This is a genomic window from Acinetobacter sp. YH01018 (assembly GCF_013420295.1).
GTDB lineage: Bacteria > Pseudomonadota > Gammaproteobacteria > Pseudomonadales > Moraxellaceae > Acinetobacter.
Genome location: NZ_VOYL01000003.1, coordinates 1 through 57,671, shown reverse-complemented (window position 1 = coordinate 57,671; position 57,671 = coordinate 1). Strand labels below are relative to the sequence as shown.

The following is a 57,671-nucleotide window of genomic DNA, read 5'->3' as shown; positions in this document are numbered from 1 at the left end:
TCTTCCGGCAAGCCTTTGGTACGCATGAACAATACGCCTGCAGTACGCTCGCAAGTCGCACCACCAAAGAAGCGTAATTGATTGTCAACTTTTGCCGCGGTTTTTGCCGCATTGTTAATGTCGGCATTGCTGACAATAATCACTTTGGCATCAAGCGCTTTCGCCAGAGTGGCATTGAGTTCTGTCGCAAAAGGATCACGTCCGTTTGGTAGCACGCCTTCTACAATAATGACATCGTGATGTTTGGAAATTTCACGGTGTAAACGTACTGCATCTTCAAGCAGCTCGTCATTTTCATCATTTTTTAAACGTTCAGTCAGGGCCGCATAGGAAATCGGTTCAACGGTTTCATGCTTGAACAGGTGACGATACAGTGCAGTGGTGCGATCTGCTTCAGGCTGTAATTCTTGAGAGAAAGGCTTTAGAAAACCTGCTTTTACACCTTGGCATTCCAATGCATAAATTAAACCAAGACATGCAGACGTTAAGCCAACACCAATTTCTGTAGGAACCAAAAGTATTGTTTTCATAATTTTTTCTAAATCATAAAGGGATTTATTGAAAGCATAAGTAGGCTACGATTGCTTAAGCAATCGTAGTCTCACATTCAGGCTTTTTTGCAGCTGACTGATTTACCTCGCCTTCTACAACGTGTGCTGTTTCTTTGGCAATACGGCCTTCTTCATCGGTTGGAATGACCCAGATTTGAGGACCTGTGCCAGCATCAATACGACCTTCTGTACCGCGTTTTAAATTATTGTTTTGTTCTTTGCTTAAGTTGAAACCGAAGTGAGGTAAGTAAGCCATGGTCTTTTCACGGATATAAGCCGAGTTTTCGCCAATACCGCCGGTAAAGAACAGACCATCAAGACGTGGCAGGCCACAGCTTAAAGCAGCCAGAGATTTAGCCAAACGGTAGCAGAATACTTCAATGGCCAGCGTTGCATCTTCATTGCCTTGTTCTGATGCTTCAATCAAGGTACGCATGTCATTTGAAAGATTATCTGATAGACCGAGCAAACCACTTTCTTTGTTCAGCATTCTGTCAATTTTATACACATCCCAGCCCAGGTTGGCAGCCAGGAAGCTGTGCAAACTTGGATCGACATCACCGCTACGGGTACCCATCACAATGCCTTCAAGCGGGGTCAGGCCCATTGACGTATCTACACTTTGACCATTCCAGATGGCACAGGTCGAGCTACCATTGCCTAAATGTGCAGTTAACCAGCCACCTTGTTTTAAGCTGCCTGCTAATTCTGAACCGCGTTCAGACACGTAAGCATGGCTGGTACCGTGGAAGCCATAACGACGCACGTTGTGCTCTGTATATAAGAATTTTGGTACAGCATAACGGTAAGCATGCGCTGGCATGGTTTGGTGGAATGCTGTATCGAATACTGCCACTTGTGGAAGGTCCGGGAACAAACGCATGGTCGCGTCAATTCCTACAAGGTGAGCAGGGTTGTGAAGCGGGGCAAGTGGCGTCGCTTCACGAATACGATCAATGATTTCTGGTGTTAATAACTCAGCTTTGGTCAATGTGCCACCATGTACAACACGGTGCCCAATCGCTTGAGGATTATAATGAGAAAGACGTTCTAAAATGGTTTCCAAAGCCTTTTCATGATCGGCATGTGGAATAGACAGTTCGAGTGGCGCGCCACCAACAGTGACACCCTTAATGCGTGCTTCAGCAGAACCTAAATTTTCTGCTAAACCAAAAATACGATCTTCACGACGTTCTGAAACGAGTGCATATTTAATAGAAGATGAGCCGCAGTTAATAACTAATACTGATGTAGACACGTTTTAATACCCGAATTTTAATTGAAATAAGTCGTCCCTAAAGTGATCTTTATGCAGTACATTTCAATGCAATTCAGATCAGTCTGCATGTTGTATCATGTGTTGATTTTCTGTCCTAGATAGACTTTAGGAGATTAGACTTAAGCACTATCGACCAGTGAAATAATAATAAATAGAATTTATTGGTTGATGGTTTTCATTTATTAATGAAATAGTACTCAAGCATAAACGCTCCTTCCTGTACGCCTTTAACCCTAGCATGAGAAATGAATTTTGAGCAGGAGCTAAGTGTTGTTTTTATGCTTAGTTTTGATACTTGATTTCTGACCAGCGTACAATGACATAGGCAATCAATGCCACCATAAAAAACACCAGCATCATCCAGGCCAGACCTTGCAAGGTTTCAATAATTGTCCGGTAAATTTCCAGTACCCAGCGCTCTTGGGTCAGTTCAATCACAATTTTTTTGTCATTCTCAGTATAAGTCAGCGGCGTGATGTATTTTTCCATATCGTAAATACGAATGCCTGAAGATGTTCCGACCACCATGCCGGCAAATTTGGTGTATTTTGCCCAGGCTTCATGAATCGGGTCGTGGATAATGCGCGCCAGAATGGCATTAATCGAATTGGAAAAAATTTTCATCACTGTAAAAGAAACCAGTAATGCCAGTAAAAAGGTACAAATGATCAAATAATAAAACATGCGATTTTCCCTTTTATCTTTCTCATTGTTTTTATCATGTTACGAAATTTAAGACAGGGATAGTGTAGTGACTGTGTTCAGCTTCATAGTTGAAGCTGAACACTTAAGGATGCTTTAAATAGAGGAATTATTGGCGAATTTGACCGTCACCAAACACTATCCATTTTTGCGAAGTCAGGCCTTCCAGACCGACGGGACCACGCGCATGAATCTTGTCGGTAGAAATCCCGATTTCAGCACCCAGACCATATTCAAAACCGTCGGCAAAACGGGTAGAGGCATTGATCATTACTGAACTTGAGTCGACACGTGCCAGGAACTGACGCGCAAGACTAAAGTTTTCGGTAATGATCGCATCGGTATGGTGTGAGCCATATTTGTTAATATGATCAATCGCTTCATCAATCCCGCTCACCACTTTAACCGCCAGAATTGGACCTAAATATTCAGTGTACCAATCTTCTTCGCTGGCTGGCTTTACGCTTGAACCGAGAATGCGCTGGGTTTCACGGCAGCCACGCAGCTCGACCTGTTTTTCTGCATACAGTTCAGCAATGCTTGGCAAGAAATCTTCAGCAATTTTTTCATCGACCAGCAAGGTTTCCATGGCATTACATACGCCATAACGATGGGTCTTGGCATTCAGTGCAATTGGCAGGGCTTTTTGCAAATCGGCCTGTGCTTCAACAAAGACATGGCAATTACCATCCAGATGCTTAATCACCGGAATACGTGCTTCATTGCTGATCCGTTCAATCAGCCCTTTGCCTCCACGTGGAACAATCACATCCACATATTCAGACATGGTAATCAGATGGCCGACTGCGGCACGATCAGCCGTATTAATGACCTGTACAGAAGTTTCAGGCAAGCCTGAAGCCTTTAAGCCATGTTGAATGGCTTCGGCAATGGCTTTATTGGATTCCAGCGCTTCCGAACCACCACGCAAAATAATGGCATTGCCTGATTTCAAGGCAAGTGAAGCAGCTTCCAGCGTTACGTTTGGTCGCGATTCATAAATCATGCCGACCACACCTAAAGGCACCCGCATTTTCCCGAGCTGGATGCCTGAAGGACGGTAAGCCAGGTCAGTGATTTCGCCAATCGGGTCAACGAGACTCATTACATCTTTTAAGCCATGGAGCATGCCTTTAAAGCGGCTGGGGGTAAGTTCTAAGCGATCAAGTAATGCACTGTCCAAATGATTATTACGACCATTGGTCATATCGATTTGGTTGGCAGCCAGAATTGCAGCTTCACTGTCTTGTAATGCAGTGTAAATTGCAGATAAGGCATTGTTTTTGGTTTGGGTAGAAGCGCTTGCTAACACGCGAGAAGCTTGGCGTGCCTGTTGTCCTACCGTTTGCATATATTGTTCAATCGAATCTTGCATAGCGGTTTGATCACTTAGAAATTACATCTTCGATAGTAACAGCCTGGAACCAGACAATGAAGCATCTGCTCAGAAAAAAGTCCCTGAAACTTTCGGTCTGTTAATATTTTGAAATCCTTTTGTAGGTAAATTTAGATAAGTGGTCATGGAATCAGTTGCTTGAGCTAACCTCCTCTGTATATTATGAAATGATAAGGACAGTGAAGTCTGATAATTACAGCGAAGAATGGATGCAGCATGACGCAGAAATTCTATATTTATTTTCTTGCAAAATAACAATAAGGCAAGAATGGAGGAAGGGATATGAATTCCATGATCCAAATGGACTCGGAAGTAGAAGAATCAAACTCAAATTCTGGTTTTTTTGATCTTTACCATAGGAACAGTTTTAAAGAACCAGCACGTACCACCTGGATTAATGGCTGGAAAATTGAATATATGGCTATTGCTCAGCCAGAAACCATCCATAACACTCCAATCGTTATTATTGGGGGGGCTTTTCAAAATTTTAATTCTTATAAATATTGTGTGGAGCAATTGCTCAGTGCAGGCCCGATCATTTTAATTGATCTGCCTTCCATGGGTGCCAATCAGCAAATTACCAATCGCGATACCGGCATTTCTGCAGGCACACTGGAATTACCTGATTTGGCTCGAATGTTGGGTGAGTGGGTCGATATTGAAAACTTATCTAAAGTTTCAGTGATGGGCATGTCGCTCGGTTCTGTTGTGGCTTCAAGTTTTGCCGTGCAACGTCCGGAACTGGTCGATCGCATGATTCTGATGGGCGTGATGCAAAAAACGCGTAAAAGCTGGCGTATGTTGCTGGAAGAATCCTTGCATTTAATGAATGAACAGCGCATGGATGAATTCGGTCAGGCGGTGATTTTGTATCTGGTCAATCATGCCAAAATCGACCAAACCCGCATGTCACCGACAGCGAAACGTTTATTCTTTAAACAGATGGCTGAATTTACTGCAACCGAGCAAGACCGCTATGAAATTAACTGTAGCCGTTTATTGCGTTTAACCGATGTCCCTATTCCGCAATGTAAAGTACTGGTTGCATGTGGGCAATATGACAGTTTTACCTTGCCGCATGAAAATGCCAATTTTGCTTTGCAATGTCCAGATATGGAATTTGCAATGATTGCAAATGCCGACCATGTACCGCAATTACAGCGCCGTAAAGAAACCATGAGCCTGTTTGCAACCTTCTTGCAGGGGCAATCTATCCAGACTGTAGAAGGGATTATCCCGATGACACGTGCTCAGTTATTGACTTTGGAGCGCCGTGGTGAAGAACGTATTGCGGTACAAAAACCGATGACTGTATTAACGCATCGCCATTCAGATTTGCAGTTACCTACCCATATTGTTGATTTAAACTTTTTTGGCGTTTTACTTGAGTTTACTCAAGGCGCGGCAGAAAAAGCTGCACAATATCCACGTGATTTGGCCTTGCATCTGGAAGATGAAGAAGGTCGATTTAAAATTGAGTGCTTAATTTTTGAAGTTTATCCAACCCGAGTTCGGGCTTTATTCAAGCATGGTAGTTTTGATGTGGCGGAACGTTTATTGCGTTATGTGCAACGACAAAAAGAAGTGATGACGGTTTTAGAATCGGTCAGTTAATTTGTGATCCATCCCAAATAAAAACAGCGTTATATAACGCTGTTTTTTTTGCTTGCATGAATCATCCAGACCAGATCACCTAGATGCTCCTCGTTAGAGGTGAGGGGCACAGCTGAATTTTGAAAGTACTGCTGTGGCTGTACAATACTGACCTGTTCAAAACCGGCTTGCTGGAAAAATTCCTGGGCTTGCTGGGGATTAATAAAATGGAAACTAAACGCACTCTTGGACATCCATTTCAGCAATTTACTGCTGGCCCAAATAAAATTGGCTAGTTTATTTTTCACCGGTTCTGGATAGATGTCGGTAAGGTAATGCAGTTCTTTGAAATTCTGACCGTAATGTCTAATGGCTTGCAGCAGTTGTAATAACATGTCTTTGTTAAAATAGTTGATCAGACCTTCACTAATCACCACCAAGGGGCGCTTGGGATCAAATACATGAAAAGCCTGTTCAAAATCTGCAGTGAATAAGTCTACCGATAAAACCTCTGGACTATGGGTATCAATCTGTTTTAAAGCCTGGGTTTTGATTTTTGCCATATCGGGTAAATCCAGTTCACGATAATCAATATCAGGAAATTTCTGCCGGAAATTCCAGCCACGCGGAGAAAGCCCGCTGGCAATTTCAAGCACCTGTAAATCTGGATGCTGCTCAATCAATTGGGTCAGATGCTGATCAATCATGCGGTGACGTTGTTTTAAGGTGGTACGCATACTGCCGCCAACAAATTTTTCAGCCCAGCTTTCTAAAGGGTGAACCAGCTTGGCGAGCATTTTCCCTTTAGAGGTTGCAAAAACTGGATGAGAAATGCCCATGGTATACCAGATGTAACCAGTGTAATGGGCAGTAAATGAAATATGTCGATGTTCTGAAAGTTGTTGTGTCATGTCATCCTGACCTTATCTTTTTTTTAGTTTTTAACTTTGGTTGTTTATTGGTCGATTATCTTACGTTGCCCGTTTTGCTTATTTTTAGTTTTGATGCAAAGCAAAATGAGCTGAATTAAGCATACTTTTATTTTTGTTTATCATAAAGAAAAAGGAACACCTTGTCGTGTTCCTTTTGTCGTATTAATTCAATGATTTTTTAAAGTTTTCGATGCTATCGCGAACTTTTTGCCATTCTGCTCCCAAGTCCAGCGCTTGCCCAACACTAATCTCTGGAATTTTACCACGCATACGCTCCAGACGTGTTTGATTCGGTAAAGGCAAATCACGAATCCCTTCTAATGCCGTACATGCTGCTGAGCGGTCATTACAGACCAGACCCATATCACAACCAGCTTTGAGTGCAGCCTGAATACGGGCATCGGCACCACCGGCAACACAGGCTGCCTGCATGGTTAAGTCATCGGAGAACAGCACGCCATCAAAGTTGAGTTGCTGACGCAAAATATTTTGAATCCAGTAGGGTGAGAAACCAGCAGGATTCGGATCAACCTGGTCATAAATCACATGTGCGGGCATCAAGGCATCCAGTTGCGGCATCAGCTGAATGAAGGTTTGCATGTCCTTATGATAGATTTCTTCATAGGAACGTGAATCTACTGGTGCGGCTATATGTGAATCGGCCTTAACCGAACCATGGCCCGGGAAATGTTTACCGGTATTGGCCATGCCCGCACGTTTCATACCCTTGATGAAAGCACGGGCAAGGGGAACAATATCATCAATATTTTTGGCAAAACCGCGATCACCAATCACATCACTGACATCATTCAAATCCAGTACCGGGGCAAAACTGAAATCAATCCCAACAGCAAGCACTTCGGTGGCCATCAGCCAGCCACATTGTTCAGCCAATTCCACAGCACGTTCAGGTTCAGTCAGATAAAGTTCGCCTAAGCGACCCATGGCAGGCAGCAAGGTAAAGCCCTGTTTTAAACGCTGCACCCGACCGCCTTCCTGATCGACGGCAATTAAAATATCGGGTCTGATATGACGCATATGATCGGTTAAAGCACGAACCTGCTCAGGTGATTGTATATTTCGTGAAAATAAAATCATGCCGCCTACTTGCGGTGCCTGTAATAGTTCAATATCTTCTTGAGTAAGTTCTGTGCCAGCGATGTCTAGCATCAATGCGCCAATCATATCGGTGTCCGTGTTGGAATTTTATAAAGAAAAACAATACCCGAATTCTGCAATGATTTGCTACATTTTGACAGTACAGAATATGATAAAACTACACGACATACACATATTAAGTTGTTTAAGATTTTGAATATACTGCGTTCATGTCGAAAAACGACGTTGTAATATTGGTCAAAGACCAAGGAAGTACGAATTATTTATGAAACTTCAATCATTAGCTTGTGCAGTTGCAATTGCGACTGGAGGGTTTTTCTTTACTCATGTAGTAAATGAGGCAATTGCTGCAAACAATACCATTGCAGTTTCTCAAAGCATTCAGCCAACGCAGGAACAAGCCCTTGTATCACGCCAATTGGCGACTTTGGTTGACCGTCAGCATTATTTAAATCAGCGTTTAGACGCGGCGACTTCCAATCGTATTCTTGACTTTTATCTAGATAGTCTGGATGCAGACCATTCATTATTTTTGGCATCTGAAGTTGAACAATATAAGAAAAAGTATGGTGCAAATTTTGGTGCAGCATTAAAAGCAGGCGATTTATCAGGCCCTTACTTGATTCATGCCCAATATCGTGACCGCTTGAAACAGTTTTATGAGTTCATGTTGGCGGAATTGAAAAAGCCGCAAAACCTGAAACAAACCAATGTCTATATTGATACTGATCGCGAAAAAGCGCCTTATTTCAAGTCCGCAGCAGAGCAGCGCGCACATTGGCAAAAAATGCTGGTATCGCAACTCATCAACTTAAACATTAGTAAAGAAGAAGAGTCTGCGAAGCAAAAAGCCTTAAAAGATGATCCGACACTGGCCAATGGTCAGGATCTGGCTAGCCCTGAAGATTTAACTCCAGTTCAAACCTTGACCAAGCGTTATACCCGTCAACTTGAACGCATTACCCGTGTTAAAAGTGATGATGTTCTCGACAAGACGTTGAATGCGATGATGCTGACCTATGATCCGCATAGCAATTATTTCCCGCCGGTTGATGCGATGGAATTGAACCGTCAAACCACCTTGCAGCTAGAGGGGATCGGGGTTTCGATTCGTCCTGAACGCGGTAATGAAGATTACACCAAGATTGAAACGATTGTTGAAGGTGGTCCGGCCAGCAAATCAGGTCAGATTAAACCGGGAGACCGTATTATTGGTGTAGCACAAGACGGCGATAAAATGGTCGATGTGATCGGTTGGGCTAGTAATGAAGTGGTCGGCCTGATCCGTGGCAAGCGTGGAACCAAGGTGAGTCTACGTTTGTTGGGTGCGGGTGCATCAATGGGGCAGGCACGTACAGTCAGCCTGGTGCGTGATGTCATTCAGGAAGAAGATGCGGGTGTTCGTTCACGTACAGTTGAGATCAAACGGGATGGCAAAAACCATACCTTTGGTGTAATTGAAATTCCGTCATTTTATTTGAATTATCGTGCGCGCCGTGCAGGTGCGGATTATCGTTCGGTTTCTGAAGACACCAACAATGCTTTAAAAAGCCTGGCAGCCAAGAATGTAGAAGGGATTATTATCGATTTGCGTAATAACCCGGGCGGCTCGCTGGAAGAAGTTGCACGTATGCTGGGACAAGTCATCAAATCTGGTCCAGTGGTGCAAATTCGCGACGGTAATGGCAATGTCAGCGTATTTGAGGACGATGACGGTGGTGCACAAACCTATGCCGGTCCACTGGCGGTCATGGTTAATCTGGCTTCAGCATCGGCCAGTGAAATTTATTCTGCTGCTATTCAGGATTATGAGCGTGGTATCGTGATTGGCAGTACCACCACAGGTAAAGGTACGGCCCAGGTTCAACTGGATACTTTGGCCTATGGTCAGGCAACCTTGACCCAGCGTAAGTTCTATCGTGTTACGGGTGGAAGTACCCAAAATAAAGGGGTAGTACCTGATATCAAGCTGGTTGATATCTACAATGAAGAGTTTGGCGAGCGTAAGGCGAAGAATGCCTTGAAATGGGATACCATTCCAACTGCACCATTTAAGCGTGAAGGTTCGGTACAACCTTATGTGCAAAATCTGGCACAAATGTCACAACAGCGTGTAAGTGTTGATCCGCAATTTAAATATCTGGAGCAACGTAAAGCGATTGCGAAAAAAACCGATGAGCAAAAGCGTGTAGTGCTGGATATTGATCAGCGCAAAGCCGAGCTGAACGCACTTGAGCAGAAAACTTTAGAGGCGGAAAATCAGCGCCGCAGCCTGACGGGGCAAAAGCCTTATGCTAATTGGGAAAGTTATCAAGCCTCAATGGATGCTTTAATCGAGTCGCGTGCGAAAATGAAAGCAACACAACGACCTGCTTTACCCGAAGAAGAAAGCTTTGTTATGGAGTCTGCCAATATTTTATTAGATTATGCAAAATTACAATCCACTAAGGCTGCTGGCCAGTAGGCGCTGTAATTTGGTATTTTTCATTTAAATTTTCCGAAAAAGCCAGTTAGTTGATCTGACTGGCTTTTTATTGATGCATGAGCAAACAGAGGCATTAGTTTTAAAATGATTTTAAAAATATGAACGGTGTGAGGATAATGATAAAAATGTTGAACTATGTTTCTATTGTAAAATGAATACATTAGAAATAAAAAAGAATAGAGCAATTATCACTTGACCAAAATGGAATAGTATTAGATTCTTGTTTTAATTGATTGTTTTTATAACCACTCTTTAAAGATAAAAATTTTCTTGCTTGTATGAAAAGTATCAATCACGTGGATTAAAACAAGAAAGATACCTTATACGGAACTGAATATGGTTCATATACATTATGATTTTAGTCTGGTGATTGCTTCGATAGTTGTTACTATTTTGGTCTGTTATTTTACTGTTTCATTCGAACAATTATTATTCCGTGGCCTGCGTCAGAAATATGAAAAAATGCTTCTCATCATCAGTGGTCTGATGCTTGGAGCTGCAATTTGGTGTATGCACTTTGCTGGTGTGCTCGCTTGTCATTTACCAGCAGATTACTCTTTTGATTATAGTCTTACTTTTGTTTCCTATATTATTGCGTTCATTGCATCTACTTTTGCCATTTGGTTGACTACACGAGAAACCTTACCCTTTGGCCGGCTTGTTTTAGGTGCGGTACTGATGGGAATAGGTAGTGCCGGAATGCACTATACTGGCATGATGGCGCTGATCATCAATCAGCATCGGATTTATTATGATCCTTTGCTGACAATTTTTTCTGTTTTAATTGCAATTGCAGGTTCAGGTTTAACGTTCTGGCTTATTTTTAAATATAAAAATGCAGTACAGCAAAAGCTGATGATCAAGATTTTTCTGGTATTGATGATGGCGCTAACCATTGTCGCGATGCACTATGTCGGTATGTGGGCAATCGCTTTTTATGAAGTTTCTGCAGATCAACAGATTGCACCTTATCAAACTGGCCAGGGATTAATTTTATTAAGTGTGATTTTAGTCACCAGTTTAATTTTTCTCGCTGCATTTTGTGTTGCTGTGCTGGAACAAAGACTGGAAATCCGAAATATACAGCTTTCTAAAGCCAATCGTGAACTGGCCAATCAGGCTGTGCAGGACAATTTAACTAAGTTGCCCAATCGTTTATTCCTGGCGGAATATTCACATTTTTTATTTACCGATCATCGTTACAGGGATGATAAAATTGCCTTTCTCTATATCGACTTAGATCGTTTTAAAGCGGTCAATGATGTATTTGGGCATCATATCGGTGATCAGTTGCTGGTGCAATTGGCGACCCGCATTCAGCAGAATCTGAAACCAAACGAAAAACTGCTTCGTCTAGGGGGAGATGAGTTTTTGATGGTGCTGGAACAGGCTACCCTCGAACATGCAGTTGAAAAGGCCGAGCAGTTATTGGAACAAATCCAGGACAGCTTTTTGATTGCCGGTAAAGAGATCAATATTTCCAGCAGCATTGGCATCGCCCTGTATCCCGATCATGGTAATAATTTGCAGGATCTACTGATTAATGCGGATGCAGCCATGTTGACGTCGAAATATCAAGGGAGAAATACCTATTCGCTGTTTAGTTACAGTGCTGATCAGCAGGAGACCAAAAGTCAGACCAAGCTGATTAATGATTTATATAAAGCAGTTGAAGAACAACAATTTGTTCTGTTTTATCAGCCCAAATTTACCACTGGGGATTATGCCATTTGCGGCGTAGAAGCCCTGATCCGCTGGAATCATCCAAGCTTGGGAATGTTGACGCCAAACATGTTTATCGCGGGGGCTGAAAAAACCGGGTTGATTATTCAAATGGGCTATTGGGCACTCGAGCAAGCCTGTAAGCAAATTCAAATCTGGGAACAGACCGATTCCAACTATTTTCCAGTCGCAGTGAATTTATCCGCCGTACAATTTGAACATAAACATCTGTTTACAACACTAGAAAAATTATTTGCTCAATATCAGATTAATCCTAATCATTTAGCCATCGAAATTACAGAATCGACAGCTATGCATCACGTGGACTCTACCATTCGGAGTTTTGAGCGCTTACGTCAGATGGGAATTAAACTGGCGATTGATGATTTTGGAACCGGGCATTCCAGCTTTTTATATTTGAAGAACCTGCCTGTGGATGAGTTGAAGATAGACCGGGAATTTATCCGGGATCTGGCAGTCGGCTCAAAAGATGAAATCATTCTGGCAAGTATTATCCAGCTGGCCATAAAACTGGGTTTGGTGGTCACTGCAGAAGGGGTTGAAACACCTTTGCAGGCAGACATCCTGACCCGTTTAGGCTGTCAGCAATTGCAGGGTTTTCTGTTGGGAATGCCAATGGATGTGAACCGTCTGGAAACAATGGACAAGGCACTATTTACTTAAAATTGATGCGGGTTGAACAGGTTTAGTTTATTTCAAAAGTTTTATGATCTGTTGCAATATGGTCAATTTTTCATATTGATCGTATTTGATCTTGAGCACTCTGGTTCTGCAGTAAGTATTTTCCATAAGTTTTAAAGATGAGTTAGCGGTGCAGGTCGCTCAGCGACGTACATTTGCCATTATTTCCCACCTAGGGTGAATAATATCATTAAGTTTATTTGATAAATTCATAGTCTGGCTGAAGAGTAGTTTGAAAATCCACTTTATATTTCAACTATATTCAGCTGCTTTTGATTTGGTCTAGTTACAATGGAATAAAATGTCAGCATTACAAATATAAGATAAAAATAATAATGATTGCTTTTACCAGTTCCAATCATCTTTAAAAAGTTATTTTTTAACTAAGTTGTTGATATAAATAAATATAATTATTTTTTATTCAATGGGCTTTTTTGTGCAACTTTAGTCGGAGATAATGTATATGGTTGAAATTTATACATTTTACAAAAAATTAAAGTATTGTTTCCGATTTAGGTGACTTAGATGATTTTTTCTAAAAATGATACAAAAAGCCATATTTGTGTTGTTGGAAAAGCTCTAAATTGTAAACATTATGAATAAAAAGTGAAGGAAACACTTTAGTAATCTTTAAATGTATTTTCACGAAATCATTAACTTTTAAATAAAACGTTTCAATTTAAGAAAAAAAGGATGCTGGTCAAAGGCATCTAATTTCCACCTCATTTTGTTGAGAGGACTAGATTATGAATAAGATTTATCGTTGTATATATAATGAAGCATTAGGTACATGGGTGGCTGTTAGTGAGCTAGCACAGGCAAAGGGCAAGCGCAGCCGGGGACGTTTAGCAAAAACCATTTTGGCGACCAGCCTTGCTGTGGCGGGAACCGTAGGCAGCTCTGCAGCTTTTGCAGTTGATTTACCAGCAGCCAGTTATTCACAAATTATTGTAGATGGAAGTGATGCGAGCGTTACTCTGACTTCTGCAACAACGCCTGTTGTTGTAGGGCCGATTGATGCTGAAATTGGATCTTATCCTGAAATTTTGCCAGATCCTCAACCAGATTCAACCATTGTCGTGGCCAATGGCGCGCAGTTTAATTATTCATCGCTGGAAGCTACCAATAACTATGCATCAACTGCTTTCAATTTATTGGGAGATGGAAGCGGTACATTAACGCAAGCACAGCAGGCCTATTTGGATAAGAATGCCACCGATATGGCCAAGACCACCAAAGGCAAGCATGGTGAATTAGAGCTCGCCGCTGTTCCTGCCGGTGTTGTACAGATTGTTGGCAATGGTACATTTGGAACTGTCGGGCAAGCTGCCGATGCAGGCAATACTTTAATTCATTTAGGTGCTGAAAGTAGTTTGACTGCTACAGGTACTGCACATGGTATTTATGCAGCCAACCAGACCGGTAATGTGAACGTAACCATTGCGGGAGATATCAATACTCCAGATCGTGTGTTTGGTGCCACGTATACCGGAAATGTATTAGGCCCTGCTGTGGATGGAAGCGGCAATCCTCTCTATGTTCAGCAAACCGATGGAAATGGTGAATTGGTTGTTGATGAGTTCAATAATCCTGTCTATGTCCAGTTAATTGAACACGACAAACCTGTATTTGATGAAAATGGTGATCCTGTTTATCTTCAGGTCATGGAGCCTACCGGGGATACCCGCGAAGTAGCTGTAGTGACCGCCGGTGGTGGTCATGGTGTTTATGTCGATACTCTATCACCAACAGGAATTTATCCTGAAACGCCACAAGCCATTTCTATCACACAGCTGTCTACGAGTACCATTGCGGCTGGCGGTGCTGGAATTAAGGGAGTTGCAGGTGGCTTGGGAACCGTAAGTATTAGTCAGGATGCGGGTGCAGTCATTGGTGCTGGTGATGGTGGTATCGCTGCGGAAGGTGAAGCCGGTGATGTCACTGTAGCGATGGCTGGCACGATTAATTCTGGCGGTAACGGTATTCATGCGCATGCTGGCGCAGGCGATGTAACAGTGAATTTGGCTTCAACTGCGCAAATTGTTGCTGGTGAAAGTGGTATTCATGCCCATACTAGCAACTATAAAGGCGAAGATGGATTAGCATCGGGAAATAAAAGTGTTGTAACTGTCGCGACCGCTGATGGTAGCTCGATTCAAGCTGCTGAATCCGGCATTCATGCCCATTCCGGTGGTGGTAACGTGATTGTCAATAATGCTGCTAATATTGTGGCTGCAACGCTTGAGCCTATCAATAATGAAGTGGTTTATGCCAATAGTTCAACCGCCATGCAGGATATTAGCAATGGTGGACGTGCGATTCATGCCCATTCTGGCGGTGGAACCGTTACAGTAAATTCTTCAGGTGATTTGTTGGCCTATGAAGATGGAATCTATGCTCACTCAGGTGGTCATAATGATGATGGCACCGAGTTTGTGAATGCCAACAAAATTGTCGTCAATACATCTGGAAATATAATCAGTGCTATTGGTAATGGTATTCGCGTCAATACCGCGGGTGCTGCTGAAATTACCAATACTGCAAATATTACGGCTGCTTTTAGAGATTATGTCCCAGTTGAAGGTGATTTACCTTTCCCTAACGAACCAGAAAATCCTGCGAATTGGGAGTTGGCAGATATGTACGCCATTTTAGGTGGCGCTGGTGACGAAACGGTTAATCAGCAAGGTGGTACGCTAATCGGTGGTATTAATCTGAAAGCAGGTGACGATACGCTGATTGCAACTGGCGGTAAAATAGTCGGTGATATCTGGATGGAAGCTGGTTCAGATACCCTGAGCCTGAAAGCAGGAACTGATGTTTCAGAACTTAGCTATCTGGACGGTGGTTCGCAAGCGGATACCTTAAATATCGGTGTGGATTTGACGGGTTTTTCAGCCGAAGAGCCAGCCGAAGTGACTTATCCTGATAAGCCTATCTTGCCAGGTGCAGCGGGTAATGTCGCACTGGTAGGATGGGAAACCGTTAATGTGCAGAATGGTGCAGTCTTTAGTTTGAGTGGTGATCTTAATTTATCAGGTGATTCTGAGCCTGTGCCAACAATCATGATGCTCGCGCCAACTACAACAGGTACATTGAATATTGAAGAGGGTAGTACGCTCGCGTTGGCACCAGGCACCCTTGCATCGACAGTAACTGCGAATGTGAACAATTTTGGTACTATCGACTTGCATCGTGGTGATGCAGCACCTGTCAACACGTTAACCGTTGAAGGGAATTATGCTGCTGGTTCAGATTTAATCGTAGATGTGAATCTGGCTACAGGCGCATCAGATCAACTTGTGATTAATGGGACTGCAACAGGGAATACCCATGTGACCGCGATTAACGGTTTAGGCGATGTCACTGCGGCAGATCAGATCACTCAACTTCCGACGGTCATTGTTACAGATCCAACAGGTGGTGGTACATTTACTGGAATGGCAGGAACGTCAAATGCTGGTGAAGGTCAACTAATATCAAATGAACTAGGGACGGAATATAGCTGGACACTGAATGCCTTGAATGCAGAAGGTACTCCAATCTATAAAGCGGAAGTATCGGGCTATACCCAAATGCCATATGCCAACACCTTGCTGGGCTATGACATGCTGGGCACCTTGCATGATCGTGTCGGTGAGCAGCAGACCTGGGCTTGGGACAAGTGTGGTGAATGCCAGGAAACTCAGGGCAACCAGGTATGGGCACGAGTACGTGGCGGCAATACCGAGTTAACGGGTGATAATCGTCTGGATATGGAAATGGATAACTTCGTAGCGCAACTGGGCTATGATTTTTCAGTCAACTACAATCCGGACAACGGTTCACGTCGTCATACTGGTTTCATGCTGGGCTATGGCCAAAGCAAGATCGACTTCTTTGACCAATACCGCGCCGAAAATGCACAGATCGTTGCAGATAAATTTACCGGTGAAGGCACTACCGATGCAGCAAGTGTAGGATTGTACTCGACTTATTACGACAAAAATGGCAGCTATCTGGATTTAGTTGGTCAAGTGTCTTATTTGCAAAACGAATATAAAGCTCGTGATGGTCATAATGCTGATCAGGACGGTTGGGGTGCTGGTTTATCCGCTGAGGTAGGTCGTCCGTACAAATTGGGCAACAGCCACTGGCTGATTGAACCACAGGCTCAATTGTCTTATCAGTTTGTTAGCCTGGAAGACTTCAATGATGGCAGTGCACATGTAGATCAGGATGATCAACACAGCCTGAGAGGCCGTATCGGTACGCGTTTGGCGTATAACGCACCGACTGCAGACTACCGTACCAAAACTTTCTATGCAGTTGCCAATGTACTGAGCGACTTTATTGAACCGACCGATGTCAATATTGGCCGTGACAAGTTGAATGAAGACTATAGCCGTACTTGGGGTGAGTTTGGTTTAGGGATGCAGTTGCCGATTGCCACATCTGCCTATGTTTATGCAGATGCACGCTATCAGCAAGAGCTGTCTGGTGAAGACCGTAATGGTTACACCGGCACGATTGGTCTGAAACACAGCTGGTAATTCAGAAGCAGGTCATTCCCGGTAGATGCCATGCCGGGGATGATCATTCAAGCATGAAATAGAAGGAAATCGTGATGAAACAAAAACTGATAATGACATGTGTGGCTTCAGCTTTGCTTAGTTTGACAGCGTGTGCCAGCTTGCAGAATGTTGATAATAAATGGTGTCCACCGGTAGAAGCGGCTCCTGCACCAGTTGTGGTTCCACCAGCACCTGTACAGATGGAGCGTGTGGAACTGTCTGCGGATGCCCTATTTAAGTTCGACCGTTCCACTGTTGCGGATCTGTTACCTGAAGGACGCCGTCAGCTGGATGAACTGGCGAGCCGCATCAGTAATGGTTATGTACGGATTGAACAGATTCGTATTACTGGTCATACTGACCGTCTTGGTTCGGAAAGCTACAACCAGCGTCTGGGCCTAGCCCGGGCAACCACGGTCAAGGATTATCTGATGAGCCAAGGTGTGAATGTGGCGATGGAAGTGGCAAGTGCCGGTGAAAGTCAGCCTAAAACCACCAGTTGTGTGGGCAATAAGGCAACTGCAACACTGATTGCCTGTTTGCAGCCGGATCGCCGGGTAGAAGTTGATGTCACTGGTGTGAAGAAAGCAGAATAGTTTAAGTGTTAATTGGGCCCGGGTGAAATCATCCGGGCTTTTGTTTATCTACAGCTTTTATTGTTGTGTAGAATCATTCCCTCATGCTGATGATGTTCATGTATGAACAGCAGTTTTATTCCTACAGCAATTTTTCTTAATTTTCACTGAATAGATCGCTAGGGGATAGAATGATGCCATCTAGAGATATAAACCGTCTATCAGTGGTGATCAAAGTGCTTTAATCGTGAACAGCCCGATACAATAACTATAAATCTGCTACAATTGCGCCAATTTTAAGTTATCACTTCACTGGCTTGATACACATTGATACGTGTGTACAAAACAGTGTACATATTGAAGATTTTTCCTATGTTTAAAGAGCAACTCGCTAGAGAAGTCGCGACTCGCAGGACGTTCGCGATTATTTCCCACCCCGATGCCGGTAAAACCACCATGACAGAAAAACTGCTGTTATGGGGTCAGGCGATCCAGGTTGCTGGTATGGTGAAAAGCCGTAAGTCTGACCGTGCGGCGACTTCGGACTGGATGGAAATGGAAAAGGAACGTGGTATTTCGATCACCACCTCGGTAATGCAGTTCCCGTTTAAAGACAAGATGATCAACCTGCTGGATACCCCGGGGCACGAAGACTTTTCGGAAGATACTTACCGAACCCTGACTGCTGTGGATTCAGCGCTGATGGTGATCGATGGGGCAAAAGGTGTCGAGGAACGGACCATTAAATTGATGGAAGTGTGTCGTATGCGTGATACGCCGATCATCTCTTTCGTCAACAAAATGGACCGTGAAATCCGTGAGCCTTTAGAGCTGCTGGATGAGATTGAAAACGTTCTGAAAATTAAATGTGTGCCACTTACCTGGCCACTCGGTACCGGCCGTGATTTCGCTGGCGTATATAACCTGATCGAAGAAAAATTCTACGTTTATAAAGCCGGTTTCGGTTCAGTGATTACAGACATTGAAGTGCGTGATGGTTATGACCATGCGGACCTGCGTGAAAAAGTCGGGGAACTGGCATGGGCAGCATTTGAAGAGTCTCTTGAACTTGTTCAAATGGCCAATGAACCATTAGACCGTGAAGCATTCCTGGCAGGTCGCCAAACTCCGGTATTGTTTGGTACGGCATTGGGTAACTTTGGTGTGGATCATGTCCTGAATGCATTCAGTGAATATGCACCGGAGCCGAAAGCGCATCCAACACAAAACCGTAAAGTAGACGCCACTGAAGAAGCTTTTAGTGGTTTCGTCTTCAAGATTCAGGCCAATATGGATCCGAAGCACCGTGACCGTATTGCTTTCATGCGGATCTGTTCAGGTAAATATGAAAAAGGCCTGAAAATGAAGCATGTGCGTCTGGGTAAAGATGTGCGTATTAGTGATGCCTTAACCTTCCTGGCAGGCGACCGTCAGCATCTGGAAGAAGCATGGCCTGGCGATATTATCGGTCTGCATAACCACGGTACCATCCAGATTGGTGATACGTTTACTTCAGGTGAAGATCTGCACTTCACAGGTATTCCACACTTTGCGCCGGAAATGTTCCGCCGTGTGCGTCTGAAAGATCCATTGAAGTCGAAACAGCTGCAAAAAGGTCTGAAAGAGCTTTCAGAAGAAGGTGCAACCCAGGTGTTCATGCCGCAAAACAGCAATGACCTGATTGTGGGTGCAGTCGGTGTGCTGCAGTTTGAAGTGGTCGCGTACCGGCTGAAAGAAGAGTATAAAGTGGACTGTGTCTACGAGCCGGTCAGCATCAATACCGTTCGTTGGGTGTCTTGTGAAGATGAGAAGAAATTCAACGAATTCAAGAAAAAAGCCCATGATCAGTTGTCAGTGGATGGGGGGGGGCACTTGACCTATCTTGCACCAAGCCGGGTGAATTTGCAGCTGATGCAGGAGCGTTATCCGGATATCGTGTTCCGTAATACCCGTGAACACTAAGACAACCAATAAAACAGCTTCTTTATGAAGCTGTTTTTTTAGGGAGTTGATGACATTTCATCAATATGTATCGTCGCAAACATAGATGAAGTGTCAACTGCCCTATTAGAATCATAAAGATAGATGAATTACTTGAGAAAAAGAGTGGTCAGCATGAACGGGAAACTCGGGGCTGCATCGGTAATCGTCATGGGGCTGATGCTCAGTGCCTGTGATGCTTCAAAACAAGAATCCAAACAACCAGATCAGGAACAGTCGCCAACTTCGGTATTTAAAACCGAGCAGGCGGATGTCTTGCCGTATTTAAATATTCAGGAACAGCCGGCAAAAATTGCCTTGCCTTTTTGCGAAACCAAGAACTGTATAGACCTGAGTATTCAAACGGTACATACCGAAGATGCCTGGTTAAATGACTGGATTGCCAAGAGTCAAGCCAAGGTTATTCAAGATCAAATTGGCTTAAAACAGGACATGAGCCTGCAGCAGGCCGTAAATGCCTATGTGAAAAAGTCGGATGCCTGGCAGACCGAATTTGCCAAAAATAAGCCCTATGAACTGTCAATGTATACCCGAATTGCCTATCAGCGTAATCAATATGTGCTGATGCAATTAGGCGTTGACACGATGCAAGAAGAAGTAAAAGTAAAAGAGCGATATTACTTCTTTGTGGCTGACCGTAAAACACAGAAAGCGCTGACTGTATTAGATGTGATTGAGCCGAAACAGCAAAGTGCCATGAATAGCATTGTGCAGCAGGCTTATCAAAAATGGTTAAAGCAACAAAAGGCTGAAGTCAAACAGAAAGCGCCAAAGAAACTGTACTGGGGACAGGCAGACTGGTTTTTTGATCAGGAAGGTATCGGTTTGCATTATCGCACCCATGAAATTGTTAAAGATGGTGCCCAGCTGGATATTTATTTAACCAAAGAACAAACCAAGCAGATATTGAAAGCTGACGCTTATCAGCATATGTTTTAGTTATCGGTAATCAATTCAGACATTGAGTGAACGTCCATTTACCAGATTTAAGTTTATAGGTTAGATGATGCTAAAAAATAAAACGATCTTTACCCTCAGTGTTGTTGCGGCGGCAATTGCCTTGAGTGCATGCCAACCTAAACAGCCTGAGCCTAAAAAAGAGGACAAAGTAGCCCAATCGCAAGCTACTCAAGCCAAAGCTTTAACATTGGCAGGCGACACGGAAAAGCTGACTTTAAATTTGCCTGAATGTGATGGGAATAGTTGTCCTGAAATAAATGTCGAGCGTCTTTCCAGTAACCAGGCATTTATTGATGAATTTATTGATCAACAAGTTTTAAAGCAGCTAGATCAAATTTTAGATATTTCGCCGAAATTGTTGAAGACAGAGCAGCAGGTGGTGACTACAGCAAGCAGAAATTCGAAAGATTTAAATCCGGCTCAGGCATTTGAAGCTGCTGCATCGGAAACTATTGAAACACCGAAACAGAAACTGGAAAAACAGGTGGCGCCTTATCTGCAGACCTTTTTATCGCTGGATAAAGAACTGAAAGCCTTAAGTGCCAATCATCAGATCAGCCTGATGATCAAGCCGAAGATTCTCAATGCAGGCCAACCTTTGGCAACTGTGGTGTTAAATTCCAGCAGTTATCTGGGTGGTGCACATGGTTCATCCTCACAGTATTATTATAACTTTGATTTGAAAAAGAAAAAATTGGTCGAGTTGGATGATATTCTGGCGCCCAAGCAGAAAGCTGTACTGAAACAGAAAGCCCATGAAGAGTTTAAACGTTGGGTTATTGATTCCAAGTTGGCAAATAGCGTTGAAGAATACGAACAGGCGTGGAAATTTACTTTATCGGACAATTTCTACCTATCCACTCAAGGTCTGATTTTGCAATATGGCGAATATGAAATTGGGCCTTATGTGGTGGGCTTGCCACGTTTGACCATTCCTTATGAGCAGTTGCAAACCGTACTGAAGAAAGAGTACTTGCCTCAGGCTGAACTCAAAAATGATGCTGCATCGGCAAGTACACCTATTGCAAATAAAGCCCGATCTTAATGTCTTATTCACTCTTTGATACGCATACCCATTTTGATGTTCCCGATTTCGATGCAGATCGGGAGCAACTGGCGCATGCGGCCAAAGCAGTTGGAGTAGAACGCCTGATTTTGATTGGTTTTGTTCAGTCGCGTTTTCAGGATCTGCTCTACACTCAGCATTTTCTCAATCAATTAAAAGATGCTCCTCAAAGTTATTTAGCACCGGGATTGCATCCTGTTTATATTGAACAGCATCAAAATGCACATTTGGCCGATTTAGAATCAGTGTTGAAAAATGAAGATTGTGTTGCAGTGGGTGAAATTGGCCTAGATACTTTTTTAACACAGCACAAGCAGCCAGCCATGTTTCAGAAACAAAAAGATTTTTTTGCTGCACAACTGGAATTGGCGCAACAGTTTGATAAGCCGGTGTTATTGCATATCCGAAAATCACATGCAGAAACGCTGGCGATATTAAAACAGCAGCAATTTAGCTTGGGTGGAATTGCCCATGCGTTTAGTGGCGGCATAGAAGAAGCCAAGGCCTTTATTCAACTGGGCTTTAAAATTGGCGTCACTGGGCAAATTACCAATCCCAATGCCAAAAAACTGCATCGCGTGGTTCAGGCTATAGGTGCTGAACATCTCGTTCTGGAAACCGATTGTCCGGATATGACACCCTTATGCTGTCAAAGTTCCACTGAACATCGAACTCGCAATACGCCAGTCAATTTACCTTATGTTCTGGATGGATTGGCACAATCGCTGAATCTGGATCAGGCTTTTCTTGCTGCACAACTCTGGCAAAACTCCCTGGATGCTTTAAAGTTGGCATCTTGAAAAACATTGTAAAATCATATTTTATCCATCAATATCGGTTTTTAGGGTATGTTGTGCCATGAATCAGCTTGCTTGTCTGAGCGATATTTTATGCAAAGTTGCAAAGATTCATTTTCTGTTCTTAAATGCGTTTTATACTCATTCAAAAATCTAAATGACAATAATGAGGGAATTATGCAAAGTAATAATCCTATTTTAACCCGGGTCGAAACCCAGAGTGATTTTAACCATGCCATGACGGTGCAAGGTGCCATTCAAAAGTCGGTGATATTGACAGTCATTGCTGCTGTAGTCGGTGTATCACTCTTTTTATATAGCTTTCTCACCCTAAATATATCGATGGCTTATGCTGCTGCAATGGTGGGAGCAATTGGTGGATTTATCCTGGCACTCATCGTCACATTCAAGCCGAATACCGCCCCCACATTAGCCATTCCTTATGCACTGTTTGAAGGGGCATTTTTAGGGGGAATTTCGGTTGTATTTCAGCTGAAATTTCCAGGTGTACCGTTACAAGCCTTGCTGGCAACCTTTGTTACCACACTGGTCATGTTTGGGTTATACCGCTTCCAGATTATTCGTGCCACAGAAAAATTTAAAGCTGTAGTGATGTCTGCTTCGATTGCCATTGCCATTGTATTTGTGGTGCAAATGGTCATGGGGCTGTCTTTTGGTTCCAGTATTCCCTATATTTTTGAAAGCAACTGGCTGGGGATTGGCTTTGCTGCATTTGTCGCGGTCATTGCTTCTTTAAACCTGATACTCGATTTTGACCTGATCGAATCATCTGCTGCACAGTATGCGCCAAAAGCGATGGAATGGTTGTGTGGTATTGCCTTATTGGCGACCTTGGTCTGGATGTATTATTCCTTCCTGCGCTTGCTGGGTTTATTACAAGGGGATGATTAATCCTTTTAACCATGAAAGCGAGCTAGATAGCACGATCAGTTCAGAAATGCTCCCCAATGGTGGAGCATTTTTTTTGATTTTTACACAACATGTTAAAAAAAGGCGCATTATGCAATTTCGCAAATGCTTCAGACTTGGCATTATGCTGCTAAATTATTTTGAGTGAGATTCACATGGCACAAGGACTATTGGCGGGTAAGCGTTTTCTCATCGCGGGTATTGCAAGTAAATTATCCATTGCATTTGGTATTGCTCAAGCCTTGCATCGTGAAGGTGCTGAACTGGCATTTACCTATCCGAATGAAAAATTAAAAAAACGTGTTGATGAGTTTGCTGCACAATTCGGTTCAACACTGGTTTTCCCTTGTGACGTGGCGGTAGATGCTGAAATTGACCAGGCTTTTGCAGAATTGGCAAAACATTGGGATGGTTTGGATGGCGTAGTTCATTCAATCGGTTTCGCGCCAGCGCATACTTTAGATGGTGACTTTACTGATGTTACCGACCGTGAAGGTTTTAACATTGCCCACGACATTAGTGCATACAGTTTTATTGCCATGGCACGTGCTGCAAAACCTTTATTAAAAGTTCGCCAAGGCTGTTTGTTGACTTTGACTTATCAGGGTTCTGAACGTGTAATGCCGAATTACAACGTTATGGGTATGGCGAAAGCATCATTAGAAGCGGGTGTGCGTTATTTGGCATCAAGCCTTGGTGCAGAAGGCATTCGCGTAAATGCCATTTCGGCAGGTCCAATCCGTACTCTTGCAGCTTCAGGTATCAAGTCTTTCCGTAAAATGTTAGACCTGAATGAAAAAGTTGCGCCACTGAAACGTAATGTGACCATTGAAGATGTCGGTAATGCGGCATTGTTCCTGTGCTCACCTTGGGCAAATGGTATTACTGGCGAAATTATGTATGTTGATGCCGGCTTTAATACTGTGGGTATGAGCGCTGATTTAATGATGGATGGTGAATAAAAAACTCCCTCCTTTTTTAAAGGAGGGTTGGGGAGGATTATATTTCGGAAAGTTATCCATACTTAAATCTCCCCAAACCCCTCTTTATTAAAGAGGGGCTTAAAAGCCAATAAAAAAGACCGCATTTGCGGTCTTTTTTATATTCAGACTTAAGCACTTAAGCTTGGCCTTCAGCAGCGGCCGCTTGCGCACGTTGCATGTTTGCTTCAAATTCAGCATCGAAGTTAATTGGTGTAAGCAGCAATTGCGGGAAGCTGCCTTTAGTGACCATATCATTCACTGCTTCGCGTAAGAACGGGAACAGGATATTTGGGCAATAAGCGCCAAGAATATATGGAAGGCGTTCTTCTTCAACGCCATCAATAAGGAAAATACCTGCTTGAGTCACGTCTACGATAAATGCAGTATCACCTGCGTTGTTCGCCTGAACAACCACCTGTAATGCCACTTCGTAATGCGTTGCGTCAATTTTTTCTGCAGAAGAAGACAGATTGATATTTAATTCAGGCTGCCATTCTTTGGTAAATACTTGTGCCCCAGGTACTTCAAAAGAAATATCTTTAGTATAAATACGTTCTAGTGCTAATTGTGGTTGAGCTTGTTGTTCACTCATTCTTTAATCCTTAATATGAAGAGCTGACTTAATATAGGGTTAAGCCAATAGTTCGTTTAGTTTTCCTTCACGCTCTAAAGCATAAAGTTGATCAAAACCACCAATAAACTGGTCGTTAATAAAAATTTGTGGAACAGTACGATGGTTAGTGCGTTGCATTAGTTCCACACGTACTTCAGGCGCTTCGTTAGATAAGTTAATTTCTTTATAAGCCACGCCTTTACGCTCAAGAAGTTGTTTTGCGCGAATGCAATAAGGGCATACGGTGGTGGAATAAATAATTACTTCAGCCATTCAAAATCTCCAAGCCTATTATTTGCTTTTAATCAGGGGTAAGCCTTGCACTTTCCAGTTGTTGATTCCACCGTCTAGACGGTAACTGTCGGCATGTCCCACTTGTTGTAAGGCGGTTCCTGCGATTTGACCCAGGTTACAAATAAACACCAGTGGTCGATCGGCAGATTTTAACTCTTCAATATGACTGGTAATCTGGCTATAGGGAATATTACGGCTACCGCTGATATGACCTTCACGGAAATCTTTGGCATCACGTAAATCAATCAGCATGGCATTTTTAGCTTTGACTAAAATACCTAAAGATTGTGGTGAAATTTTACGGCCATTGCGTTGTCCTTCTAAAATAAAGAACAAAACAACCAACACCCCGAGTGTTCCAAACAAGAAGGGGTGATTCCCCATAAATTCGAACCAACGTTCCACAAGTCACCTAATTACAATTTCAAAATTGCGTAGAGTATAGCCTATAAATATGGCGATCAAAATCACTGCTTCAAGGGCTAAGGGTTAAGAAAAATTAATTTTTTTGCTGCGCTTCAGTAATTTCATCGATTAAACGCAAATAACTGTCTAAACGGCGTTGCAAGATTTCACTAGATTCCACAGCCTGACGCAAAGCACATTGCTTTTCATGCTTATGGGTACAGTTACGGAACTGGCAATGTCCCAGCAGGTTTTCAATTTCAGGAAAGCCATGCTGCACTTTGGCCAGGTCCAGATGCCATAAACCAAATTCACGGATGCCCGGAGAGTCAATCAGTGCAGCGCCTTCACCAAAGGCAATTAAACGTGTAGAGGTGGTGGTGTGCTGACCCAGCGCCGAGTTTTCCGAAATGATATTGGTTTTTTGCGCCGCTTCGGGAACCATGGCATTAATCAGCGAGCTTTTGCCGACACCAGACTGACCGACAAAAGCGACCGTTTCACCGGCCAAGCGTTTTGCTAGTTCAGTTAAATCGCCATCAGATTGAGTTTGCATCACCTCATAGCCCAGGTCTTGGTATTCTCTGACTAAGTCTAAAATCGGGTCATTTTCCTGAATTAAATCAGATTTATTGAGCACCAGAAGTGCCGGAATTTCAGCATCGGCACAGGCCACCAGATAGCGGTCAATCAGGCTGGGGGCAACTTCCGGAAAAGAGGCAAACACAATCACAATCAGGCTGACATTGGCCGCAACAGGTTTAACCTTGTGATAACGGTCAGGACGGGTTAGCAGGGATTTACGTGGATGAATGGCGGTAATAATACCGAGTCCGGTATTCGGGTCGGCCTGCCATTTGACCCGGTCACCTGTGACCAGTGCTTCCAGATTGGTTCGGGTATGACAGCGCCATACACTGCCGACTTCAATCGGCTTCCAGAACGGTTCGGGTTCACCTGCTGCAACGACAGGTTTACTCGGGTGATTTTCGGGCGTTGATAAGGCTTGCACTTCAAGTTGACGGCCATAATGTTGAACCACCAGGCCTTCTAAATCATTTGAAGTGTCGGGTTCTTCTTGACGTGTTTGATGTTGTTTCTGAATGCGACGTTGCTGCTGTTCAGTTAAACGACGTTTACGAATTAAAGCCATTCATATCCTAAAAAAAGCATGGACTAAGAATGGCAAAAATAGCATGAAGCGGGGTAGGAGTTACAGCCAAGTTGCAATAAATTTGCTACTATAGCGGTTTTTAAGCCCAATAAGATTGCACATTTATGAGCAGCACCCCTGATACCCGCCTGATTTGGATTGACCTTGAAATGACAGGTCTGGATACGGATAACGATCAAATTATTGAAGTTGCAACGATTGTGACTGACGATAACCTGAATATTCTGGCGGAAGGTCCAGTGCTGGCTGTGCATCAGTCGGATCGCGTACTGAATGCGATGGATGAATGGAATACGCGTCAGCATGGTCAATCGGGGCTGATCGAACGGGTACGCCGCAGTAAATTGACTGCACAAGATGCCGAACAGCAAACCCTGGAATTCCTGAAAAAATGGGTCAATCCAAAATCATCCCCAATGTGTGGTAACTCGATTTGTCAGGATCGCCGTTTCTTGCACCGTTTAATGCCGGAAATGGAACAGTACTTCCATTACCGTAATCTGGATGTATCTTCAGTGAAAGAGCTGGCAAAACGCTGGCGTCCGGAAATTATGAGTGGCTTGAAGAAAAATGCCTCACATTTAGCGATGGATGACATCCGTGATTCGATTGCCGAACTGAAATATTATCGTGAATATTTCTTTATCATGAATAAATAAAGCAGTATTGATAGATGAATAGAAAAGGGGCGAAAGCCTCTTTTTTTATGTCTGCTACAGTTATTGAATGATGCGAAAGAGATAGATTATCGAATTGAGCCGGAATTTGATAAAATGCGTCGGTATTTTTTAGCTGTTAGATGACGAATGACTGATCTTCCTGAAGATGATGAATATGAGCGCCGCTTTGCCGGGGTAGAAAAAATTTATGGAGATGAAGCTTTTCGTCACTACGAACACAGCCATGTGATGGTGATCGGCATTGGCGGCGTGGGTTCTTGGGCGGTTGAAGCCTTGGCACGTACCGGCATTGCTGAGCTGACCCTGATTGATATGGATGTGGTCGCGGCATCGAATATTAACCGTCAATTGCCGGCCATGAGTTCGACCTTGGGTCGGGAAAAAATTGAAGTGATGGCCGAGCGCTGTTATTCAATTAATCCACGTATCAAAATTAACGTGGTGGATGACTATCTAACCCCAGATAATGTCAAAGAACTGTTAGAAAATGCCCCTGATGTCGTTCTGGACTGTATTGATGATGTCAAAGCCAAACTGGCGTTAATGCTGCATTGCCGTTTTAATAAAATTCCGCTCATTGTCTCGGGTGGAGCAGGCGGCAAGCTGGATCCTTTAAAAATCCGTGTTGCCGATTTGTCTAAGACGGAACAGGACCCGATGCTGGCCAAACTGCGCAGCCAGCTACGAGCCAAAGGCATTTGCAAAAAGCCGAAAGAAAAATTTGGAATTACTTGTGTCTATTCGATTGATAATCCATTTTCTGGCGCAGAGGTTTGTGCCAGTGCCGGCCTGCGCTGTGGCGGTTATGGCTCGGCAGTGGTGGTAACTTCAAGTTTTGCTATGGTAGCGGTATCAGAAGTGTTAAAAAAACTGGCACTAAAAAAGCCTAAAAAATTGCAATGACCTCATCACGATAAAAATTAGAAGCTTATAAAAAGGATGAATCCGATGTGATGTGATCGGGTTCATCCAGATTTTGAAACCTTATAAAAATTAAAGTCCAAAATAATAAGCCAATACACAAATCACAATGGTCAGCAGAATCAGTTTGATGACGCCTGATGTCCCGACCTTGTGCGAGGCATGTGCAGGATGGCTTTTTACTTGTGGAGCGCTATGCGGAGTGCTGGGTGCATCATCCAGGGGATTGGCGACTTCAACTTTGGTTAAGCGTGCGGATTGATAATGATTGGCAACTTTAACTATAAATTTTGCGGTTAAATCATCCAGTTTTTGCGAGAAATGGCGTAGATTTAGCTGCTCTTCTGCTGTCAGTTCACTGCCATCCGCATGATAGGGATGTTGCTGTTTTTGCTGAATATAACTGGATAATGCTTCCAGGCGATGCAGTGTGGTATGCGCATAATCCGCCTGATAATCGCTTGGCAGTAAAGGCAGATATTTACTCTCGGATAATGGGGAGCCATCGGCATTTTCCGTTGCAGTTTGCGGCATTCCATAATATGGAAAATCACGATTGGCAGGCTCGATAAAGCCCTGTGCAAACTTGCTGTCAAATAATTCGTTGTTGGTATAAATCTGAATGTCATCCCACTTCGGCTGTTGCAGATCGGCATCGATACGCTTTGCCAGTTTTGAATTCAGCTCGAAACGCCAGAAGGTTTCCTGACGACACTGTTCCTGTTGTGGCTTGGGCGCTGCATAGTCATGATCTGCGTTATACCACTCCGCCAATTCCTTGCCGAAAATCCAGGCCATTTTCTTATTTTGTTCATGGCTGACAATAAAATGTGGAATGGCTAGCAGTTCAACATTGGCATTTGGATTCTGTTCATCATTGAGCAGGCTGGAACTGTGCAGGCTGATGCGCAGCGTTCCCTGTTTTTTTAGACCTTCCAACCAGATTTGAAAATGTTGTGCCAATAAATGTTGTGACAGCAGATCTCGGAAACGCAAATTGTGCTGGTTAAAAATGGCATGTTGTACCCAATGATTAAAGCTCAGATTCTGGCTGAGATATTCATTGCCATAGGTCACCAAAGTAAGCTGCTGTTTCCAAATCTGATCGAGTGCCATTGTTATTGATCTCATAGATATTGGCTTTATCTTATACTTTTTCTAAATATGGTTGCCAATCTAATTTTTCCTCTACAGGGAACTTCATCAATGCGCTTAAAAACTGTTAGAATATGGGGTTTTATTATATTTTTAAATTGTTGCTTTGAGAGTTACTATGTCACTGGAAGCCCTGACCACTGAAGCGCTCGCTGCGATTGCAGCAGCAGAGGACCTTGCTACACTCGATCAAGTACGAGTGCAATTTACAGGGAAGAAAAGCCAGCTCGCGGAACAATCCAAGGCACTGGGTAAAATGAACCCTGAAGAACGTAAAGTTTTCGGGGCAAAAATTCATGCTGTGCGTGAAGCCATCACTGGTGCATTAACCACACGCCAGGCCGAATTACAAAAAACTGCACTAGAACAAAAACTTGCCAGCGAAACGATTGATATTACCTTGCCGGGTCGTGGTCAAAGCGTAGGCAGTATTCATCCTGTGACTCAAGTGCAAGAACGTATTTGCCAGTTCTTTACCAAAGCCGGTTTCACTGTTGCGACAGGCCCTGAAGTTGAAGATGATTATCACAACTTTGAAGCGTTGAATATTCCGGGTCATCACCCTGCACGTGCAATGCATGATACTTTCTATTTTGATGCCAACCACTTGCTTCGTACCCACACTTCAGGTGTGCAAGTGCGTACTATGGAAAAGAATCAGCCGCCAATTCGTATTGTCTGCCCGGGTCGTGTATATCGCTGTGACTCTGACCAGACGCATTCGCCAATGTTCCATCAAATTGAAGGTTTATACGTGGCTGAGAACACCAGCTTTGCAGAACTGAAAGGTTTGCTGGTGAACTTGCTGAACGAATTCTTTGAAAAAGATTTAACTGTCCGTTTCCGTCCATCTTATTTTCCATTCACTGAACCAAGTGCTGAAGTGGATATCATGGATGAACGCGGTCGTTGGCTAGAAGTTTTAGGCTGCGGTATGGTGCATCCGAATGTGCTTCAGGCAGCAGGCATTGATCCTGAAAAATATAAAGGTTTTGCGTTTGGTTTAGGTGTAGAGCGTTTTGCCATGCTGCGTTATGGCATTAATGATTTGCGTATGTTCTACCAGAATGATGTGCGTTTCTTACGCCAATTTGCTTAAACGAATTTATTAACCTCTCTTGCGAAGCAGTGCTTCTCATCTCCTTTAAAAAAGGAGAGAACTCCGTGAAATGATTGGAGTTAGAGAGGGATTCAAAAAATTAGATTTATAGGTTTTTATAGAAATGAAAATTAGCGAAAATTGGTTACGCACCTGGGTCAACCCAGCAATTGACAGCGATACCTTATCTGACCAACTCACCATGCTCGGTTTGGAAGTGGATGAACTGGCGCCAGCGGCAAAACCATTTACGGGTGTGGTTGTGGGTGAAGTACTCACTGTAGAACAGCATCCGGATGCAGACCGTTTACGTGTGACTACAGTCAACATCGGTTCAGGTGAGCCTTTACAGATTGTCTGCGGTGCACCGAATGTACGAGCTGGCATGAAAGCACCTGTAGCCACCATTGGTGCAGTTTTACCGGGTGATTTCAAAATCAAGAAAGGTAAGCTTCGTGGTATCGAATCCCAAGGTATGCTGTGTGGTGCTTCTGAAATTGATCTTGAAGATAAAATTGATGGCCTTCTAGAACTACCTGCGGATGCACCCGTTGGCATGAATATCCGTGAATATCTAGACCTTGATGACAATGTCATTGATATCAGTATCACGCCTAACCGTGGTGACTGTTTCAGTATTCGTGGTATCGCACGTGAAATTGGTGTCATTAACCAGCTTGCTGTGACTGCACCTGAAATCAAGGAAGTCGCTGCAACCATCGTAGATGAAAAGAAAGTTGTAGTATCGACAGAAGGCTGCCCACGTTATTTGGGTCGTGTGATTAAAAACGTCAATACCAAAGCAGCGACCCCGGTATGGATGGAACGTGCACTTGCTCGTTCAGGTATCCGTCAGCACAGCATTTTGGTCGATATCACCAACTATGTCTTAATTGAATTGGGTCAACCATTACACGCATTTGATGGTGGCAAGGTTCAAGGTTCAGTGCATGTACGTCAAGCCACTACTGCTGAAAAACTGGTGTTGCTCAATGAACAAGAAGTTGAGTTATCTGATGATGTAATGGTGATTGCTGATGATGTGAAAGCATTGGCAATTGCCGGCATCATGGGTGGTTTATCTTCTTCTGTTACCGATGAAACCACGGAAATCTTCCTGGAATCTGCTTTCTTTGCGCCTTTACATATTGCGGGTCGTGCACGTAGCTTTGGTTTACATACCGATGCATCTCAGCGCTATGAACGTGGCGTAGATTTTGAATTACCACTTATTGCCATGCACCGCGCATCACAGCTGATTGCTGATCTTGCTGGTGGTGAGTTTGGTCCAATTACTGTTGCAGAAAAAACGGAGCTTTTACCAAAACGTGAAGCGATTGAGCTGAATCAAGCTCAAGTGGATCAGTTATTGGGTTACAAAGTTGAATCTGACTTTATTACCGATGCACTGCAACGCTTAGGTTGTGTGGTGACTGTAAAAGCACAAGGTGAGTGGACTGTAGTTCCTCCATCACATCGCTACGATATGGCGATTTACCAAGACCTGATTGAAGAAGTTGCCCGTATTCATGGTTATGACAACATTCAGATCAGCTTGCCAGTGATTGATGTAAAACTTGCCAAACATCAAGATCAGTTTGAATTGCCACAACTTCGTCAAACCCTGGTGACTTTAGGTTATCAGGAAGCGATCAGTTTCAGCTTTGCCGATGCTAAACTTGAAAAACAGTTGAATCCTGCGGTCAATCCGTTGATGTTGGCCAACCCGATTTCAAGCGAACTGGCGGCAATGCGTTCGACTTTGTTATCCAGCTTGATTCCATGTGTGCAATACAATATTAACCGTCAGCAAAACCGCGTACGTTTCTTTGAACTGGGTTTACGTTTTGATTATCAGGATGCACAAAGCATTCATGATCTAAAACAGATTCCGACTTTGGCTTTAATTGCAGTCGGTGCTAAAACAACTGAATCTTGGCATGGTAAGGCTCTACCGATGGATTTCTTTGACTTAAAAGGTGAAGTTGAGGAAATTCTGGCAGCTGGACGGGTTCAAGTGGAATATGTTCGTTCAGAGCGTAGCTGGTTGCATCCTGGACAATCAGCTGAAATTCTGGTTGATGGTCAGTCTGTTGGTTATCTGGGTCGTTTACATCCCTCTTTGGAAGACGAACTTGATTTGGGCATGACTTGGGTTGCCGAACTTGATCAAAAGGCTGTTTTGCAAACTTATGTATCTAATTTTACAGAATTATCACGTTTTCCATCAGTAAGACGTGATATTGCGCTTTTAATTAGTGATAAGATTAATGTTAGCGAAATTCAGGGACTTATCGAAAAAACAGGTGGGGAGCTGCTAGACTCGACATGGTTATTCGATGTGTATACTGGACAAGGGGTAGAAGAAGGGAAACGCTCACTGGCATTTGCCCTTCTCTGGCAGCATCCAAGCCGTACATTGGAAGATGCTGAAATTAAATCAGGTATGGATAATATCCTTCAAGTGTTGGAAAACACTTACCAAGCGACATTGAGGGCTTCATGACAGCACTAACAAAAGCAGAAATGGCTGATCATTTAAGTGAGCTCACGAGTTTAAACCGTCGTGAAGCTAAACAAATGGTCGAATTGTTCTTTGATGAGATTAGCCAAGCGCTAATCTCGGGCGAACAGGTTAAACTTTCGGGGTTCGGTAACTTTGAGTTGCGTGACAAGCGTGAACGTCCAGGCCGTAACCCGAAAACTGGCGAGGAAATTCCAATTTCAGCACGCCGTGTAGTCACATTCCGCGCAGGGCAGAAATTCCGCCAGCGTGTAGGAAATGAGCAGATCGATTGATCTGCTCTTTTTTTGCTATAAGATTTGTATATAAAAGCGTTATTTGTGGAGTAGAGCCTAAGTATTTGAGAGATTCAGCCCTTTGTAATTTAATTGACAATCGGGATTAGAAATCAATTCTGTACTTAGAATAGGGAGAGGTACAATTGTTTTTATAGAATTGAACTTTATTTTAGTCATAAAAAAAGAGAGCCAATGGCTCTCTTTTTTGTACTGAATAATCGTAAAGATTATTTAGCAGCAGAAGCAGCAGCTTCAGAAGCTGGAGCAGCGTCAACAGCAGAAGCAGCAGCTTCAGTAGCAGCAGAAGCTTCAACAGTAGCAGCAGAAGCAGCAGCAGTAGCTTCAGAAGCGGCTACAGTAGCTTGAGATGCAGCAGCATCAGCAGCAGGAGCTTCTTCAGTTTTTTTAGCACAACCAACGAAAGCTAAAGTAGTAGCAACTGCAGCAGCAATAGCGATTTTTTTGAATAACATGGCATCACTCTCTAAAATATGAGATTAAAAAAAACCTATGTTAGCCTGTTGAGTGCTTTTATTCTTCCTAAAATCTGTTAGGCAGTAACAATGCAGAGGCAGTCTAACTGGTCTGCGAATATGCTATCACTGCGCATTTTGAATTGCTACTAGGGGGCTAGTAAAAAATGCAAAAAAAGATAAAAAATGAGCGTTTTTTTAACAGAAAATAACAATCAATCGGAGAGTTTATATTGGATAAATACTAAATAACTCGCTAAAAATTATGGTTTTTTAAAGTTAATATTTTTAACAGGTATGAAATTTTCCCTTAAGTTTACAAAGAAAAGACTTGATTGTAGCTTTATGTAAATAAAGTCAACCAAATAAAAAGGCTATCGTTAGAGATAGCCTTTTATAGAAAAAAAGAATAATGCTGTGTTTAGTTGGTCGCTTTACGCTTCATTTGATCGAAGAAATCATCATTGGTTTTGGTTTCTTTCATACGATCCAGCAAGAATTCCATGGCAGCCAGTTCATCTTGAGTATGCAACAATTTACGCAAAATCCATACTTTACGTAAGTTGTCTTCAGACATCAGGCGTTCTTCACGGCGAGTACCGGATTTTTTGATATTCATTGCAGGGAATACACGTTTTTCGGCAATGCGGCGATCAAGCGTAATTTCCTGGTTACCGGTTCCTTTGAATTCTTCGTAAATCACTTCATCCATTTTACTACCGGTTTCAATCAGGGCAGTAGAGATGATGGTCAATGAGCCGCCTTCTTCAATGTTACGTGCAGCACCGAAGAAACGTTTTGGGCGCTCTAAGGCATGCGCATCCACACCACCAGTCAACACCTTGCCTGAAGAAGGGATGACAGTGTTATAGGCACGCGCTAAACGAGTAATCGAGTCCAGTAGAATTACCACATCTTTCTTGTGTTCTACCAGACGTTTTGCTTTTTCAATGACCATTTCAGCCACTTGTACGTGACGTGCTGGGGATTCATCAAAAGTTGAAGCAATCACTTCACCACGAACGGTACGTTCCATTTCGGTTACTTCTTCAGGACGTTCGTCAATCAGCAGCACGATCAGGAAACATTCAGGATTGTTACGGACAATCGACTGTGCGATGTTTTGTAACAACATGGTTTTACCCGCTTTTGGTGGCGCAACGATAATAGAACGTTGGCCTTTACCAATCGGGGCCACCAAGTCCACTACACGTGCAGTCAAATCTTCAGTCGTACCGTTACCCAGTTCCATCACCAATTGTTCAGTCGGGAACAATGGGGTCAAGTTTTCAAACAGGATTTTGTTGCGCGAGTTTTCAGGCGTGTCGTAGTTAATTTGATTAACTTTTAAAAGCGCAAAATAGCGTTCGCCTTCTTTGGGTGGGCGAATTGTGCCAGTAATGGTATCACCGGTGCGTAAGTTGAAACGGCGAATTTGCGATGGGCTGACATAAATGTCATCTGGGCCTGCAAGATAAGAGCCCGCTGCTGAGCGGAGGAAACCAAAACCATCAGACAGAATTTCCAGAACACCATCACCAAAAATCTCTTCGCCATTCATTGCATGGCGTTTTAAGATGGCAAAAATGATGTCTTGCTTGCGGTTACGAGCCATTCCTTCCAGGCCCATAAACTCGGCAATTTTGATGAGTTCGCCAATCGGTTTTTTCTTGAGTTCAGTTAAATTCATAGGGGGTCAGATAGAATTAAAATTCTGGGATAGAGATGAGAAAAGGGAGCAACATTCAGCCGCTTACACGCAATAAACGTAACGCAATTGTATTTGCACAATAACAATCCAGAGGTCTGATTCATTGTTTCGAAGAGAAAAGTGTAAAAACAATTTCTGTTGCCGAGCGGCGATCTTATGTGTTGTGTCTTGTAAGAAAATGACGGATTAGAAATCCTTTATTCCTTGAACAAGCAATATAAGAGCTAATCGTATTTTTGTCAATTTATAGACGAAAAAAATACGCTATCTGGTGATAGCGCATTGGATTCAATTACACTGTTTTTAAATTAGATATTTTCTTCAATAAAAGCAGTTAATTTAGATTTTGGCGCAGCACCGACTTGTTGAGCGACAACTTCGCCATTTTTAAACATCAATAGTGCAGGAATGTTGCGGATATTGTAGTTTACGGCAGTCGCTTCACAAGCAGTTACGTCAACTTTAACAACTTTTACTTTGCCTTCGAATTCTGTAGATAATACTTCAAGTACAGGTGCAATAGCTTTACAAGGTGCACACCAGCCTGCCCAGAAATCGACAAGTACAGGAATGTCAGATTGTAAAACGTCAGCTTCGAAGTTCGCATCAGTTGTGTTTACGATATTGCCAGACATGGAATGCTCCAAATAAATTTTAAGTTAGTTCTATAACTATAAGTATTACATAGCCTCGTTTAACTATGTAGAGGGATATGTAAATTTTCAATCATTATATTGAGTTTGTCTAATTGATGCTCACGATATTGATTATCGTGTCCTACAATTGTTTAAGCGATTAAAAAAATTAAAAACTGCTTCAGTTGAACTGATAAATGGCTTTTAAATTGCATGCATGTGAATTACTCTAAGCACAATTCTTATAGGTTTGTTTGAATAATGTCTGATTTTTTGATTGATGAAGAGTTACTTGCTGCCATCGATATGGGGTCGAACAGCTTTCACTTGGCGATTGCACGTGTAGATCATGGCGAAGTAAAAAAAGTGGCTTCAATGTCAGAAAAAGTACAATTGGCCGCGGGTTTAGATGAAAACAAAAATTTGACTGAGGCGGCACAGCAACGAGGTCTAGCCTGTCTGGCACGTTTTGTCGGGCGTTTAAGTTCTGTACAGGCCAACCGGTTGCGTATTGTCGCCACCAATGCTTTACGTCAGGCCAAGAATGGTCATGAATTTATTCAAAAAGCAGCAGAGATTTTACCTAAACCGATCGAAATTATTGCCGGTCGTGAAGAAGCTCGTCTGATTTATTTAGGTGTATCGCATACCATGGCCAATAGTGGCCGCCGCCTGGTGATTGACATTGGTGGTGGATCAACTGAACTGATTATCGGCGAGGCATTCGAGCCGATCCATACTGAATCTGTACAAATGGGATGTGTGGCCTTCACCAAAGCCTATTTTATGGAGGGTGAGATCAATCAGAAAAGTTTCGATAAAGCGGTGACCGCTGCCCGTAAGGAAATTTCAGGCATTGCCAATACCTATAAAGCCGCCGGTTGGGATACTGTGGTGGGTTCAAGCGGAACAATTAAAGCTTGTCGTCAGATTACCGTGAATATGGGCTGGAGCAATGAAAAAGAAGAGCTCACCCGTGAAGGTCTGGAAAAACTCAAAGACAAGCTGCTCAAATACAAGCACGTGACCGAAATGGAATTTGATGGCCTGAAAGAAGACCGCCGAGCAGTTTTGCCAGCAGGGATTGCCATTTTATATGCGGTATTTGATGTGCTGGGGCTGGACAAACTGGTTTATTCAGATGGTGCGTTACGTGAAGGTGTCATGTATGACCTGCTTGGTCGTTTCCAGCATGAAGACGTTCGCGACCGTTCTGTGCATGCTTTAATGGGACGCTATAACGCAGATAGCAAACAGGCTGAGCGTGTAGTCAATACGGCACAGCAATTGTTTAATGGCGTTGCACAATCATTAAATTTAACTAATGATGACAGTGACTTACTGCGTCGTGCTGCATATTTGCATGAGATTGGCCTGGCGATTAGTCACAGTGGTTACCATCGCCATGGGGCTTATTTATTGCAGCATTCGGATATTCCGGGTTTCTCGCAAATTGACCAAAACCATTTGTCACATTTGGTCGCTCATCACCGTCGTAAACTTCGTGGCGATGCACGGGTTGATGTTGCTAAGGTCGGTGGTAGCAAACTTGTGTACTTATGTCTATTGCTGCGTTTAGCAGTTTTACTGAATCATAGTCGTAGTGATGAGATGCTTCCTGCCATTGAATTAAGTATCATCAATGAGCAACAATGGCAGCTCAGCGTTTCTGGCGATGCCAAACAATGGCCTTTGCTTGTAGCAGACTTGCATGATGAACAGATGCAGTTTAAGCATTGGGATATTGAATTGAATATTCAGTCGGAACAATTTATCTATTAACAAGTGATTGGTTAACAAGGTATTGTTAATTTAGGGATAATGGTCGACCTATGAAAAATAAAGCTGCTCAATCTAAAGCATGGACAACGGTTCAAATTGCACGTCATCCAGAACGTCCGCAATTCCTGGATTATGTTGGTGAAATCTTCACTGAATTCGATGCTTTACATGGAGATCGGGTATTTGGTGATGATGGTGCGATGATCGGTGGCTTGGCACGTTTTAATGGTCAGCCAGTGATGATTGTTGGGCAACATCGTGGTCGCAGCACTCGTGAAAAATTGCAACACAACTTCGGTATGAGTAATCCCGAAGGTTACCGTAAAGCACAGCGTTTACTCGACATGGCTGAACGTTTTAAACTGCCAGTATTCACTTTTATCGATACCATGGGTGCATATCCTGGGGTCGGTGCGGAAGAACGTGGTCAGGCAGAAGCGATTGCCACTAGCCTTGCACAGCTTTCAAGCCTGAAAGTTCCGGTAGTTGCGACCGTTTTAGGTGAAGGCGGTTCAGGTGGCGCACTCGGTATTGGTGTGGCGGATCGCGTGGTGATGTTGTCTCACAGTATCTATTCGGTGATTTCTCCTGAAGGTTGTGCATCCATTTTATGGAAAACAGCAGAGAAAGCGGAACAAGCCAGCGAAGCCTTGGCATTAACTGCAGAGAAATTAAAACAACTTGGTATTGTTGAATATGTGGTGGATGAAGGTGAAGGCGCACATTTGCAGCCTGAAAAAGTGATGCAAGATCTTAAAGATGTGTTACAACAGGCTTTAGAAGAATTGCAATCGATGGATGCGAATGAGAGATGCGAAGCACGTTACCAGCGCTTAATGAAGTTTGGCAGCGACAATTCCGGTCTGGCATCTTAAAACAAATCCAGTGCTTTTCTCCTGAAAGCACTTTCTTGATTGGATGTAGTGGCGGCATGGATTCCATGCTGCTATTGCGTTTAATGTCTGATTTATTTCCTGAAAAAATCCGTGCGATCTATGTCGATCACCAGTTGCAAAAAAATAGTGCAGACTGGGGGGAATTTGTATCTGATCAATGTGCAGCGCTGAATGTACCGTGTATTGTTGAAGCCGTTGAAGTGCAAGATGGCAACCTGGAACATCAGGCACGTAACGCGCGTTATCAAGCTTATTCAAAACATTTAAAAGCCAATGATATCTTGGTCTTGGCGCATCATCAGCAAGATCAGGCCGAAACCTTGATGCTACGCTTGCTTTCGGGTGCCGGCGTACATGGTTTATCCGCCATGAAGCAGGTCGATGTACGAAAGCAATTCACCATTTGGCGACCACTGCTCGATATTTCCCGTGAGCAGATTGGCCAATGGGCCACTCAGCTGAATGTGCAAAATATTGAAGATCCCACCAATTTAGATACCCATTACGATCGGGCTTGGTGCCGTCATGAATTGTGGCCGCTGTTGCAACAACGTTATCCAAAAATGCAACAGGCACTCAGCCGCACCAGTTATCTCATGCAGGATGCGGAAGATATTTTGCTGGACGTATTACAGCAGGATTTAAACCATTGCGGATCGGCAACTGAACTAGATTTAGAAAAGTTATCCCAATTATCAAGTGCACGGCAAAAGCAATTGCTCTCTGCCTGGATGAAAGGGCAGGATACTTATCGCCCGAGTTTTGAAATGGTGCAACGCTTGTTGCTTGAAGTGATTGGCTCCAAATCTGATGCACAGGCGGCATTGCACTGGAATCAATATTATTATGTGCGTTATCAGCAAAAAATTTTCCGCTTAAGTGCCGCAGAATATCTGGCTGAAAAAAATCAATCGAATAGTTCCGAACAAACCATCTGTGTAGCGTTAGGGCAAAAGATAGAAACTCTTTCAGGAGATTATCTTGCTGAAACTGCAAAAATAGGTCTGTCAGCAGCATTGCTGGGCAAAAAACTGGATCTGGTGATGCGCAAAGGTGGAGAAAAAATTCATTTATATGGGCGAGTCGGTGCCTGGCCATTAAAAAAAGCCATTCAGGAAGCACAAATTTTTCCCTGGCAGCGTTATAGAATTCAAATATTAAGCATAGATAATGTTATGCTTGGTGTTTTTACACCAAAAGGGTTTTGGTTAGCCCAATCTGAATATTGTGAAATCGGTGGATGGCAACCAAATTTGATCTCTTAGTTAAAAAATTCTAAGTCGAGTATGAATCCATGAGTGCAGCTTTAAATTGTAATATTAGTTTTATTGGTGGCGGTAATATGGCCCAAGCCTTGATTGGCGGGCTGATTTCGCGTGGCTTGCCGCCAACACGTATTACAGTTTCTGATCCGGTCGAAAAAGTCCGTCTTTTATTAACAGAAAAAGATGTACATGTGACGGATGACAATATTGCTGCCATTCGTGATGCCGATATCGTACTTTTTGCAGTGAAACCGCAAGTACTGGCCAGCGTATTAAAACCGCTTAAAGGTTTGTTTGAAGGCAAACTGGTGATGTCGATTGTGGCTGGGGCTGAAATCGCGACTATTGCCAACCTGCTAGAAACCAATCGAATTGTTCGTGTTATGCCCAATACACCTGCTTTGGTGCAAACAGGAGCACATGGCCTGTATGCAACGGAAGCGGTGAATGCACAGGATCGTGAATTGGCCAGTCAGGTTTTGGCTGCAACCGGTTTAACCATTTGGGTCAATTCAGAAGCACAAATTGATGCTGTAACGGCAGTATCTGGCTCTGGTCCGGCTTATTTCTTCTATATGATGGAAAGCATGATTCGTGCAGGCAAAAACCTGGGTCTGGATGAAAAAGTGGCGACTGCATTGACATTGCAAACAGCATTGGGTGCCGCACAAATGGCGATTACCAGTTCAAATACACCTGCAGAATTGCGCAAAAATGTGACCTCTCCAAATGGTACGACTCAAGCTGCACTGGAAATATTCGATCGTGCGCAAATCTCTCAAAATATTCAGGCCGCTTTGGCTGCCGCGCAAAAGCGCAGTCAAGAACTTGCTCAAGAGCTAAGTGAAAGTAGCAAATAACTCGTTTTTATTTAGGAAAGTTCCAGTATGGGTGCAAATTCTGCGCTGATTTTTGGCATTATTATTAACGTAGCGATTTTGCTCGTATTCTTTCGTTTTCTGATGCAGCTTGCAGCGGTGAATGCTTATAATCCTGTCGTCATGTCTACTGTGAAAGCGACAAAAATCGTCGATCTGTTTGGGCGTATTTTTCCCACCTTGGCAAAAGGTCGTGTCAATTCGGCAGCCTTGGCTTTGGTGGTGCTTTTATATTTACTCAAGATTTTTGGGGTAATGTACCTTTCAGGTGCTATGCCGAACAGTCCGGTACATCTGGTGATTTTGACCTTTGTCACCATGATTCAGGATCTGATCCGCTTCTGTCGTTACCTGATTTTTGCAACGATTATTTTAAGCTGGGTGGTGATGTTTACTCAATCTCGCTCACCGTATATTGAAGTCATTCAAGAGCTGGCAGAACCATTGTTGGCTCCGTTCCGCCGTATTTTGCCGAATATGGGTATGATTGACCTGTCGCCAATTGTTGCCTTCTTGGCATTGTATATTGCCGAAATTATTATGAATGAAGTGGCGATTGTACTTCTGACTGGGCTATAACATTCAGGTAGTAAAAAAGGACTCTCTTTGAGTCCTTTTTTTATTGTGAAATAAAATAATTTTAAATCAGGATATTAGTGGATGAATAGCGAACTTGAACCTCAATTTATGCTTATTGATCATGAAGCTGATGCATATTTGGCAACGATAAAAATCGCAAGAGAATTATTGGATATTTTTAAAGAAAATTTAGAAAAAGTATCTGAAGGTGATTTTGCATGCGTCAAATTTTATATTCCAGTTAGCCTTGATTCCGAAGAGGGTGCGAATATCTGGCTGATGACGCCATTTTTTGAAGATCACTTTTGCTTTGCACGTCCTTTTGAATTGCCAGAAGAATTTACATGGATTCAGATTGGACAGTGGCTGAAATTCAGTGAGTTTGATCTTTTGGATTGGTATATTTTAAAGCAGAATGGGGAAATGATAGGAGGATATTCATTACGCCATCAGCGTTCCAAGCTTTCTGCAGAACAGCAGGTAGAGTTTGATCAGCGTGTAGGAGTAACCCGATTTATTGATTTATAATCTTTTTCTATGATGAAATAAAATATATTGGATTGAATAAAAAGGATTTTTTACGCTATATCGTTTATGTAGTTTAAATGGAAAAGTTCTTCAAGTTGATTAAAGAACTTCTCTCTTTTGGATTGAAAATACATTTTGAGGAGGCTCATCATCTATAAAGATGAAAAATGAATCTCCCCTAACCCCTCTTTATAAAAGAGGGGAAATTTCTGGATTAGTGCGCCTCATCCCAGTTATTGCCTTTACCCACTTCGACAATTAGCGGTACTGAAAGCTGGATCACCGATTGCATCACTTCTGCCAGTTTCGGTGCCAGTTCATCGGCAATGTCGGCATCGACTTCAAACACCAATTCATCGTGTACTTGTAACAGCATTTTAGCTTGATCTTTAGGCAACATTTTATCCACTTCAATCATGGCTATTTTAATGATGTCAGCAGCGCTGCCTTGAAGCGGAGCATTGATGGCCGCACGTTCGGCACCTTTACGTACCATCATGTTACGGGCATCAATATCCGGCGTATATAAACGGCGACCTAGAATGGTTTCCACAAAACCTTGTTCCAAAGCCACCTGACGCGTACGTTGCATGTACTCATAAATGCCCGGATAACGATGGAAATATTGCTTGATATAGTTTTGCGATTCTTCACGGGTAAAGCCCAATTGACGAATCAGACCAAATTCGGACATGCCATATAAGAGACCGAAGTTAACGGCTTTGGCCTGACGACGCTGGTCATTGGTGACGTCTTCCAGTGCAATACCCAGAACTTCAGCTGCAGTACGGCGGTGTACATCCTGACCATGCTTAAAAGCATCAACCAAAGCTTCATCCTGGGAAAGATGCGCCATTAAACGCAGTTCAATCTGTGAATAATCGGCAGCTAGCAAAACCCGACCTTCAGGTGCAATAAAGGCTTTACGAATCTGACGGCCAATTTCTTCACGTACCGGAATGTTTTGCAGGTTGGGATCGGTTGAGGACAAACGACCTGTTGCCGTTAAAGCCTGATGGTAGCTGGTATGCACACGCCTGCTGTCATTGTTGGCCTGTTTTTGCAAGCCATCGGTATAGGTGCTTTTCAGTTTGGAAAGACCGCGATACTGCAAAATTAAATCAGTAATCGGGTGGTCGATTTTTTCCAGAATACTTTCACTGGTGCTGTATTGACCGGTTGCTGTTTTTTTGCCGCCTTTCAGACCGAGTTTGTCAAACAGGATTTCACCGACCTGTTTCGGCGAGCTGACATTAAACGGCTGACCGGCCATTTCAACAATCTGGTTTTCCAAGTCTTGAATGGTATTGGAGAAATCGACACTCAACTGATCTAAAAATTTCAGGTCCAGCTCGATGCCGTTTTCTTCCATGATGGTCAGCACACGCGCTACCGGCATTTCAATATTGTGCAAAATATTGTTCAGCTCAGGAATGGCCTGCAATTTTTTCGACAATACCTCGTATAGACGATAGGTGACATGTGCATCTTCCGCCGCATAATGCGCCGCTGTTTCAATGTCGATCTGGTTAAAGGTCTTCTGTTTAACGCCTTTGCCTGCAATTTGTTCAAAGGTGGTGGTCAAATGACTCAAATACACACGAGCAACATCATCCATGCCATGACGGGTCGCCACAGAATTTAAAACATAGGATGCCAGCATAGTATCGAAATACCAGCCTTGCAGTTCGATGCCGTGATTTTGCAGAATATGGGCATCATATTTTAAATGATGACCAATTTTTTCAACCGCAGGATTTTCTAAAATCGGTTTGATTTGCGCCAGGATAGTTTCACGATTCAGCTGTTCCGGTGCCCCTTCATAGTCATGGGTCAGTGGAATGTAATAGGCATCGTTGGCATCAAAAGCCAGTGAAAAGCCGACCATTTCCGCTACGCGATAATCCAGACTGGTGGTTTCGGTATCAAAAGCAAAACGTTTGGCGCTGCTTAAACGCTGGAACAGGTTGTCCCAGTCCGCTTGAGTCAAAATGGTGTGATAAGTGGCTTTACCCAGTTGATCATCTATACTCGTCAGCTCTGCCTCATCTTCAGTATTAATGACAGCTGTGGTATCGATTGTTGTTTCAATACTCTTGGCTGCCTGTTTATAGACTGAATTATTCGGATTATTCGGATGATCCAGAGACTGTAACTGGTTACGGAATTCAAGTTCGGTATATAGGCGACGCAGTTCTTCAACATTCGGATCACCGAGTTTCAGGTCTTCATAACAAAGACCCATATCCAGGTCGCAAACGATACTGGCCAACTGATGATCCAGGGTAATGCCTTCGACATTGTCTTTAATGCTTTGACCGACTTTGCCTTTAATTTTATCGACATTTTCCAGAATGCCGCCAATCGAGCCGTATTCGGTCAACAGTTTGGCCGCAGTTTTCGCGCCGACACCCGGTACGCCACGGATGCCATCTGAGGTGTCACCCATCAAGGTCAAATAGTCGACAATCTGGTTGGGCCATACCCCGAACTTTTCAAAGACAGCATTCACATCCATCGGCTTGTCTTTAAAGCTGTCTTCCAGGGTCACTTTATCGGTGACCAGCTGTGCCATGTCTTTATCGCCGGTCGAGATTAGCACCTGATAACCTTTGGCTTCTGCGCGTTTAGCCAGGGTGCCGATCACGTCATCTGCTTCGGCGCCAGGAAGGGTGTGTAAAGGAATGCCCAAAGCACGAATCAGGTTATGAAGATAGGGAATCTGCTGAGACAGTTCATCCGGCATGCTTGGACGGTCACCCTTGTAAATGGGCGAAAGCTGATGACGGAACGTCGGTTCAGGCGTATCAAAAATCACCGCCATATGCGTCGGCTGGATACGGCGCATCAATTTTTGAATTGCAGAAATGGCACCACGAATTGCATTGGTCTGTAAACCAGTCGAAGTGGTTAGTGGTGGCAGTGCATGGTATGCACGAAATAAAAAATATGAGCCATCGACCAAAACAAATGGTGGCATTGAAAGATTCCTAATTCAAATATCGGCCTTATTGTACGTGATTTTGCACATGAACATAGACACATCATTCAAGATGCGTGTTACCGAATATCTGATGAATGCTTAAAAATCAAAGTCACAGCTGTTGTATCATCGAATCAATCAGGATTGAGATAAAGAAAAAATGGGGAAAGGACAGAGCGAAATCCGGATGATTTGGCTGATGGTATTGATTATTGTCGGGGTGGGGGCCTGGTTTTTGGATGTACGCATCTTCACCTATTTGTGTGGCTTGGCCTTTGTCATGAGCCTGATGCAATATGTCGATGCGATCCAGTCCCCGGCAGCACAAATTGCTGTAGAAACAAATATTTCATTTCAGGAAAGCTCTAAAGTTCCTTTATATCTGTGTTCAATTGTTGCCATTGTCGGCGGTATTCTGGATTGGGAGTTTGCCGTCGGGCTGGGTATCACGGCGTGGATTTTTTTCTTTCTCAGATGGCTGCGCCGTTTAGAAGGCTTATTAAACCAGATTCAAACGCAATTGCAGCACACTCAAACGCTGGCTTCTCCGGTTGTTGAAAATCCACCGTCTCAGCCTCCTGAATCTCAGCCTGCATCATCGTCATCGGAATTGATTGAACAGTTAAAGCAGTGGATTTTTCAAGGTAATCCGGTGTTAAAAGTTGCGATCTTGGTGCTGGTCATTGGCATCATCTTGTTGCTACGTTTTGCCACCGAAAATTGGCAACTCAGTCTGGCGATGAAACTGGCGATTGTTGCAGCGGTCAGTGGGGCAGTGACCGGGCTTGGTTATTGGATGCAGAGTAAAAACCGCAGTTTTGCCCAGGCTCTGGAAGGATTGGGGTTAGCGGCCTTATTTTTGACGCTGTTTTTTGCCTATTACAATGTGGTGATTCCGACGCTCGCCATCGCTGGACTGTGTTTTGCCTTCATCATGGGCGTAACTCTGATTCTCAGCTTAAAACAGCAATCCATTGAACTGGCGTTGATGGCGATGATCATTGCCTATATTGCACCTTTTACCTTGCCGGTCCGCAACGTGACCGCAATTGAACTGACTGCTTATTATGTGGTGATCAATCTGGCCGTTGCGATCCTCAGTACCTTACGCCCGTGGAAAATGCTGAATCAAATCGCATTTTTAATGACAGTGATTGTGGGCGGTGGTTATGCTTTTTATCGTGGAGAGGAATTTGAACGAAATGCTTTAACCTTATTGGTTGCGGTGCATACTGCAATCTTTGTCTGGTTGAGTTTCCGTTTTAGCCAGCTGCTGGCCAAAGAAGATCTGGTTCAGTTCAAACTGAAACCTGCTTTGGATATCGCCCTGATTTTTGGTGCGCCTCTGGTTGGTTATATTTTTATTTATTTGATGCATTTTGAAGAAACGCGCTGGCAGGCCGGAGCGAGTCTGGCCTTTACTGCCGTGTATGCAGGCTTGTATCAACTGTCAAAACACCATCAGGCGGTGCAACTGATTTCACAAAGTTATTTCAGTTTAATGCTGATTTTCCTGGCCCTAATTCCACCAATTCTGTTGCATAAACAATGGAGTGTAATTGGTTGGGCGGTGGAAGGGCTGATCATTTTTACTTATGCCCTGTATCGTCAGTCGGATATCAGTCGCTATCTGGCCATGGGACTGATGATTGTTGCTGGTTTATCCAGTTTGTATTACCTGGTGGAGCTAAATGAATTTCCTAATCAAATGTATTGGGGCTTATGCCTGAGTTATTTCGCCGTGGTTTTGGTGGCGAATAGCCGGGAGTCCTTTAGACAGCAACTGAGCAGTTCCACGATAGCCTTCCACTGTTTGCAGATGCTGTCAGCCACGACCATGTTGATTGTGCTGTTACTCGATGAAATTGAGCATTCCAGTCAGCTGGTGATGAGCCTGTTGATTGTCAGTGGATTCTATCTGCTGATGAATGAGTTGATGCTGCGTTGCAAGGCCACCTGGACCTGGCTATTTCCGAAATGGCTGGGGCTGATTCCGGTGTTTGTTTTTGCCCTGATTATTGTGATTGATCAAAGTCAGCAGGGCATCATTATTTGGCCGACCATGTTTGACCGTCTGGGTTTTGCACTTTCCGGATTGATGTTGACTGCATTGTGGCTGCGTCCGATGTTGGGTGTGCGAACTGAAAAAGAGTGGGTCAGTTTTGGCACCCTGACCAGTCTGGCCATGACCAGCTTAACCCTGCTTCCGGGCATGCCTTATATCAGTGTGGTGGTTCTGCCTTTACTGTTCTGTGCCTGGTGTTATTGGCAGCTAGATAATCCAGACTGGAAAATGTTCTGGCAAGCCCGCAGCAGTTTGGTGCTGATGGCAACCTGGATTGTCTGTTCGCAATTGTTTACCCAGCAAGCTTTTCAGGGCTATATTCTACCGATCATCAATCCTTTTGATCTGGTCAGTATTGCCATGCTGGCGGGTTTTATCTGGATGTTGTCCTTGCAGCTGAAATTGGGACTGGATAAAGGCATGGTTGCCGTGCTGATGGTGCTGAGTTTGCTCTGGCTTAGCAGCTATATTGTGCTGCGAGCATTGCATGTTTATTTAAACACGCCGTTTAATGAAATGGCGGTGTGGGGAAATGCAACCGTTCAACTGAGTCTGACTTTGTTATGGGTCAGTTTGGCCTTTATAACCATGAGTCTGGCCAGCCGAAAACAGTTGCGTTCAGTCTGGATTTTGGGCGGTAGTATTCTGGTGATTGTAACCTTGAAACTGGTGCTGTTTGACCTGTCGCATATTGGCACCTTAACCCGGGTGATTTCATTCCTGGGTGCAGGCTTTGTGATGCTGATGATCGCCTATATTGCACCGATTCCAATTCAGATAAAAAATAAGGTATAGATAAATGAAAAATTGTTGGGCAAATGGTTTAGGTAATTGTAGTGATCAAATATCGTTAGAGCATTACATCTCTCAGGGAATTTTTGATGATAAATCAATAATAGTACAAGGTTTTAGCTGGTGTTTAGATAAGCCAGCACGAATTGGGATAGCATCATTTGGCGCGAATATTTTATGTACAAAGCATAATAATGAATTGGGTGAATGTATTGATTTAGAAGGTGTAAAACTCATTAAATTTTTACAAAACCCGTCTAATAAGGAAAATAGCCTAATAATAAAAAATGACCTTTTTGAAAGATGGTTATTAAAAACAGCAATTAATTTAAGTATAAAAGAAAATTGTTTTATTGGTGTGGGAATGAATAATTCTGAAAAGAATAAAGTTCCTGATTATTTACTACATATAGCTTTCAATAAAAATATTTTCTCTTATGAAATGGGGTTATATATCTTACCGGCAGTAGTCCAGTCTTCTGTTCAGAATAGTGTTATTGCTATAGTTCCATTTTTGAAAAATGATGAAATTGGTGGTTTTTATTTTAATTTGTATGGTTTAGGTTTTTTCTTATCTTTATTTCCCGGCCATACTCCCCCTTCTTTATATGAAATAGGTATTGAAAATGACCTTCTGCCTTCCGAGCATCTTAATGTAACACCAATATACAGACCAAATGAAATTCAGATTGAACATAATTTTGTGATTAAAAAAATTATGTTTCGTTAGAAATAATAAAAGGCCCTAAGCGTTATTGGGCCTTTTATTATTTAACCCGAATCCTGTTTAAGCCATTGATCCCATAATTTGAATTTTTGGCTTATTTTGATGGGTAAGTTGATATGCGCATAACGATGCATAGATTCCACTGAGAAATCCAGAAATACTACGTGATTTGCTTGTAACCAGATTGTATTGACCTTTCAATAAGCTGAATAAGGTTTCTATTTTATTGCGCTGTTTCAAGTGATATCCATCAGATTCAGAAAGCTGTATAGACTGCATGTTCTTTCGATGATAGGTAATTAAATCAATACCTTGATCTTTTAATCTATGCTTCGTTTCCTGACTGATATAGCCACGATCTCCATACAGCTTTGCTTCCATACCTTTAACCAATTCCTCAACCATTTTGATGTCGGCTATATGTCCATTGGATACTGATATAGCCACGATCTCCATACAGCTTTGCTTCCATACCTTTAACCAATTCCTCAACCATTTTGATGTCGGCTATATGTCCATTGGATAAAGCAGAGCAAGCTATTTCTCCAAATTGATTCATCACAATATGTAATTTACAGCCATAAAACCATCCCATTGAGCTTTTACCACGAGATGCGATTTTGGCTAATGATTTATGACGCTGGATGCGTTGATTTTTACAAACTGGCAGAGTCGTTGAATCAATCCATAAATATTGACTCTGTTGACCTTTCGTCAAAGCTACATGTAAAGCATGTAGCGCCAATTGATGCATATTGATCAGGTGGATCATCCTTTGGTAACAGGGTAAGCTTTTAAATAAATGTCTTTTATCCTGTTTCAACCATGAGAAGAATGCTTTGAAATTATTGAAATGAGAGCATTTATACCAAACAGCGATAAAGATGATTTCTGAAATAGTTAATTGTGCAGCTCGGATTCTTGAGTAGCGACAGCTTTGCTTGAGGAATTTCCAATAAGTTGCTTCAAATTTAATAAAGAAATCATCAATTACACAGAATAATTGGGTACTATTAAACATCAGGACTAGAGTTGTGAGTTTTGTGTGGTAACTCAACTGATGGCTCTAGTCCGCTTATTTTTCAAGTCAATTTCTTATCCGAGATTCGGGTTATTTAAGATTTTTGTTCTCTTTTCACTTCTTTGGCATTGGCATACGGGTCAATATCTTCATCACTTAACGGCTGGGCAGGTGCTGGCCGGTCGACAAAGCCCATTTTCGGTACAGGAATTTCAATCTGATTGTCCAGGAAACCATTACGGATGCGTTCCTGCATTTCATCACGAACTTTCAGGAAGTTTTCACGGTTACACCAGATGGCAAATAACAGCTCAATCGAGGATTCGCGGAAAGCGGTTACGGTTACGGCCGGTTTTGGATCGGCTAACACGAGCGGGTATTTATTGGCAACATCCAGCAATACTTCCCGAACTTTAATGATGTCCTCATGAAAGTTAATGGCTAAAGTGATGGGAATACGCCGAATCGGGAATTTGGACAGGTTATAGACGGGAGCACGAATCAGCTGTTCGTTTGGTACGCGTACATAGACATTGTCCTGAGTCAGCAGTTTTACCGAAAGCAGGTCAATTGAAATCACTTCACCTTCAATGGTATGTCCGCGAATCAGGGTCATTTGTACCGTATCCCCAATCTCAAAAGAGCCTTCCCCAATCAGGAATAAACCACTGATGAGGTTGGATGCAGAGGTTTGTGAAGCAAAACCCAGCGCCACAGTTAAAATACCGGCTGCACCTAAAAACACGCTCAGTTTAAAACCGGCTTCTTTCAGGCTGGCCATCACAAAAATCAGGAAGATGAAATAAAAAATACCACGGCGCCAAACCAGACTTTGATGGGCATTAAAGCGTGAGCCAACAGTGCGGATAAAGGTGTTGGATACAAAACGTGCAATTAAAAAACCAATAAGACACAGTACGACGGCAACGATAATTTCAGTCAGGCGTTCTGTGTTGATATTGGTAAAAATACTTTTGAGGCTGCTGGTAATTTCTTTTGGGATATTCGAATCTGCCATATTGCCGCCCTAGAAAAATGAATCAAACATGTTGAATAAAGCACTTGCCTGTTCACGTGGTGGATGGACATACATTACTTCACCCGCATGAGGAGGGGTACGGTTTTCAATTCGAATTCGTGGCGGTTTATCCAACCCTTCATGCAAAACTTTAATCTGTGACGTCCATAAGCGTCCGGTACTTTCACTGTAGAACAGGGGAAGTGCAGAAACCGGCACATTCATCCGGTCAAAGCGTAACTGCTGATGGCTGGTATTATGAAATTCAATTGGAGTCACCGCGCGAAAGGCACGTGGCTTGAGCTGATGCAGTTCAGTACGGCCATCGACCGCGGTGGCATAACAAATTTCACCGATACGATGATTGGGCCCGAACCAGGTATCTTTGGGCAGAATCACCGGAATATCAAACAGCGGGTCTTTTTGGCTTTCGACAAAGCCTGCAATCCATAACGGGGTGCTGATATACAGCGTACCGCGCTGTCCTGCCGGAATATAAATCGGATCGACCGGTTTAATCACCACGGAACGATCGGCCAGACGCGGCATCAGCTGTAATTTATTGTGAGTGGACTTGAACATATAACGTTCAACTTTCAGCGGTTGCGGAAAAGCAAAATTCGGATCTTCAATCGCATGCCACTTCTGTTCATAGTCGTACTGCACCTGTGGACGATGATATTCCATGCGCCATTCTTGCAGACCACGAGTCAGACGAAATAACAGTGAACCAAACTGCCAGGCCTTAGGCTGATTCAATTCAAAGCTTTGTTCGCCCCACCATTTGATTAAATTGGGCTGCTCTGCATCTATCAGTTCATCGTTTTTAGACAACGGCATATTTCCTTTATAGCTTAATCATTAAAAACAGACTTCACGCTGTCTTATGCTTAGAGTACACTCAAATCAATTTATTCATCATTATAAACTTTGATGCAAGTACTTAAACAATTACAAATACCATATAGTTTTGCCAAGCGTCATGGCGTATTGCTGCGTTACGAGGGCAATCAGGCTTTTATTGTACGCCGTGAAAATACGCCCTTGCTGGCGATACAGGAAGCACGTCGCTATTTGGGGCATCCGGCACAGCACCAGTTGTGTTCTGAGCAGGAATTTCATCAGTTACTCAGTTCCAGTTTTGCTGGTGATACCGGAGAATCGCAGCAAGTGGCAGCCGGTCTGGAAGATCATCCTGATTTACTCAGTTTGGCAGATTCGGTGCCAGAAGCTGAAGACTTGATGGATCAGGAAGATGATGCTCCGATTGTACGTTTGATCAATGCCTTGCTGTCTGAAGCTATCCGCGTGGGGGCTTCCGATATTCATATTGAATCCTTTGAAAAAAAACTGTCGGTACGCTTACGCGTCGATGGGCAGTTGCGTGAAATTGTGCAGCCACGCCGCGAACTGGCACCATTATTGGTGTCACGGATTAAAGTCATGGCCAAACTGGATATTGCTGAAAAGCGTATTCCACAAGATGGCCGTATGTCTTTAAGACTGGCTGGACGTGAAGTGGATGTGCGGGTTTCGACGCTGCCTTCATCACATGGTGAACGGGTGGTCATGCGTTTACTGGACAAGCAGGCCGGACGTCTGAATATGACCCATCTGGGTTTAATGCAACCGGATTATGAACGCTTAACCCATCTGGTACATCGTCCACACGGCATTATTCTGGTGACTGGACCAACCGGTTCGGGTAAAACCACCACCTTATATGCAGCCTTGTCTGACCTGAATGATGGCTCAAAAAATATTCTGACGGCTGAAGATCCAATTGAATATCAACTGGAAGGTATCGGACAAACTCAGGTCAACAGTAAAGTAGACATGACCTTTGCCCGTGCTTTAAAAGCCATGCTGCGTCAGGACCCGGATGTGGTGATGGTCGGGGAAATCCGTGATCTGGAAACCGCCGAAATTGCCGTGCAAGCATCCTTAACTGGTCACTTGGTTTTATCGACATTACATACCAATACCGCAATTGGTGCAGTCACCCGTTTAAAAGATATGGGCATCGAACCGTTCTTGCTGGCCAGCTCCCTAATTGGAGTGATTGCCCAGCGTTTGGTTCGAACCTTATGTTCACGCTGTGCCACATGGCATGATGCAGATGCGTTTGAAACCGAAATTTTCAGGCATTTGGATGTTGGAGCTGAACTGAAGTTACCGAAACCGAAAGGTTGTGATCACTGTTCGCATAGCGGTTTTATGGGACGTACAGCGATTTATGAAATTGTCCCTGTGGATGAGCCGATGCGCCGTCTGATTCATGGCAATGCTGCGGAATATGAGCTGGAAAGTTATGCGCGTAAACAGTCCGGTTCAATCCGCGATGATGGTTTATGTAAAGTACTGGCAGGAAAAACCACTTTGGAGGAAGTACTGCGTGTGACCAATGAAGCTGCCGAATAAGTGGGATCATGACTGATCATCTGTAATGGTAAAAACTATCTGTAAAGCTTTGTGGCACTGTACTTAAAATTAAAAAGGTTGATCGTATTTGTTGATCAACCTTTTTTATGGGTATTAAAAAATCTAAGTTTAGAATTGCAGCAAACGACGGTGCTGCATCAAAGGCATTGACTCACGGATTTTGGTTTGTTCAGTTAAATCAAACGGTACGGTAATTAGTTGAGTGCCTTCATTTTCTACTATTGCCAACAACTGCCCGCGTGAATTGGCAGCGCCTGTATGCCCCCAAGTTTGGCGTTTTTCACCATGCCAGCCTTGTTGAGCTGCACCTAAAACCTGGCATTGGCTGTCCATCGCACGGGCTTGTAGCAGTAATTGCCAGTGCATTTGGCCGGTAGTGTAGGTAAAGGCTGATGGTGCGGTAAGTATGTTTGCACCTTGACTGCGTAAGGTTACGGCCAGTTCCGGAAAACGCAAGTCATAACACACCATTAAGCCAATATTACCAAACGGGGTTTTGGCAATTATTACATCCGTACCCGGTTCAAAGAATCGAGATTCCTGATAGCCACCCACAACATCACCCACTTGTACATCAAACAGGTGAATCTTGTCATAACGTGCTTGAGTCCCTTCAGGACTAATACATAAACTGACGGTACGTACACGGCCATCACTAATGATGGAACCATCTGGCCGGAATGGGCAGGGAAGTGTTCCTGCTACAATCCAGATTTGATATTGATGTGCCAGTTGTTCTAGACGTTGCTGAAGGCTTTCAAACTGTGCTGCAGTCTCGTGTTGTTTTCCACCTGCAAAACAGACGAAGTTTTCCGGGAAAACAATCAGCTCTGCACCATCGGCTTTACTTTGTTGTATCAATGACTCGATTGCGATGAAATTGGCTTCAATATCATCCTGGGAATTCATTTGTACAACAGAGAGTAAAGTCATGGTGTAAGCTCTAAATCATCATTTTTATGCGTTTTGCTGCGACACTTGTTCTAAGGTGTCTTGTTCTTTTTGTAATTGTTTCACCAAAGGCTCAAACATGTTTTGGTTACTTTCATTTAACTTCATCAATGTTTTATGTGCATCTAGAACAGTGGTTAACATTGCGTTATGGGTAATGTGCTCTTCGATTAGCTCGCGAGTACATACTTTCGGATCACCACAGTAATTTAAAATCACAAAGACCTGTCCCAAGCCCATGCTATTGGCCAAGGTAGTAATATCCGGATTGGTGGATAACATGACTGCCTGAATTTGATGGACCTGTTTCAGCTTTAAACCCAGCTTGGCCAGTACACCTAAAACAGTGCTGTCAATAAATGTAGTTTGGGTTAAATCTACGATTGCCCCAACGACATTTGATTGCTGTTCAATTTTACTAAGAAGTTTGTCTAGACTAATACAAGATTGAGCACGCACTTCGCCAATAAGCTTAAAAATATGCGTTCCATTCAAGCTTGCATATTCAACATGACCTGTTGACATATAAATGCCATTTGCAGAGAAGGATATTAAAATTATCACATAGGGCCACTATAGACTCAAGTAGCCTAGAGTCGTATATCGCTTAGTTGAAAGTTAAAATATTGATTATACGATTAATTCATTCGGCGTAAACTTAAGATGGCGATGTCGTCTGCCACATGTTCAGGGGCCTGAAAGGATTGATTCTGCAAATGAAAGACTAATTTTTCAAATTGTTCATTCAGTCCGCCATCAAACGGTTCCAGTGCACCATCTGAACAAATAATAAACCGGGCATGTCGATTCAGCACACATTCAAACTCTTCCACTTCCAGGTCTTCAGTCAGCCCCAAAGGGAAACTGCTGGTGTTTAAAATTTTAGGCGGCTGATTGGGTTCAAAGATAATGGCAGGAGGATAATGTCCGGCACTGGACCAGCGTAATTGATGGGTTTCTAAATTAAGAACGCCTGCAATCATGGTAATGTGCTTTTCGATGTTTTCCTGAACCAGCATGCCATTCAGCTTTTTAATCAATTCACGGGGTGTTTTGGATCGGCCATGAAAAGCCGCCATCCAGGATGTCAGTAGACTACTGGTGACACCATGTCCGGAAACATCGGCCAGATAAAACATGATTTCTTTATCGCTGATTTTCCAGTAATCGTACCAGTCACCAGACAAATAGGCAGAAGGTTGAAACAGGGTTTCAACCTTATAGTTGATTAATTCTAGAGGGTTGGGAAGTAAACGTTTTTGTAATTCTGCTGCTGAAGGCAGGTCACGACTATCCTGATTACGCTTGTATTGGGCATCAATTTTTAATAAGGAAGCTTCCGGATCAAGTGGCAGCTTGTTCCAGATCCAGCCGGCTAAAGCACCCAATTCCCATGCCTGAGCCAATGCCATCCCTTCATTTTCAAAAGCCAGGACGATGGTCGGGAGTGACCATTGGTGAGTCAGATAGTCTTGTACATCAGCAATCGCTAAAATGGTCGGATCATATAAATTAATATCATCTATGTGAATCATTTGCACACCGGGAAGTGCACTGAGTACCTGATCTAAATAAGGAATATTGCGAGTCGGTTGAATGAAATACATAAAGAAATTGTATGACCCTTAAATTGATATCATCTAGTGTTGTACTATAACAATCTAATGATCAGCAAAGGAAGATGCTGTGCTGATCATATTGCTATTAAATAGATACGATTTATTTGGTTGTGGTGTCTACGCCATCTTCTTGGATTTCATCATTGGATGAATCAGGATTACTTTGTTGATCTTGATCTTCAGTGCTGTCCTGATCGTCTTCAATGAACATGGTTTCAGGTTCTAGACCTTTCTTTTCAGCAATGGAAAAACTTTTACGCTGTAAATAAATATCACGGATTGCCGCATATTTGTCACCTTGTAAAACATCTTCAATGTCTAAAAGCTGGGAGCGCGCATCAATACCGCGTAGTACTTGCTCACCCCAGTACAGCTCATCATGATCTTCTAAAATATACTTTTGGGGACGGGCTTGACCATCGACAACTAGGCCCAAAGTATCACGGAAAGTGCTAGGGCCAAACACAGGCAGGACTAGATAAGCACCAGAAGGAATACCGTAATAACCTAGCGTAGTGCCAAAATTTTCTTCTTCTGTATATAAACCGATACGACGAGCAGGGTCGGCAAAGCCTAGGGTGGTTAGAGTGTTAACGGTAAAGCGACCTAAAGATTCCGCGGCACGAAGTGGACGGCCTTGAATCAACTGGTTTACTGCATTCCATGGTTCCCCTAAATTTTTACGAAACTGGCGATAAGAGCCACGTACTTCATTAGGAACTTTTTCCTTATATTGAATCGCGAGAGGGCGGGCAACCTTACGATCTAATACCTCATTAAAAGCAAATATCTGTCTATTTAAGGGCTGTAATGGATCTTTCTGGTTTTCAGGTTGAGTTGCACTTGCATCCACTTTCAAATCTTTGGCTTTAATGTTTTTTAATTCTTTCAATACTTCAAGTCTGGAGTTGGTATGTTGAGCAGATTGAGTTTGTGCTGTAGCAGATTCTAGCTCTGAAGTATTCTGTGCTTCAGAAGGAGCAACTAAATCCTGCGCAAATACAGGAGAAATTAACCCTAAAGATAAAAAGCTAGCCCAAATATAATGAAAGTGACGCATAAAAAATCCTAGAGCTCTATTAAGCTGGTACTTAAAGCAAAATACGTAATTGAATATATTAACAGGTCTTTGAACAGGCGTATTAAAACAAATTTGATCAAAATATGTAGGAAAAAATACTAAAATGGCTGAAAAATGTCCTTATGGCGTGGAAAGTTAAAAAAAGGAGTTGCATTGGGTTTGGAATGGTGTAGAATGCACATCCATCGGCGGTGATGAAGATTAAAACTTCTGATAAAACAGCAACTTAGCACGAAGTGTTAAGATTAGGTTTTAGAAAGAAAGTTTAAAATAATTTGAATTACTGATTGACACTGAGAATATCTAGTGTAATATAGCCGACCTAGCTTGCTGGTGACGAACCAGTAAGAAGATCATTAAGAGATTATGAAGAACAACTTGTGTGGATTTTTACTGGTTGATTGATCGAAATTATTTTCATTGATTGATGGTAGAAATTACTCGAAGTTTATTTGAGAAATATTTGTCAGAAAATTGATGAGCCAGATTTGGTGTTTTGAATAAAGCACTATTGATTTTAAACTGAAGAGTTTGATCATGGCTCAGATTGAACGCTGGCGGCAGGCTTAACACATGCAAGTCGAGCGGAGTATTGGTGCTTGCACTAATACTTAGCGGCGGACGGGTGAGTAATGCTTAGGAATCTGCCTATTAGTGGGGGACAACATCTCGAAAGGGATGCTAATACCGCATACGCCCTACGGGGGAAAGCAGGGGATCTTCGGACCTTGCGCTA

At 43.1% G+C, this 57,671-nt stretch carries 46 protein-coding genes, 1 rRNA gene and 2 pseudogenes (1 of these 49 running past the window's edge); 27 read left to right on the top strand and 22 right to left on the bottom strand.

The window, feature by feature from the left end; all coding sequences use genetic code 11:
* From pta to FTT83_RS01935, 4 genes are all read right to left on the bottom strand, one after another.
* Positions 1-530, bottom strand: the 5' end (the start) of a protein-coding gene (gene pta / locus FTT83_RS01950; protein ID WP_180176170.1) for a phosphate acetyltransferase. The gene continues 1,612 nt to the left of window position 1, outside the view; only the first 530 of its 2,142 coding nucleotides appear in the window; the start codon lies at positions 528-530; its stop codon lies beyond the left edge, outside the window.
* Positions 531-585: 55 nt separating this feature from the next.
* A complete protein-coding gene (locus FTT83_RS01945; protein ID WP_086197489.1) occupies positions 586-1,809 on the bottom strand; it encodes an acetate/propionate family kinase in 1,224 nt (407 codons plus the stop codon).
* Between the two features lie 303 nt (positions 1,810-2,112).
* Positions 2,113-2,514, bottom strand: coding sequence for a hypothetical protein (locus tag FTT83_RS01940; RefSeq protein WP_016168218.1), 402 nt, complete (start codon positions 2,512-2,514; stop codon positions 2,113-2,115).
* A 127-nt stretch (positions 2,515-2,641) separates the two neighbouring features.
* Positions 2,642-3,907 carry a glutamate-5-semialdehyde dehydrogenase gene (locus FTT83_RS01935; RefSeq protein ID WP_180044058.1) on the bottom strand — a complete coding sequence of 422 codons (1,266 nt, stop codon included), beginning with the start codon at positions 3,905-3,907 and terminating at the stop codon, positions 2,642-2,644.
* 303 nt (positions 3,908-4,210) lie between these two features.
* Between FTT83_RS01935 and FTT83_RS01930 the strand changes: the two genes are divergently transcribed.
* The gene (locus FTT83_RS01930; RefSeq protein WP_180176171.1) at positions 4,211-5,542 is read left to right on the top strand and encodes an alpha/beta fold hydrolase; all 1,332 of its coding nucleotides are present in this window, start codon (positions 4,211-4,213) and stop codon (positions 5,540-5,542) included.
* A 29-nt stretch (positions 5,543-5,571) separates the two neighbouring features.
* Here the strand turns inward: FTT83_RS01930 and FTT83_RS01925 are convergent, their stop codons facing one another.
* Positions 5,572-6,432: a class I SAM-dependent methyltransferase gene (locus FTT83_RS01925; RefSeq protein ID WP_180176172.1), complete on the bottom strand. Its 861-nt coding sequence runs from the start codon at positions 6,430-6,432 to the stop codon at positions 5,572-5,574.
* Between the two features lie 183 nt (positions 6,433-6,615).
* Positions 6,616-7,638 (bottom strand): beta-N-acetylhexosaminidase, encoded by a 1,023-nt coding sequence (gene nagZ, locus FTT83_RS01920; RefSeq protein ID WP_180080887.1) that lies wholly within the window; start codon positions 7,636-7,638, stop codon positions 6,616-6,618.
* 199 nt (positions 7,639-7,837) lie between these two features.
* Between nagZ and FTT83_RS01915 the strand changes: the two genes are divergently transcribed.
* The 11 genes and pseudogenes from FTT83_RS01915 (at position 7,838) to FTT83_RS01870 (ending at position 24,325) form a co-directional block, all read left to right on the top strand.
* Positions 7,838-10,036 (top strand): carboxy terminal-processing peptidase, encoded by a 2,199-nt coding sequence (locus FTT83_RS01915; protein ID WP_180080889.1) that lies wholly within the window; start codon positions 7,838-7,840, stop codon positions 10,034-10,036.
* A 357-nt stretch (positions 10,037-10,393) separates the two neighbouring features.
* Positions 10,394-12,463 carry a bifunctional diguanylate cyclase/phosphodiesterase gene (locus tag FTT83_RS01910; RefSeq protein ID WP_086197483.1) on the top strand — a complete coding sequence of 690 codons (2,070 nt, stop codon included), beginning with the start codon at positions 10,394-10,396 and terminating at the stop codon, positions 12,461-12,463.
* Between the two features lie 124 nt (positions 12,464-12,587).
* Positions 12,588-12,653: pseudogene (locus FTT83_RS16290) on the top strand (hypothetical protein); the annotation flags it as partial.
* A gap of 574 nt (positions 12,654-13,227) precedes the next feature.
* Complete coding sequence (locus tag FTT83_RS01905; RefSeq protein ID WP_180080891.1) at positions 13,228-17,013, top strand: autotransporter outer membrane beta-barrel domain-containing protein; 3,786 nt, start codon at positions 13,228-13,230, stop codon at positions 17,011-17,013.
* 74 nt (positions 17,014-17,087) lie between these two features.
* Positions 17,088-17,630 carry an OmpA family protein gene (locus tag FTT83_RS01900; protein WP_086197481.1) on the top strand — a complete coding sequence of 181 codons (543 nt, stop codon included), beginning with the start codon at positions 17,088-17,090 and terminating at the stop codon, positions 17,628-17,630.
* A 351-nt stretch (positions 17,631-17,981) separates the two neighbouring features.
* Complete coding sequence (locus FTT83_RS01895) at positions 17,982-19,571, top strand: peptide chain release factor 3 (RefSeq protein WP_180080893.1); 1,590 nt, start codon at positions 17,982-17,984, stop codon at positions 19,569-19,571.
* 153 nt (positions 19,572-19,724) lie between these two features.
* A complete protein-coding gene (locus FTT83_RS01890) occupies positions 19,725-20,549 on the top strand; it encodes a hypothetical protein (protein ID WP_180080895.1) in 825 nt (274 codons plus the stop codon).
* Positions 20,550-20,616: 67 nt separating this feature from the next.
* The gene (locus tag FTT83_RS01885) at positions 20,617-21,615 is read left to right on the top strand and encodes an RsiV family protein (RefSeq protein WP_180176173.1); all 999 of its coding nucleotides are present in this window, start codon (positions 20,617-20,619) and stop codon (positions 21,613-21,615) included.
* Positions 21,615-22,436: a TatD family hydrolase gene (locus FTT83_RS01880; RefSeq protein ID WP_180176174.1), complete on the top strand. Its 822-nt coding sequence runs from the start codon at positions 21,615-21,617 to the stop codon at positions 22,434-22,436. The genes FTT83_RS01885 and FTT83_RS01880 overlap by 1 nt, the downstream gene beginning before the upstream one ends.
* Positions 22,437-22,610: 174 nt before the next feature.
* Positions 22,611-23,345 carry a Bax inhibitor-1/YccA family protein gene (locus tag FTT83_RS01875; protein ID WP_180176175.1) on the top strand — a complete coding sequence of 245 codons (735 nt, stop codon included), beginning with the start codon at positions 22,611-22,613 and terminating at the stop codon, positions 23,343-23,345.
* A gap of 173 nt (positions 23,346-23,518) precedes the next feature.
* A complete protein-coding gene (locus FTT83_RS01870) occupies positions 23,519-24,325 on the top strand; it encodes an enoyl-ACP reductase (RefSeq protein WP_086197475.1) in 807 nt (268 codons plus the stop codon).
* A gap of 157 nt (positions 24,326-24,482) precedes the next feature.
* Here FTT83_RS01870 and secB read toward each other — a convergent pair whose 3' ends face one another.
* The 4 genes from secB to rsgA form a co-directional block, all read right to left on the bottom strand.
* Positions 24,483-24,938 (bottom strand): protein-export chaperone SecB, encoded by a 456-nt coding sequence (gene secB, locus FTT83_RS01865; protein ID WP_180080903.1) that lies wholly within the window; start codon positions 24,936-24,938, stop codon positions 24,483-24,485.
* A gap of 39 nt (positions 24,939-24,977) precedes the next feature.
* Positions 24,978-25,232: a glutaredoxin 3 gene (grxC, locus tag FTT83_RS01860; RefSeq protein WP_086197473.1), complete on the bottom strand. Its 255-nt coding sequence runs from the start codon at positions 25,230-25,232 to the stop codon at positions 24,978-24,980.
* Positions 25,233-25,250: 18 nt separating this feature from the next.
* Positions 25,251-25,658: a rhodanese-like domain-containing protein gene (locus tag FTT83_RS01855; protein WP_086197472.1), complete on the bottom strand. Its 408-nt coding sequence runs from the start codon at positions 25,656-25,658 to the stop codon at positions 25,251-25,253.
* A 94-nt stretch (positions 25,659-25,752) separates the two neighbouring features.
* Positions 25,753-26,811, bottom strand: a complete 1,059-nt coding sequence (rsgA, locus tag FTT83_RS01850) for a small ribosomal subunit biogenesis GTPase RsgA (protein ID WP_180174726.1) — start codon at positions 26,809-26,811, stop codon at positions 25,753-25,755.
* A 125-nt stretch (positions 26,812-26,936) separates the two neighbouring features.
* On the opposite strand from rsgA, the gene orn reads away from it, so the two are divergent.
* Positions 26,937-27,491 (top strand): oligoribonuclease, encoded by a 555-nt coding sequence (gene orn / locus FTT83_RS01845; RefSeq protein ID WP_086197470.1) that lies wholly within the window; start codon positions 26,937-26,939, stop codon positions 27,489-27,491.
* Positions 27,492-27,638: 147 nt separating this feature from the next.
* The gene (locus FTT83_RS01840; protein ID WP_180174725.1) at positions 27,639-28,415 is read left to right on the top strand and encodes a ThiF family adenylyltransferase; all 777 of its coding nucleotides are present in this window, start codon (positions 27,639-27,641) and stop codon (positions 28,413-28,415) included.
* Positions 28,416-28,505: 90 nt separating this feature from the next.
* Here FTT83_RS01840 and FTT83_RS01835 read toward each other — a convergent pair whose 3' ends face one another.
* Complete coding sequence (locus tag FTT83_RS01835; protein ID WP_180043829.1) at positions 28,506-29,549, bottom strand: hypothetical protein; 1,044 nt, start codon at positions 29,547-29,549, stop codon at positions 28,506-28,508.
* 157 nt (positions 29,550-29,706) lie between these two features.
* Here FTT83_RS01835 and pheS point away from each other — a divergent pair, with 157 nt between their 5' ends.
* The 3 genes from pheS to FTT83_RS01820 all read left to right on the top strand — a co-directional run bounded on the left by pheS (position 29,707) and on the right by FTT83_RS01820 (position 33,486).
* Positions 29,707-30,687, top strand: a complete 981-nt coding sequence (gene pheS, locus FTT83_RS01830) for a phenylalanine--tRNA ligase subunit alpha (protein ID WP_180043827.1) — start codon at positions 29,707-29,709, stop codon at positions 30,685-30,687.
* 124 nt (positions 30,688-30,811) lie between these two features.
* Positions 30,812-33,193, top strand: a complete 2,382-nt coding sequence (pheT, locus tag FTT83_RS01825) for a phenylalanine--tRNA ligase subunit beta (protein ID WP_180080913.1) — start codon at positions 30,812-30,814, stop codon at positions 33,191-33,193.
* Positions 33,190-33,486: an integration host factor subunit alpha gene (locus tag FTT83_RS01820; RefSeq protein ID WP_086197465.1), complete on the top strand. Its 297-nt coding sequence runs from the start codon at positions 33,190-33,192 to the stop codon at positions 33,484-33,486. The genes pheT and FTT83_RS01820 overlap by 4 nt, the downstream gene beginning before the upstream one ends.
* A gap of 230 nt (positions 33,487-33,716) precedes the next feature.
* Here FTT83_RS01820 and FTT83_RS01815 read toward each other — a convergent pair whose 3' ends face one another.
* The 3 genes from FTT83_RS01815 to trxA form a co-directional block, all read right to left on the bottom strand.
* On the bottom strand, positions 33,717-33,962 hold the full coding sequence (locus tag FTT83_RS01815; protein WP_086197464.1) for a hypothetical protein: 246 nt from the start codon (positions 33,960-33,962) through the stop codon (positions 33,717-33,719).
* A 421-nt stretch (positions 33,963-34,383) separates the two neighbouring features.
* Positions 34,384-35,652, bottom strand: a complete 1,269-nt coding sequence (gene rho / locus FTT83_RS01810; protein ID WP_005007569.1) for a transcription termination factor Rho — start codon at positions 35,650-35,652, stop codon at positions 34,384-34,386.
* Positions 35,653-35,981: 329 nt separating this feature from the next.
* A complete protein-coding gene (trxA, locus tag FTT83_RS01805; protein WP_092820879.1) occupies positions 35,982-36,308 on the bottom strand; it encodes a thioredoxin in 327 nt (108 codons plus the stop codon).
* Positions 36,309-36,569: 261 nt separating this feature from the next.
* Here trxA and ppx point away from each other — a divergent pair, with 261 nt between their 5' ends.
* The 6 genes from ppx (at position 36,570) to FTT83_RS01775 (ending at position 42,236) form a co-directional block, all read left to right on the top strand.
* The gene (gene ppx / locus FTT83_RS01800; RefSeq protein WP_086197462.1) at positions 36,570-38,090 is read left to right on the top strand and encodes an exopolyphosphatase; all 1,521 of its coding nucleotides are present in this window, start codon (positions 36,570-36,572) and stop codon (positions 38,088-38,090) included.
* A gap of 50 nt (positions 38,091-38,140) precedes the next feature.
* Positions 38,141-38,965, top strand: a complete 825-nt coding sequence (locus FTT83_RS01795) for an acetyl-CoA carboxylase carboxyltransferase subunit alpha (protein ID WP_086197461.1) — start codon at positions 38,141-38,143, stop codon at positions 38,963-38,965.
* Positions 38,902-40,251 carry a tRNA lysidine(34) synthetase TilS gene (gene tilS, locus FTT83_RS01790; RefSeq protein ID WP_180080915.1) on the top strand — a complete coding sequence of 450 codons (1,350 nt, stop codon included), beginning with the start codon at positions 38,902-38,904 and terminating at the stop codon, positions 40,249-40,251. The genes FTT83_RS01795 and tilS overlap by 64 nt, the downstream gene beginning before the upstream one ends.
* A gap of 29 nt (positions 40,252-40,280) precedes the next feature.
* A complete protein-coding gene (gene proC / locus FTT83_RS01785; RefSeq protein WP_086197459.1) occupies positions 40,281-41,111 on the top strand; it encodes a pyrroline-5-carboxylate reductase in 831 nt (276 codons plus the stop codon).
* Positions 41,112-41,138: 27 nt separating this feature from the next.
* Positions 41,139-41,708, top strand: coding sequence for a YggT family protein (locus tag FTT83_RS01780; RefSeq protein WP_086197458.1), 570 nt, complete (start codon positions 41,139-41,141; stop codon positions 41,706-41,708).
* 81 nt (positions 41,709-41,789) lie between these two features.
* Entirely contained in the window at positions 41,790-42,236 is a 447-nt protein-coding gene (locus tag FTT83_RS01775; RefSeq protein ID WP_180080917.1) for a DUF2314 domain-containing protein, read from the top strand.
* A 214-nt stretch (positions 42,237-42,450) separates the two neighbouring features.
* Here FTT83_RS01775 and polA read toward each other — a convergent pair whose 3' ends face one another.
* A complete protein-coding gene (gene polA, locus FTT83_RS01770; protein WP_180176176.1) occupies positions 42,451-45,216 on the bottom strand; it encodes a DNA polymerase I in 2,766 nt (921 codons plus the stop codon).
* A 163-nt stretch (positions 45,217-45,379) separates the two neighbouring features.
* Between polA and FTT83_RS01765 the strand changes: the two genes are divergently transcribed.
* Positions 45,380-48,079 (top strand): DUF2339 domain-containing protein, encoded by a 2,700-nt coding sequence (locus FTT83_RS01765; RefSeq protein WP_180176177.1) that lies wholly within the window; start codon positions 45,380-45,382, stop codon positions 48,077-48,079.
* A 4-nt stretch (positions 48,080-48,083) separates the two neighbouring features.
* Entirely contained in the window at positions 48,084-48,806 is a 723-nt protein-coding gene (locus FTT83_RS01760; protein ID WP_180176178.1) for a hypothetical protein, read from the top strand.
* 57 nt (positions 48,807-48,863) lie between these two features.
* On the opposite strand, the pseudogene FTT83_RS01755 reads toward FTT83_RS01760, so the two are convergent.
* The 3 genes and pseudogenes from FTT83_RS01755 to FTT83_RS01745 all read right to left on the bottom strand — a co-directional run bounded on the left by FTT83_RS01755 (position 48,864) and on the right by FTT83_RS01745 (position 51,682).
* Positions 48,864-49,824: pseudogene (locus FTT83_RS01755) on the bottom strand (IS982 family transposase).
* A gap of 94 nt (positions 49,825-49,918) precedes the next feature.
* Positions 49,919-50,842, bottom strand: coding sequence for a mechanosensitive ion channel family protein (locus tag FTT83_RS01750; protein ID WP_180176179.1), 924 nt, complete (start codon positions 50,840-50,842; stop codon positions 49,919-49,921).
* A gap of 9 nt (positions 50,843-50,851) precedes the next feature.
* Positions 50,852-51,682 (bottom strand): hypothetical protein, encoded by an 831-nt coding sequence (locus tag FTT83_RS01745; protein ID WP_086197453.1) that lies wholly within the window; start codon positions 51,680-51,682, stop codon positions 50,852-50,854.
* A gap of 93 nt (positions 51,683-51,775) precedes the next feature.
* On the opposite strand from FTT83_RS01745, the gene gspE reads away from it, so the two are divergent.
* Entirely contained in the window at positions 51,776-53,263 is a 1,488-nt protein-coding gene (gene gspE / locus FTT83_RS01740) for a type II secretion system ATPase GspE (protein ID WP_180174717.1), read from the top strand.
* Between the two features lie 129 nt (positions 53,264-53,392).
* On the opposite strand, the gene FTT83_RS01735 is transcribed toward gspE, so the two are convergent.
* From FTT83_RS01735 to FTT83_RS01720, 4 genes are all read right to left on the bottom strand, one after another.
* Positions 53,393-54,217, bottom strand: coding sequence for a carbon-nitrogen hydrolase family protein (locus FTT83_RS01735; RefSeq protein WP_180176180.1), 825 nt, complete (start codon positions 54,215-54,217; stop codon positions 53,393-53,395).
* A 24-nt stretch (positions 54,218-54,241) separates the two neighbouring features.
* A complete protein-coding gene (gigB, locus tag FTT83_RS01730) occupies positions 54,242-54,760 on the bottom strand; it encodes an anti-anti-sigma factor GigB (protein ID WP_180176181.1) in 519 nt (172 codons plus the stop codon).
* A gap of 113 nt (positions 54,761-54,873) precedes the next feature.
* A complete protein-coding gene (gene gigA / locus FTT83_RS01725; RefSeq protein WP_180176182.1) occupies positions 54,874-55,842 on the bottom strand; it encodes an RsbU family protein phosphatase GigA in 969 nt (322 codons plus the stop codon).
* Between the two features lie 112 nt (positions 55,843-55,954).
* Entirely contained in the window at positions 55,955-56,914 is a 960-nt protein-coding gene (locus FTT83_RS01720; RefSeq protein WP_180176183.1) for a VacJ family lipoprotein, read from the bottom strand.
* 540 nt (positions 56,915-57,454) lie between these two features.
* Between FTT83_RS01720 and FTT83_RS01715 the strand changes: the two genes are divergently transcribed.
* Positions 57,455-57,671: ribosomal RNA gene (locus tag FTT83_RS01715) — 16S ribosomal RNA — on the top strand; the annotation flags it as partial.

Coding starts and splice junctions, on each gene's coding strand:
- FTT83_RS01940 (WP_016168218.1), bottom strand. CDS start 2,514: ATGTTTTATTATTTGATCATTTGTACCTTTTTACTGGCATTACTGGTT.
- FTT83_RS01935 (WP_180044058.1), bottom strand. CDS start 3,907: ATGCAAGATTCGATTGAACAATATATGCAAACGGTAGGACAACAGGCA.
- FTT83_RS01930 (WP_180176171.1), top strand. CDS start 4,211: ATGAATTCCATGATCCAAATGGACTCGGAAGTAGAAGAATCAAACTCA.
- FTT83_RS01925 (WP_180176172.1), bottom strand. CDS start 6,432: ATGACACAACAACTTTCAGAACATCGACATATTTCATTTACTGCCCAT.
- nagZ (WP_180080887.1), bottom strand. CDS start 7,638: ATGATTGGCGCATTGATGCTAGACATCGCTGGCACAGAACTTACTCAA.
- FTT83_RS01915 (WP_180080889.1), top strand. CDS start 7,838: ATGAAACTTCAATCATTAGCTTGTGCAGTTGCAATTGCGACTGGAGGG.
- FTT83_RS01910 (WP_086197483.1), top strand. CDS start 10,394: ATGGTTCATATACATTATGATTTTAGTCTGGTGATTGCTTCGATAGTT.
- FTT83_RS01905 (WP_180080891.1), top strand. CDS start 13,228: ATGAATAAGATTTATCGTTGTATATATAATGAAGCATTAGGTACATGG.
- FTT83_RS01900 (WP_086197481.1), top strand. CDS start 17,088: ATGAAACAAAAACTGATAATGACATGTGTGGCTTCAGCTTTGCTTAGT.
- FTT83_RS01895 (WP_180080893.1), top strand. CDS start 17,982: ATGTTTAAAGAGCAACTCGCTAGAGAAGTCGCGACTCGCAGGACGTTC.
- FTT83_RS01890 (WP_180080895.1), top strand. CDS start 19,725: ATGAACGGGAAACTCGGGGCTGCATCGGTAATCGTCATGGGGCTGATG.
- FTT83_RS01885 (WP_180176173.1), top strand. CDS start 20,617: ATGCTAAAAAATAAAACGATCTTTACCCTCAGTGTTGTTGCGGCGGCA.
- FTT83_RS01880 (WP_180176174.1), top strand. CDS start 21,615: ATGTCTTATTCACTCTTTGATACGCATACCCATTTTGATGTTCCCGAT.
- FTT83_RS01875 (WP_180176175.1), top strand. CDS start 22,611: ATGCAAAGTAATAATCCTATTTTAACCCGGGTCGAAACCCAGAGTGAT.
- FTT83_RS01870 (WP_086197475.1), top strand. CDS start 23,519: ATGGCACAAGGACTATTGGCGGGTAAGCGTTTTCTCATCGCGGGTATT.
- secB (WP_180080903.1), bottom strand. CDS start 24,938: ATGAGTGAACAACAAGCTCAACCACAATTAGCACTAGAACGTATTTAT.
- grxC (WP_086197473.1), bottom strand. CDS start 25,232: ATGGCTGAAGTAATTATTTATTCCACCACCGTATGCCCTTATTGCATT.
- rsgA (WP_180174726.1), bottom strand. CDS start 26,811: ATGGCTTTAATTCGTAAACGTCGTTTAACTGAACAGCAGCAACGTCGC.
- orn (WP_086197470.1), top strand. CDS start 26,937: ATGAGCAGCACCCCTGATACCCGCCTGATTTGGATTGACCTTGAAATG.
- FTT83_RS01840 (WP_180174725.1), top strand. CDS start 27,639: ATGACTGATCTTCCTGAAGATGATGAATATGAGCGCCGCTTTGCCGGG.
- FTT83_RS01835 (WP_180043829.1), bottom strand. CDS start 29,549: ATGGCACTCGATCAGATTTGGAAACAGCAGCTTACTTTGGTGACCTAT.
- pheS (WP_180043827.1), top strand. CDS start 29,707: ATGTCACTGGAAGCCCTGACCACTGAAGCGCTCGCTGCGATTGCAGCA.
- pheT (WP_180080913.1), top strand. CDS start 30,812: ATGAAAATTAGCGAAAATTGGTTACGCACCTGGGTCAACCCAGCAATT.
- FTT83_RS01820 (WP_086197465.1), top strand. CDS start 33,190: ATGACAGCACTAACAAAAGCAGAAATGGCTGATCATTTAAGTGAGCTC.
- FTT83_RS01815 (WP_086197464.1), bottom strand. CDS start 33,962: ATGTTATTCAAAAAAATCGCTATTGCTGCTGCAGTTGCTACTACTTTA.
- rho (WP_005007569.1), bottom strand. CDS start 35,652: ATGAATTTAACTGAACTCAAGAAAAAACCGATTGGCGAACTCATCAAA.
- trxA (WP_092820879.1), bottom strand. CDS start 36,308: ATGTCTGGCAATATCGTAAACACAACTGATGCGAACTTCGAAGCTGAC.
- ppx (WP_086197462.1), top strand. CDS start 36,570: ATGTCTGATTTTTTGATTGATGAAGAGTTACTTGCTGCCATCGATATG.
- FTT83_RS01795 (WP_086197461.1), top strand. CDS start 38,141: ATGAAAAATAAAGCTGCTCAATCTAAAGCATGGACAACGGTTCAAATT.
- tilS (WP_180080915.1), top strand. CDS start 38,902: ATGCGAAGCACGTTACCAGCGCTTAATGAAGTTTGGCAGCGACAATTC.
- proC (WP_086197459.1), top strand. CDS start 40,281: ATGAGTGCAGCTTTAAATTGTAATATTAGTTTTATTGGTGGCGGTAAT.
- FTT83_RS01780 (WP_086197458.1), top strand. CDS start 41,139: ATGGGTGCAAATTCTGCGCTGATTTTTGGCATTATTATTAACGTAGCG.
- FTT83_RS01775 (WP_180080917.1), top strand. CDS start 41,790: ATGAATAGCGAACTTGAACCTCAATTTATGCTTATTGATCATGAAGCT.
- polA (WP_180176176.1), bottom strand. CDS start 45,216: ATGCCACCATTTGTTTTGGTCGATGGCTCATATTTTTTATTTCGTGCA.
- FTT83_RS01765 (WP_180176177.1), top strand. CDS start 45,380: ATGGGGAAAGGACAGAGCGAAATCCGGATGATTTGGCTGATGGTATTG.
- FTT83_RS01760 (WP_180176178.1), top strand. CDS start 48,084: ATGAAAAATTGTTGGGCAAATGGTTTAGGTAATTGTAGTGATCAAATA.
- FTT83_RS01750 (WP_180176179.1), bottom strand. CDS start 50,842: ATGGCAGATTCGAATATCCCAAAAGAAATTACCAGCAGCCTCAAAAGT.
- FTT83_RS01745 (WP_086197453.1), bottom strand. CDS start 51,682: ATGCCGTTGTCTAAAAACGATGAACTGATAGATGCAGAGCAGCCCAAT.
- gspE (WP_180174717.1), top strand. CDS start 51,776: ATGCAAGTACTTAAACAATTACAAATACCATATAGTTTTGCCAAGCGT.
- FTT83_RS01735 (WP_180176180.1), bottom strand. CDS start 54,217: ATGACTTTACTCTCTGTTGTACAAATGAATTCCCAGGATGATATTGAA.
- gigB (WP_180176181.1), bottom strand. CDS start 54,760: ATGTCAACAGGTCATGTTGAATATGCAAGCTTGAATGGAACGCATATT.
- gigA (WP_180176182.1), bottom strand. CDS start 55,842: ATGTATTTCATTCAACCGACTCGCAATATTCCTTATTTAGATCAGGTA.
- FTT83_RS01720 (WP_180176183.1), bottom strand. CDS start 56,914: ATGCGTCACTTTCATTATATTTGGGCTAGCTTTTTATCTTTAGGGTTA.